The organism is Ensifer sp. Root142 (assembly GCF_001426785.1).
In the GTDB taxonomy this organism is placed as follows: domain Bacteria; phylum Pseudomonadota; class Alphaproteobacteria; order Rhizobiales; family Rhizobiaceae; genus Ensifer; species Ensifer canadensis.
Genome location: NZ_LMFK01000023.1, coordinates 230,687 through 286,325 on the forward strand (window position 1 = coordinate 230,687; position 55,639 = coordinate 286,325).

At 61.2% G+C, this 55,639-nt stretch carries 54 protein-coding genes and 1 pseudogene (1 of these 55 only partly in view); 14 read left to right on the forward strand and 41 right to left on the reverse strand.

Features of this window, described 5'->3' with window-relative positions; translation table 11 throughout:
* The 9 genes from hflX to dusB form a co-directional block, all read right to left on the reverse strand.
* Positions 1–70: the start of a GTPase HflX gene (hflX, locus tag ASD52_RS22140; RefSeq protein ID WP_057205085.1), read on the reverse strand. Its footprint begins 1,256 nt before the window's first position; only the first 70 of its 1,326 coding nucleotides appear in the window; the start codon lies at positions 68–70; the stop codon falls past the left edge of the window.
* A gap of 78 nt (positions 71–148) precedes the next feature.
* A complete protein-coding gene (gene hfq, locus ASD52_RS22145) occupies positions 149–391 on the reverse strand; it encodes an RNA chaperone Hfq (RefSeq protein WP_003535434.1) in 243 nt (80 codons plus the stop codon).
* A gap of 110 nt (positions 392–501) precedes the next feature.
* Positions 502–1,365, reverse strand: coding sequence for a D-amino-acid transaminase (locus tag ASD52_RS22150; RefSeq protein ID WP_025426783.1), 864 nt, complete (start codon positions 1,363–1,365; stop codon positions 502–504).
* A gap of 15 nt (positions 1,366–1,380) precedes the next feature.
* Positions 1,381–2,757 carry a Trk system potassium transporter TrkA gene (trkA, locus tag ASD52_RS22155; protein WP_025426782.1) on the reverse strand — a complete coding sequence of 459 codons (1,377 nt, stop codon included), beginning with the start codon at positions 2,755–2,757 and terminating at the stop codon, positions 1,381–1,383.
* 52 nt (positions 2,758–2,809) lie between these two features.
* Positions 2,810–4,174 carry a two-component system response regulator NtrX gene (ntrX, locus tag ASD52_RS22160; RefSeq protein WP_025426781.1) on the reverse strand — a complete coding sequence of 455 codons (1,365 nt, stop codon included), beginning with the start codon at positions 4,172–4,174 and terminating at the stop codon, positions 2,810–2,812.
* Complete coding sequence (locus ASD52_RS22165; RefSeq protein ID WP_025426780.1) at positions 4,164–6,434, reverse strand: PAS domain-containing sensor histidine kinase; 2,271 nt, start codon at positions 6,432–6,434, stop codon at positions 4,164–4,166. Before ASD52_RS22165 ends, ntrX begins: the two co-directional genes overlap by 11 nt.
* A gap of 212 nt (positions 6,435–6,646) precedes the next feature.
* Positions 6,647–8,101: a nitrogen regulation protein NR(I) gene (gene ntrC, locus ASD52_RS22170; protein ID WP_025426779.1), complete on the reverse strand. Its 1,455-nt coding sequence runs from the start codon at positions 8,099–8,101 to the stop codon at positions 6,647–6,649.
* Positions 8,098–9,252, reverse strand: coding sequence for a nitrogen regulation protein NR(II) (locus ASD52_RS22175; protein ID WP_025426778.1), 1,155 nt, complete (start codon positions 9,250–9,252; stop codon positions 8,098–8,100). Before ASD52_RS22175 ends, ntrC begins: the two co-directional genes overlap by 4 nt.
* Positions 9,249–10,277, reverse strand: a complete 1,029-nt coding sequence (dusB, locus tag ASD52_RS22180; protein WP_025426777.1) for a tRNA dihydrouridine synthase DusB — start codon at positions 10,275–10,277, stop codon at positions 9,249–9,251. The genes ASD52_RS22175 and dusB overlap by 4 nt, the downstream gene beginning before the upstream one ends.
* Positions 10,278–10,426: 149 nt before the next feature.
* Here dusB and ASD52_RS22185 point away from each other — a divergent pair, with 149 nt between their 5' ends.
* Together ASD52_RS22185 and ASD52_RS22190 are read left to right on the forward strand one after the other, a co-directional pair.
* A complete protein-coding gene (locus ASD52_RS22185) occupies positions 10,427–11,650 on the forward strand; it encodes a bifunctional 2-C-methyl-D-erythritol 4-phosphate cytidylyltransferase/2-C-methyl-D-erythritol 2,4-cyclodiphosphate synthase (protein ID WP_107027692.1) in 1,224 nt (407 codons plus the stop codon).
* Entirely contained in the window at positions 11,637–12,134 is a 498-nt protein-coding gene (locus tag ASD52_RS22190) for a CinA family protein (protein WP_025426775.1), read from the forward strand. Before ASD52_RS22185 ends, ASD52_RS22190 begins: the two co-directional genes overlap by 14 nt.
* Here the strand turns inward: ASD52_RS22190 and ASD52_RS22195 are convergent.
* The 14 genes from ASD52_RS22195 to ASD52_RS22260 form a co-directional block, all read right to left on the reverse strand.
* Positions 12,122–12,571: a type II toxin-antitoxin system RatA family toxin gene (locus ASD52_RS22195; protein ID WP_025426774.1), complete on the reverse strand. Its 450-nt coding sequence runs from the start codon at positions 12,569–12,571 to the stop codon at positions 12,122–12,124. The genes ASD52_RS22190 and ASD52_RS22195 overlap by 13 nt on opposite strands.
* 9 nt (positions 12,572–12,580) lie before the next feature.
* Positions 12,581–13,171, reverse strand: a complete 591-nt coding sequence (locus ASD52_RS22200; RefSeq protein WP_025426773.1) for an ATPase AAA — start codon at positions 13,169–13,171, stop codon at positions 12,581–12,583.
* A gap of 316 nt (positions 13,172–13,487) precedes the next feature.
* Entirely contained in the window at positions 13,488–14,459 is a 972-nt protein-coding gene (lipA, locus tag ASD52_RS22205; RefSeq protein ID WP_025426772.1) for a lipoyl synthase, read from the reverse strand.
* Positions 14,460–14,593: 134 nt separating this feature from the next.
* On the reverse strand, positions 14,594–14,845 hold the full coding sequence (locus tag ASD52_RS22210; protein WP_025426771.1) for a GlsB/YeaQ/YmgE family stress response membrane protein: 252 nt from the start codon (positions 14,843–14,845) through the stop codon (positions 14,594–14,596).
* A gap of 78 nt (positions 14,846–14,923) precedes the next feature.
* Positions 14,924–16,369 carry a dihydrolipoyl dehydrogenase gene (gene lpdA / locus ASD52_RS22215; RefSeq protein WP_057214212.1) on the reverse strand — a complete coding sequence of 482 codons (1,446 nt, stop codon included), beginning with the start codon at positions 16,367–16,369 and terminating at the stop codon, positions 14,924–14,926.
* An 18-nt stretch (positions 16,370–16,387) separates the two neighbouring features.
* A complete protein-coding gene (locus ASD52_RS22220; protein ID WP_057214216.1) occupies positions 16,388–16,969 on the reverse strand; it encodes a GNAT family N-acetyltransferase in 582 nt (193 codons plus the stop codon).
* Between the two features lies 1 nt (position 16,970).
* Positions 16,971–17,612: an SGNH/GDSL hydrolase family protein gene (locus ASD52_RS22225; protein WP_025426768.1), complete on the reverse strand. Its 642-nt coding sequence runs from the start codon at positions 17,610–17,612 to the stop codon at positions 16,971–16,973.
* 67 nt (positions 17,613–17,679) lie between these two features.
* The gene (locus tag ASD52_RS22230) at positions 17,680–19,020 is read right to left on the reverse strand and encodes a pyruvate dehydrogenase complex dihydrolipoamide acetyltransferase (protein WP_025426767.1); all 1,341 of its coding nucleotides are present in this window, start codon (positions 19,018–19,020) and stop codon (positions 17,680–17,682) included.
* A gap of 15 nt (positions 19,021–19,035) precedes the next feature.
* Positions 19,036–20,409, reverse strand: a complete 1,374-nt coding sequence (locus ASD52_RS22235) for a pyruvate dehydrogenase complex E1 component subunit beta (protein ID WP_025426766.1) — start codon at positions 20,407–20,409, stop codon at positions 19,036–19,038.
* Between the two features lie 17 nt (positions 20,410–20,426).
* Positions 20,427–21,473 (reverse strand): pyruvate dehydrogenase (acetyl-transferring) E1 component subunit alpha, encoded by a 1,047-nt coding sequence (gene pdhA / locus ASD52_RS22240; protein WP_025426765.1) that lies wholly within the window; start codon positions 21,471–21,473, stop codon positions 20,427–20,429.
* 136 nt (positions 21,474–21,609) lie between these two features.
* Positions 21,610–21,930: a septum formation initiator family protein gene (locus ASD52_RS22245; RefSeq protein WP_025426764.1), complete on the reverse strand. Its 321-nt coding sequence runs from the start codon at positions 21,928–21,930 to the stop codon at positions 21,610–21,612.
* 143 nt (positions 21,931–22,073) lie between these two features.
* Positions 22,074–23,348: a phosphopyruvate hydratase gene (eno, locus tag ASD52_RS22250; RefSeq protein WP_025426763.1), complete on the reverse strand. Its 1,275-nt coding sequence runs from the start codon at positions 23,346–23,348 to the stop codon at positions 22,074–22,076.
* Positions 23,349–23,477: 129 nt separating this feature from the next.
* Positions 23,478–24,320, reverse strand: a complete 843-nt coding sequence (kdsA, locus tag ASD52_RS22255) for a 3-deoxy-8-phosphooctulonate synthase (RefSeq protein WP_025426762.1) — start codon at positions 24,318–24,320, stop codon at positions 23,478–23,480.
* Positions 24,320–25,210: a VOC family protein gene (locus ASD52_RS22260; protein ID WP_025426761.1), complete on the reverse strand. Its 891-nt coding sequence runs from the start codon at positions 25,208–25,210 to the stop codon at positions 24,320–24,322. The genes kdsA and ASD52_RS22260 overlap by 1 nt, the downstream gene beginning before the upstream one ends.
* A 993-nt stretch (positions 25,211–26,203) precedes the next feature.
* On the opposite strand from ASD52_RS22260, the gene ASD52_RS22265 reads away from it, so the two are divergent.
* From ASD52_RS22265 to ASD52_RS22285, 5 genes are all read left to right on the forward strand, one after another.
* Positions 26,204–26,848 (forward strand): lysophospholipid acyltransferase family protein, encoded by a 645-nt coding sequence (locus ASD52_RS22265; RefSeq protein ID WP_025426760.1) that lies wholly within the window; start codon positions 26,204–26,206, stop codon positions 26,846–26,848.
* A complete protein-coding gene (locus ASD52_RS22270) occupies positions 26,845–27,795 on the forward strand; it encodes a phosphatidate cytidylyltransferase (RefSeq protein ID WP_025426759.1) in 951 nt (316 codons plus the stop codon). The genes ASD52_RS22265 and ASD52_RS22270 overlap by 4 nt, the downstream gene beginning before the upstream one ends.
* On the forward strand, positions 27,792–28,178 hold the full coding sequence (locus ASD52_RS22275; RefSeq protein ID WP_057225495.1) for a hypothetical protein: 387 nt from the start codon (positions 27,792–27,794) through the stop codon (positions 28,176–28,178). The genes ASD52_RS22270 and ASD52_RS22275 overlap by 4 nt, the downstream gene beginning before the upstream one ends.
* Before the next feature lie 3 nt (positions 28,179–28,181).
* Complete coding sequence (locus ASD52_RS22280) at positions 28,182–28,835, forward strand: CDP-alcohol phosphatidyltransferase family protein (protein ID WP_025426757.1); 654 nt, start codon at positions 28,182–28,184, stop codon at positions 28,833–28,835.
* Positions 28,836–29,115: 280 nt separating this feature from the next.
* Complete coding sequence (locus ASD52_RS22285) at positions 29,116–30,309, forward strand: DUF418 domain-containing protein (RefSeq protein ID WP_063991860.1); 1,194 nt, start codon at positions 29,116–29,118, stop codon at positions 30,307–30,309.
* A 141-nt stretch (positions 30,310–30,450) separates the two neighbouring features.
* Here the strand turns inward: ASD52_RS22285 and ASD52_RS22290 are convergent, their stop codons facing one another.
* From ASD52_RS22290 to ASD52_RS22310, 5 genes are all read right to left on the reverse strand, one after another.
* On the reverse strand, positions 30,451–32,079 hold the full coding sequence (locus tag ASD52_RS22290) for a CTP synthase (protein WP_025426755.1): 1,629 nt from the start codon (positions 32,077–32,079) through the stop codon (positions 30,451–30,453).
* 149 nt (positions 32,080–32,228) lie between these two features.
* The gene (secG, locus tag ASD52_RS22295; protein ID WP_025426754.1) at positions 32,229–32,699 is read right to left on the reverse strand and encodes a preprotein translocase subunit SecG; all 471 of its coding nucleotides are present in this window, start codon (positions 32,697–32,699) and stop codon (positions 32,229–32,231) included.
* Between the two features lie 134 nt (positions 32,700–32,833).
* Positions 32,834–33,604: a triose-phosphate isomerase gene (gene tpiA / locus ASD52_RS22300; protein WP_025426753.1), complete on the reverse strand. Its 771-nt coding sequence runs from the start codon at positions 33,602–33,604 to the stop codon at positions 32,834–32,836.
* A 225-nt stretch (positions 33,605–33,829) separates the two neighbouring features.
* Complete coding sequence (locus ASD52_RS22305; protein ID WP_025426752.1) at positions 33,830–34,312, reverse strand: GNAT family N-acetyltransferase; 483 nt, start codon at positions 34,310–34,312, stop codon at positions 33,830–33,832.
* Positions 34,313–34,371: 59 nt separating this feature from the next.
* On the reverse strand, positions 34,372–34,863 hold the full coding sequence (locus ASD52_RS22310) for a GNAT family N-acetyltransferase (RefSeq protein WP_057214222.1): 492 nt from the start codon (positions 34,861–34,863) through the stop codon (positions 34,372–34,374).
* Positions 34,864–35,018: 155 nt separating this feature from the next.
* On the opposite strand from ASD52_RS22310, the gene ASD52_RS22315 reads away from it, so the two are divergent.
* The gene (locus tag ASD52_RS22315; protein ID WP_025426750.1) at positions 35,019–35,630 is read left to right on the forward strand and encodes a TetR family transcriptional regulator C-terminal domain-containing protein; all 612 of its coding nucleotides are present in this window, start codon (positions 35,019–35,021) and stop codon (positions 35,628–35,630) included.
* A 271-nt stretch (positions 35,631–35,901) separates the two neighbouring features.
* On the opposite strand, the gene ASD52_RS22320 is transcribed toward ASD52_RS22315, so the two are convergent.
* Positions 35,902–36,282: a hypothetical protein gene (locus ASD52_RS22320; protein ID WP_025426749.1), complete on the reverse strand. Its 381-nt coding sequence runs from the start codon at positions 36,280–36,282 to the stop codon at positions 35,902–35,904.
* A 264-nt stretch (positions 36,283–36,546) separates the two neighbouring features.
* Here ASD52_RS22320 and ASD52_RS22325 point away from each other — a divergent pair, with 264 nt between their 5' ends.
* A complete protein-coding gene (locus ASD52_RS22325) occupies positions 36,547–37,161 on the forward strand; it encodes a cytochrome b (RefSeq protein WP_025426748.1) in 615 nt (204 codons plus the stop codon).
* 3 nt (positions 37,162–37,164) lie between these two features.
* Positions 37,165–37,767 (forward strand): YceI family protein, encoded by a 603-nt coding sequence (locus ASD52_RS22330; RefSeq protein WP_025426747.1) that lies wholly within the window; start codon positions 37,165–37,167, stop codon positions 37,765–37,767.
* Between the two features lie 34 nt (positions 37,768–37,801).
* On the opposite strand, the gene ASD52_RS22335 is transcribed toward ASD52_RS22330, so the two are convergent.
* The 6 genes from ASD52_RS22335 to ASD52_RS22360 form a co-directional block, all read right to left on the reverse strand.
* Positions 37,802–39,262: an aspartate aminotransferase family protein gene (locus ASD52_RS22335; protein ID WP_025426746.1), complete on the reverse strand. Its 1,461-nt coding sequence runs from the start codon at positions 39,260–39,262 to the stop codon at positions 37,802–37,804.
* Between the two features lie 5 nt (positions 39,263–39,267).
* Positions 39,268–40,278, reverse strand: coding sequence for an NAD(P)-dependent oxidoreductase (locus ASD52_RS22340; protein WP_025426745.1), 1,011 nt, complete (start codon positions 40,276–40,278; stop codon positions 39,268–39,270).
* Positions 40,275–40,715 carry a transporter gene (locus ASD52_RS22345; protein ID WP_025426744.1) on the reverse strand — a complete coding sequence of 147 codons (441 nt, stop codon included), beginning with the start codon at positions 40,713–40,715 and terminating at the stop codon, positions 40,275–40,277. Before ASD52_RS22345 ends, ASD52_RS22340 begins: the two co-directional genes overlap by 4 nt.
* Before the next feature lie 93 nt (positions 40,716–40,808).
* Positions 40,809–42,131 (reverse strand): FAD-binding oxidoreductase, encoded by a 1,323-nt coding sequence (locus ASD52_RS22350; protein ID WP_025426743.1) that lies wholly within the window; start codon positions 42,129–42,131, stop codon positions 40,809–40,811.
* Positions 42,128–43,570, reverse strand: coding sequence for a UbiA family prenyltransferase (locus tag ASD52_RS22355; RefSeq protein WP_025426742.1), 1,443 nt, complete (start codon positions 43,568–43,570; stop codon positions 42,128–42,130). Before ASD52_RS22355 ends, ASD52_RS22350 begins: the two co-directional genes overlap by 4 nt.
* A gap of 129 nt (positions 43,571–43,699) precedes the next feature.
* The gene (locus ASD52_RS22360) at positions 43,700–44,632 is read right to left on the reverse strand and encodes a phospholipase (protein WP_051509160.1); all 933 of its coding nucleotides are present in this window, start codon (positions 44,630–44,632) and stop codon (positions 43,700–43,702) included.
* A 210-nt stretch (positions 44,633–44,842) separates the two neighbouring features.
* Between ASD52_RS22360 and parE the strand changes: the two genes are divergently transcribed.
* Positions 44,843–46,906, forward strand: a complete 2,064-nt coding sequence (gene parE / locus ASD52_RS22365; RefSeq protein WP_025426740.1) for a DNA topoisomerase IV subunit B — start codon at positions 44,843–44,845, stop codon at positions 46,904–46,906.
* Between the two features lie 127 nt (positions 46,907–47,033).
* Here the strand turns inward: parE and ASD52_RS22370 are convergent, their stop codons facing one another.
* Positions 47,034–47,516 (reverse strand): GNAT family N-acetyltransferase, encoded by a 483-nt coding sequence (locus tag ASD52_RS22370; protein WP_057214225.1) that lies wholly within the window; start codon positions 47,514–47,516, stop codon positions 47,034–47,036.
* 227 nt (positions 47,517–47,743) lie between these two features.
* On the opposite strand from ASD52_RS22370, the gene ASD52_RS22375 reads away from it, so the two are divergent.
* On the forward strand, positions 47,744–48,160 hold the full coding sequence (locus ASD52_RS22375) for a hypothetical protein (RefSeq protein ID WP_025426738.1): 417 nt from the start codon (positions 47,744–47,746) through the stop codon (positions 48,158–48,160).
* An 86-nt stretch (positions 48,161–48,246) separates the two neighbouring features.
* On the opposite strand, the gene ASD52_RS22380 is transcribed toward ASD52_RS22375, so the two are convergent.
* The gene (locus tag ASD52_RS22380; RefSeq protein ID WP_057205100.1) at positions 48,247–49,386 is read right to left on the reverse strand and encodes a DUF2336 domain-containing protein; all 1,140 of its coding nucleotides are present in this window, start codon (positions 49,384–49,386) and stop codon (positions 48,247–48,249) included.
* A gap of 73 nt (positions 49,387–49,459) precedes the next feature.
* Between ASD52_RS22380 and ASD52_RS22385 the strand changes: the two genes are divergently transcribed.
* Positions 49,460–50,164, forward strand: coding sequence for an aldolase/citrate lyase family protein (locus ASD52_RS22385; RefSeq protein ID WP_025426736.1), 705 nt, complete (start codon positions 49,460–49,462; stop codon positions 50,162–50,164).
* Positions 50,165–50,187: 23 nt separating this feature from the next.
* On the opposite strand, the gene ASD52_RS22390 is transcribed toward ASD52_RS22385, so the two are convergent.
* The gene (locus tag ASD52_RS22390) at positions 50,188–50,790 is read right to left on the reverse strand and encodes a flavin reductase family protein (protein ID WP_025426735.1); all 603 of its coding nucleotides are present in this window, start codon (positions 50,788–50,790) and stop codon (positions 50,188–50,190) included.
* A complete protein-coding gene (locus ASD52_RS22395) occupies positions 50,790–51,374 on the reverse strand; it encodes a nitroreductase (protein WP_025426734.1) in 585 nt (194 codons plus the stop codon). The genes ASD52_RS22390 and ASD52_RS22395 overlap by 1 nt, the downstream gene beginning before the upstream one ends.
* 99 nt (positions 51,375–51,473) lie before the next feature.
* Here ASD52_RS22395 and ASD52_RS22400 point away from each other — a divergent pair, with 99 nt between their 5' ends.
* Complete coding sequence (locus ASD52_RS22400) at positions 51,474–52,478, forward strand: hypothetical protein (RefSeq protein ID WP_057205104.1); 1,005 nt, start codon at positions 51,474–51,476, stop codon at positions 52,476–52,478.
* A 47-nt stretch (positions 52,479–52,525) separates the two neighbouring features.
* Here the strand turns inward: ASD52_RS22400 and ASD52_RS22405 are convergent.
* Both ASD52_RS22405 and thrS read right to left on the reverse strand, forming a co-directional pair.
* A pseudogene (locus ASD52_RS22405) lies at positions 52,526–53,364 on the reverse strand (lysophospholipid acyltransferase family protein).
* A gap of 183 nt (positions 53,365–53,547) precedes the next feature.
* Positions 53,548–55,530 (reverse strand): threonine--tRNA ligase, encoded by a 1,983-nt coding sequence (thrS, locus tag ASD52_RS22410; RefSeq protein WP_025426731.1) that lies wholly within the window; start codon positions 55,528–55,530, stop codon positions 53,548–53,550.
* Positions 55,531–55,639: the final 109 nt, after the last annotated feature.

The following is a 55,639-nucleotide window of genomic DNA, read 5'->3' on the forward strand; positions in this document are numbered from 1 at the left end:
TTGCAGAGAGAGTTTCAGCCGCCTGCCTGCCGGTCTTTTTCAGAACCGGCACGATCACGACCGCGCGCATGTCGTCGCGGAGCGTTTCAAGCTCCGGAATGATCGACGACGACTTTGAATCCCGTTTGGTAATGTGCCTAACGTCCCGTCAGGATGCGGCTTCTTCGTTCTCGAACATCTGCAGCGGCTGGCCCGGCATGATGGTCGAGATCGCGTGCTTGTAGACGAGCTGCGAATGACCATCGCGGCGCAACAACACACAGAAATTGTCAAAAGACGTGACGACGCCCGTCAATTTGACGCCATTGATAAGAAAAATTGTCAGAGAAATCTTCTGTTTGCGGACCGTATTGAGAAAAAGATCCTGCAAGTTCTGAGAACGTTCCGCCATCGCGCCGATTCTTTCTTATTTGCCGACGTCTCGCGCCGGTGCATTTTGTCTATTTTTTCAATCAGAGGCGTCACAAGTACGCTTCCCCCGACACCTCTGTCAGTTTGGTATCAAATCAATGTCTTTTCCGCAACGCCGAAAAAGGCTTCACGAATATTCTGTGCTATGCTTCCCGGATGACCGTTGCCGATCGGTTTGCCGTCGATGGAAACGACCGGAAAACAGATGCTCGTGGCGGCAGTGATGAAGACTTCGCGGGCTGCGAGCATGTCGTCGACGGTGAATGCTCTTTCCTCGATCCTGATGCCAAGAGGTGCTGCGACGTCCATCAGGGTCGTGCGGGTGATGCCTCTCAGGATACCGTGATCGGCCGGGCGCGTGCGCAGCACGCCGTCGCGATCGACGATCCAGACGTTGGTGGCGGCGCCCTCTTTCACCGTACCATCGGGGTCGACGAAGATCGCCTCGTGGGCGCCCTCCTCCTTGGCCCTCTGGCGGGCAAGCACGTTCGGCAACAAGCCGACCGACTTGATGTCGACGCGATCCCAGCGGTTCTCCGGAACCGTGATCGCGGAGATGCCTTCGGCATTTTTCCTGGCGATCACTGCGGCATCGGTGCGTTTCGCCGTCACCACGATGGTCGGCACAGTACCCTTTGCCGGAAACACGTGATCGCGGCGCGCGGTACCACGCGTCACCTGCATGTAGAACAGGCCGTTTCGCACCCGGTTGCGGCGCAGCACCTCGCGGATAACGTGGATCAGCGCGGCTCGGCTCATCGGCCAATCGATGCGAAGTTCGCTTAAGGATCTGCTGAGGCGGTCGAGATGCCGGGTCAGATCGACGATGAAGCCATGACGGATCTCGCAGACTTCGTAGACCCCGTCGGCGAACTGGTAGCCGCGGTCTTCGATGTGGATGGCAGCATCGGCGTGCGGCACGTAGGCGCCGTTGACATAGGCAATTCTCGGCATGGCTTTTGTTTGACCTCAGAAGAACTGGATGCTGACGCGGAAAAGCTGCTCGACATGGCGCACCGAATCGGCAGACGCAAAGAGCACCACGCGGTCCTTGGCCTTGATCTTGGTGTCACCGTGCGGGCGAATGAATGTCTGGTCCCGGTAGAGGGCGCCGATGCGGATGCCGTCGGGCAGATCCAGCTCGCGTAGCGCCTTGCCGACCAGCGGCGACGTCTCCAGCGCTTCTGCTTCGATCACTTCCGCCATCCCCTTCTGGACGGCATAGACCGAGCGGATGCGCCCCTTGCGCACATGCTGGAGAACGCGCGAGATCGTGACCGCACGCGGGTTGATATAGGCATCAACGCCGGCGGTTCCCGCGAAGTCCTGGTAGGACGGCTCGTTGATCAGGACGAGTGTCGATTTGGCACCGAGGCGTTTTGCCATCATGCTGCCGAGGATATTGATCTGGTCGTTGTTGGTCAGCGCCACGACCAGGTCTGCGTCCTGCACGTCGGCCTGCATCAGGATGCGCTGATCCATCGCCGAACCGTTGAGGACGACCGTGTTGCTGAGCTTGTCAGCCATCATCACGGCTCGGTCGCGGTCGCTTTCGATCAGCTTGACGCGGGTTCTCGGCTGGTTTTCCTCGATCGCCTTGGCGACGAAATAGCCGATATTGCCGCCGCCGAGGATGACGATACGACGCGCTTCCTGTTCTTCGTGGCCGAACAGAGACAGTGTCCGGCGCGCATGATCCCGGTCGCAGACAACATAGGCAAGGTCGCCGGTCTGCAATTGATCCGTCGAATGCGGCACGATCAGCTTGCCGTTGCGGAAGATGCCGGTCACGGTTGCCTGCAGATCGGGAAACAGCTCGCTCAGCTGCTGCAGCGGCGTGTCGACGACCGGGCAGTCTTCCATGCACTCGATCGCCACCATGGCAATACGGTCGTCGGCAAAGCGCACAACATCCGTAGCGCCGGGGAACGAAATGCGCCGAAGCACCAATCGCCCGACTTCGACCTCGGGCGAAATGGTCACATCGATCGGGACGTTCTCGCGGGAGAACAGGTTGGCGTATTCCGGCGCCAGATAATTCTGCGCTCTGATACGGGCGACCTTGGTCGGCACGCTGAAGATCGCATGCGCCACTTCGCAGGCGACGATGTTGACTTCGTCGAACAGCGTGACCGCAATCAGCATGTCGGCCTGGTCGGCACCGGCTTTTGCCAGCACATCCGGATGGGCGCCGTGTCCAACATAGCCGCGCACATCGAGGCTTTCGGTAATGTTGGCAATCAACGCCGCCGAGGTGTCGATCACCGAGACGTCATTGTCTTCCTGAGCAAGCCGTTCGGCGATGCCGTAGCCGACCTGCCCCGCACCACAAATGATCACCTTCATGTCGTTGTTTCACCCAGGAACAGGCGGCCACCAGCCGGAAGAAGTTTACCGCTCAAACGCCCAGCGACTTTAGCTTGCGATGAAGCGCCGACCGCTCCATTCCAACGAATTCGGCGGTGCGGGAAATATTGCCGCCGAATCGGTTGATCTGAGCGATCAGATAATCGCGCTCGAACATTTCGCGAGCCTCGCGCAGCGGCAGCGTCATGATGTGCTGGTCGCCCTGCGCGGAGATCTTCGGCAAGGTATCGCCAACCTCGGTCGGCAGCATGTCGGCCGAGATCGGCGTGTCAGGACCGTCGCTGCGGGCAAGGATCATCAGGCGCTCGATATTGTTGCGCAGCTGGCGAATGTTGCCCGGCCAGTCGTGGGCCTGCAGCACGGCAAGCGCATCGTCGCCGATCTTGCGCGGGCGAATGCCCGCCTGCTCGCTGACCTGGCGCATGAACATATCGACGAGAAACGGAATGTCCTCACGGCGCTCGGCCAGCGCCGGCACCCGCACGGGGATGACCGCGAGCCGGTGGAAGAGATCTTCGCGGAAAAGACCTTCGGAGATCATATTTTCGAGGTTGTAGGCTGTCGAGGAGATGATGCGGACATCGACCTTGACGCGCTTGGTGCCGCCGACCCGTTCGAACTGCTGATCGACGAGAACACGCAGGATCTTGTTTTGCGTTTCACGCGGCATTTCGCCGACCTCGTCGAGATAGAGGATGCCGCCATGTGCCTCTTCGAGCGCACCCGTTCTGCGCGGCTGCCCCGGCGTTCCCTCGGTTCCGAAAAGCGCGATCTCCATCCTGTCGGGTGTGATCGCCGCAGCGTTCAACGCCACGAACGGCCCGGTCGAGCGTGTCGACTTGCGGTGGATCATGCGCGCCACCAGCTCCTTGCCGGAGCCGGACGGTCCCTGGATCATGATGCGGCTGTTGGTCGGCGCGACCTTTTCGACGGTCTGCCGGAGTTGCGAAACGGCAACGGAGGTACCGATCAGCTCGACCGGGTCGCCCGACTTCTTCTTCAGCTCCGAGACTTCGCGCTTCAGCTTGGAGTTCTCGAGCGCGCGCTCGGCGATCAGGATCAGACGGTCGGCCTTGAACGGCTTCTCGATGAAATCATAGGCGCCGCGCTTGATGGCGTTGACGGCCGTCTCGATGTTGCCGTGACCCGAGATCATGACAACAGGCAAATCGGGATGGCGTCCCTTGATCTCGTCGAGCAAAGCGAGGCCGTCGAGGCGGCTGCCCTGCATCCAGATATCGAGAAAGACGAGCCGCGGCACGCGGTCGCTGATCGCTGCGAGCGCACTGTCGCTGTCGAAAGCCGTTCGGGTCTCGTGCCCCTCGTCGGACAAGATGCCGGATACGATCTCGCGAATGTCTTCCTCATCGTCCACAACCAGAATGTCAGCGGCCATCGCTCGTACCCTTACCCTTCAAAGTGTCTTCGCCCCCGGCTTCTCCGGCGGGCGGCAGGATCACGCGGATCATTGCTCCGACGCCGCCATCGAAATCGGCCGGTGCGTCGTGCAATTCCAGTTGTCCGCCATGGTCCTCAATGATCTTCTTGACGATGGCGAGGCCAAGGCCCGTGCCCTTCTCGCGCATCGTCATATACGGTTCTAAAATTCTATGCCGGTTCTCGGTCGGCAGGCCTTTGCCATTGTCGATGACATCGACGACAAACCGGCCGCTGGTTCCGTCCCGTTGGCTCCGTACGTGCACTTTCGGCTCGCCACGGACAGCGTCCGTCGGCACCGCTTCGATCGACTCCACGGCATTCTTGACGATATTGCCGAAAGCCTGGCCGAGCATGCGGCCATCGAACATGCCCTCAAGCGGCTCGTTGCCAAAATCGCGAATGAAGCTGATGTGGTTGTTGCCCATTTCGCGCAGGAAGACCGCGTCCTTCAGGATGGCGCGCAGATCCACCTTCTCCTTCGTCGGCTTCGGCATGCGGGCAAAGGCAGAAAACTCGTCGACCATTCGGCCGATATCCTCGACCTGCCTGACAATCGTGTCGGTGCATTGATCGAAGACGACCCTGTCTTCCTGGTCGATCTGCTTGCCGTAGCGACGCTTCAGACGTTCGGCAGAAAGCTGGATCGGCGTCAGCGGGTTCTTGATTTCATGTGCGATGCGGCGCGCGACATCGGCCCAGGCGGTCGAGCGCTGTGCGATTACGAGATCTGTGATGTCGTCGATGGTGATGACGTAGGATTCGTTTGCCTCGCCGCCCTCTTCACGCGTCACCTGGACGTTCAGCGTGCGCTCGGTTCCGCCGCGCATGATGTTGATCTGCTTGCGGAAGTTGTTGCGGTACCGGCTTTCAGCTTCGACCAGCACTTCCTCGATCTCAGGCGCAACCGCGCGCAGATCGGCACCGAGCAGATCCGGCGCTGTCTTTTTCAGAAACTCTTCTGAAGAAGAGTTGGCAATGGTGATCTGCCGATCGCGGCCGACGCCGATGACAGCTGCCGTCACGCCTGAAAGCACGGCCTCGATGAACCGCCGCCGATGATCGACCTCATCCTTGGCCTCCAGAATCTGCTCCTGCTGGGTGCGGATTTCGGAGACCATCTTGTTGAACGTGCGCGAAAGATTGCCGACGTCGCCGTCGACGGCACGCACCGGCACCACGACGTCGAGATTGCCCGAGGCAACGCTGTCGGCGGCGCCGATCAGTTGCCGGATCGGCCGAACGATACGGTCGGCAACCGCGATTGCCGTCCAGATCGCCGCCAGCAGCACGATCAGCGCAAAGCCGATGTAGAGAACGCCGAAGGCGATCTGCGTGAAGGCGCGGCCCGCCTCTAGGGTCTTATATTCGGCGGTGTTTTCTTCCATCAGCCGCAGCGAACGCATCACTTCCGGATCGACGTTACGAACGGTGTAGAGATAGGTGCCGGGAATGTCGTCAAGCGGGATCACCGCCCCCACCAGGTTGGTAATCCCTGGTGGTATCAATGTCGGCTGGCCGGAAACCGAGCTTTTCAGCGCGTCCGGCGGGATGGCCGGCAAGGGCTTCTCCGTCGAGATATTGGCCTGGAGAATGGCGCTACCATCGGCACGGACGAGGAAGGCGCCAAGCATGCCGCGGCCCCTCGCCTGGCGCGTCACCAGCTCGGTAAAGCCGGTTCGGTCGAGGCTGTAGAGTTGCCGATTGCGCTCCAGATCGTTCGCCATCGACACGGTCTGGCCCTGCAGATAGCTGGCATTTTCCAGCACATAGGCTTGGGCGACGCTGATCGACGAGCGAACGATCGCTTGCGTCCGCAGCGAGAACCAGCGGTCAAGGCCGACATCCAGCGTTATGCTGGCGAAGATCGCGACCAGAATGGCAGGCGTGATGGCGACGATCGAAAACAGCGCGACGATGCGCACGTGAAGCCGTGCGGCAGCGCGGCCCTTGCGACGCGCGCGAAGCAATCTGAGGATCTCGCGAACGATGAGGTAGATCAGGCCGATCACGAACAGGCCGTTGATCGCCGCGCAGGCGATGAAGACGTTGCGCTCCAGTCTGATCGGCGTCAGCCCAAGCAAAACGAGCAGCGACAGGGTTGCGCAGACCAGGGCACCGATCGCCAGCATGAGGCCCGGCAGGGCAAAGGACGCGCGGCGGTCCTGCGCCGCGACTCCGTCATCTGTCCCCAGCGGCAAGGCCATTGCGTCCACCATATAAAGACATTCCCCCAACCGACGCCCGTGGGCACCGGCAATTCTCACTCACATTCCGGGTCAAGGTATTGACCGGACCGTCAATCGGGGCTGTTGCGCATGAGCCACAGCTCCAACGGCCAGGCAAAGCAGCGCAACACCGCTCGACTCGGCGGTCATAACACGTTCAAGCAACGTATTGTGGCGAAAATGCAACGGTGGCTGTGACCAAGTCAAGCCGTGCGTGAACTGCGATAGACTGACACGCCGAGTTCGCGGATCTTCTTGCGCAGCGTGTTGCGGTTGAGCCCGAGCAGATCGGCCGCCTTGATCTGGTTTCCGCGCGTCGCCGTCAAAGCCGCAAGAATCAGCGGATACTCCATCTCGGCAAGCACACGCTCGTAAAGACCGCTCGGTGGAAGCGCGTCACCGAAGCCGGCGAAATATTGCCGCATGTTCTCCTCGACCGCCTGCGAGATCGAAAGGGAACCGCTGCGCGCCTGTGTTTTTCCAATCGGACTGTCGGGGATCTCCGAGCGCAACTCGTTTTCGATGATTTCCCGCGTGATGACGTCCTGCGGGTAAAGCGCAGTCAGTCGGCGCACGAGGTTTTCGAGCTCGCGCACGTTGCCCGGCCACGGATGCGCCTTCATCAGTTCGAGCGCTTCCTGATCGAAACGCTTGACGTCCAGACCTTCCTTCTCGGCCTGCTGCACGAAGTGGCGCACAAGATCGGGAATGTCTTCCGCGCGGTCGCGCAGCGGCGGCAGGCGCAGCGGCACCACATTCAACCGATAGTACAGGTCCTCGCGGAAGAGACCTTGGTTGATCGACTGCTTCAGGTCCTTGTTGGTTGCCGCGACGATGCGCACATCGGAGCGGATCGGCGTGCGACCGCCAACCGTCGTGTACTCGCCCTGTTGCAGCACACGCAGCAACCGCGTCTGTGCGTCCATCGGCATGTCACCGATTTCGTCGAGGAACAGCGTGCCGCCTTCGGCCTGCTCGAAACGACCGGTCGAACGCGTCTGGGCGCCGGTGAAGGCGCCCTTTTCGTGACCGAACAATTCCGATTCGATCAGATCGCGCGGGATTGCCGCCATATTGATCGCAACGAAGGGGCCGTTGCGGCGCTTGCCGTAGTCATGCAGTGCGCGTGCCACCAGTTCCTTGCCCGTGCCGGATTCGCCGGTGATCATCAGCGTCAGATCGGTCTGCATCAGGCGGGCGAGAACCCGGTAGATTTCCTGCATCGCTGCCGAGCGACCGACGAGCGGCATGCCATCCTGCGAATCGTCGTCGACCTTGGACGGGCGGCGCTTCGGTTCGGCCAGCGCCCGACCGATGATGCCGATCAGCTCGGTCAGGTCAAAGGGCTTCGGCAGATAATCATAGGCGCCTTTTTCGGAGGCCTTGATCGCCGTCATGAACGTGTTCTGCGCGCTCATGACAAGAACCGGCAGATCGGGACGCGCCTTCTTGATGCGCGGCAGCAGATCGAATGCATTCTCGTCGGGCATGACAACGTCGGTGACGACAAGATCACCATCGCCGGCGGAAATCCAGCGCCAGAGCGTGGCCGCATTCGACGTGATCCGGACATCGTAGCCGGCGCGGCTCAGCGCCTGATTGAGCACGGTGCGAATGGCTGCGTCGTCATCCGCGACGAGGATGGTGGCACCCGTCATGCAATGTTTCCTTTTGTCATAGGCAGTTCGTCTTCGTCCGCCGCCTGCCCCTTGGAGGCCGGCATCAGGACGCGGAAAGTCGTGCGGTTCTGCTGGCTGTCGCATTCGACGATGCCGCCATGGCCGCCGATGATTTTGGCGACGAGCGCCAGTCCGAGGCCCGAACCATTGGTCTTGGTCGTAATGAACGGATCGAACAGATGCGGCAGCAAGTCAGAAGGAACGCCGGGACCATTGTCATGCACGCAGAATTCGAGCGGCAGCGAGATTTTTTCTCGGGTGCCCGCGACCGAAAGCCGGATACCGGGCCTGTAGGCGGTCGTCAGCATGATCTCGCCTTCGTGGCGATCACCGATCGCTTCCGCTGCGTTCTTGACGAGATTGAGAAACACCTGCACGAGCTGGTCGCGGTTGGCAAAGACCGACGGAAGCGATGGATCGTAATTCTCCGTCACCTTGATCCGGCGCGCAAAGCCCGCCTTGGCGATCGCCTTCACATGATCGAGCACCGAGTGAATGTTGAGCGGCACGCGATCGACGGGTCTCTCGTCGGAAAACACTTCCATCCGATCGACCAGCGAGACGATCCGGTCGGTCTCGTCGCAGATCAACCGCGTCAGCGCCCGATCCTCGTCGTTGACGGAAGTCTCAAGCAATTGCGCGGCCCCTCGAATGCCGGAAAGCGGGTTCTTGATCTCGTGCGCCAACATCGAGGCAAGGCCGGTGACCGACCGCGCCGCCGTCCGATGTGTCAGCTGGCGATCGATCTTGTCGGCCATCGACCGCTCCTGGAAGACGACCACGACGGAGCCGGGCTCCGAAATGACTGGCGCCACATAGAGATCAACCAGCTTGTCGGCGCCCAGCCGCGGCGAACTGAGATCGACGCGATACTCGTTGACCGGGGCCCTGCGCTCGCGCACCTGCTCGATCAACGTCAGAAGTGGGCTGCCAAACGGAATGAAGGCGCTGATATCGTGCCGGGCCAGATGATTGGCGCTGGCACCGAAAAAGGACTCCGCTTCCCAGTTGGCGAAGGCGACGAGACCGTTCTCATCGACAAGGATCACCGGATTTTGAATGGCATTCAGCACCGCCATCGACAGCCCGTTGGCAGCAGCCAAGGCTTCCGGATTGGGTTTTTCGGTCATGCGGCGATCCCTTCGCCAGAGAAGGTCGCAAGCGAACTTTGAATTGCATCGGATGCGCGCGCGGCGACTGATCTGGCATCGGTCGATGTCAGGATCGCCCCCTTCTCTGCCCCGGCAAGATCAGGTGCGAAACGGTCGAGATACCAGCCGACATGCTTGCGTGCATGCCTCAGGCCCGTGTCGGCACCGTAAAATTCGAGCATCATCTCATAGTGCTCCACGAAAATGTCGGCGATCTCAGCCTGGTCGGGATGGCTTGACGCGCCAGCGAGAACGCCGACATGCCAAGGACGGCCCTGCGAAGACCGCCCGGCCATGACGGCGTCGGCGCCGGAGCGCCTGAGGATCTCTTCGGCATCCGCCACCGTATCGACGTCGCCATTGGCAACCAGCGGCACGGAAATGACCTCGCGCACGGCGCGGATCGCATCCCAATCGGCCCTGCCGGTGTAGAACTGCATCCGGGTGCGGCCGTGCACGGTAATCGCCTGGACACCGGCCTCCTGCGCCCTTCTTGCAATCAGCGGCGCATTGATCGAGTTTTCGTCCCAGCCAAGCCGCATCTTCAGCGTGACCGGTACATCCACGGCGTTGACCGTTGCCTCGACCAGGGACAGAGCATGGTCAGGATCGCGCATCAGCGCCGAGCCGGAATAGCCACCCGTCACCTTCTTTGCCGGGCAGCCCATGTTGATATCGATGACGTCGGCGCCATTAGCGGCAGCGATTTTTGCCGCCTCGGCCATCCAATGGGCCTCACGTCCGGCAAGCTGAACAATATGCGGCTTGATGCCGGAGTTCTTCAGCCTGGCCCAGGATTCCGACGCGTTGCCGACCAGTTCGCGGCTCGCCACCATTTCCGTCACGACGAACCCTGCGCCGAAGCGCCAGGCAAAGGTGCGGAATGGCAGGTCCGTGACGCCAGACATCGGGGCGAGCGCCACCCGGTTGCGGATTTCGATATTCCCGATCCGAAGCGGTGTTGACAGAGCCGGAGCTGGCAAATGCATATCTTTCAGGCACATGTTGTTCTTGCACTATTTTTAGACATTGTTCTTTGGCTTGCCAAGCGATTTCGATGCGTCGGGCAAATTTCCCTGCTCGGCTGGCAAAGCACGGACCTTCGCGGTACATCACGGCGAAGATTGGCGAAATCCGGGACCACATACAGAAGATGCAGCCTGAAGAACAGCTTTCCTGCGGCGTCGTGATTGTTGCAGCAGGGCGCGGCGAGCGCGCGGGACAGTCGGCCGAAGGGCCGAAGCAGTACCGCACCATCGGCGACAAGCCCGTTATCGCCCATACGCTTGACACTTTCGCGACATGGCCGGGGACCGGCCCGATCGTGGTTGTCATCCACCCCGATGACGAGGATCTGCTGGCAGCGGCACGCAGGCGATCGCTGGCGCGCGAGTTGATCGTGGTCCACGGCGGCGCAACGCGACAGCAATCGGTTCTCGCAGGCCTTGAAGCCGTAGCGGCAACCGGCTCACGCAACGTGATGATTCACGACGCCGTGCGCCCCTTTGCCGACCACGCCCTGCTGTCGCGCTGTGCCGATGCGCTGACAAGGGGAGCGCGTGCCGTGCTGCCGGCGCTTGCCGTTTCCGATACGCTCAAGCGCGCCGATGCCGCCGGCATGGTGACCGAAACCGTTCCGCGCAATCACCTTCATGCGGCACAGACACCGCAGACCTTCGACCTCAAGACCATCCTCGACGCCCACCGAGCCGCAGCGACAAGCGGCCGCACAGATTTCACCGACGACGCGTCAATCGCCGAATGGGCGGGGATCCCTGTTACCCTCGTCGAAGGCACGGTCGACAACGTCAAGCTCACACTGAAAAGGGACATCGCCATGGCCGACGAAAAACTCAAGCGACATCTGATTCCGGACGTTCGCACCGGCAATGGCTATGACGTACACCAGCTGGTCGAAGGTGATGGCGTTACGCTTTGTGGCGTCCTTATTCCGCACACCAAGAAGCTCTCCGGCCATTCCGATGCCGACGTTGCCTTGCACGCGCTCACAGATGCGCTGCTTGCTACCTGCGGTGCCGGTGATATCGGCGATCACTTCCCGCCGTCCGACCCGCAGTGGAAGGGTGCCGCATCGCGCATCTTCCTCGAACATGCGGCAAACATTGTGCGTCAGCGCGGCGGCACGATCACCAATGCCGATATTTCGCTGATTGCCGAGGCCCCGAAAGTCGGGCCGCATCGCCAGGCGATGCGGGAGAACCTTGCCGACATGCTCGGCATCGATCTTGACCGCTGCTCGGTCAAGGCGACGACGAACGAGCGGCTCGGTTTCATCGGCCGCGACGAGGGTATCGCCGCAATCGCGACCGCAACCGTTGTCTACACCGGAGGGGGAGCCCATGATGTGGCCGAATGACATTCAGGCGACGGCCGGCAAAATCATTGCCGATTTCACCGCGCGCGGTCTCAAGGTGGCAACCGCCGAATCCTGCACGGGAGGCCTGATTGCCGGGGCACTGACGGAAATTTCCGGATCATCCGCCGTCGTCGACCGCGGTTTCGTCACCTACTCCAACGACGCCAAGATCCAGATGCTCGGTGTCGATCCGGCAACGCTCGCAGCGCACGGCGCAGTTTCAAGGCAGACCGCCATCGAAATGGCGCGCGGCGCGGTTGCGCGCTCCGAGGCAGACTTTGCCGTTGCCGTGACCGGCATTGCCGGCCCGGGCGGCGGATCGATGGAAAAGCCTGTTGGCCTGGTCCATCTGTCAGCAACCGGCCGCAACGGCGCAGCCCTCCACCGCGAGATGCGCTACGGCGATATCGGCCGCGACGCCGTGCGGTTGGCAACCATCCGAACGGCGCTCGAGATGCTGACCGAGGTCGCTCAGACGGCGTAGATCTTGTCGGCGCGCTTCTCGAAGGCGTCGGAGAACATGCGGAAGGCACGGTCGAACATCGAGCCCATCAAGGCGCCGAGAATGCGGCTCTTGAACTCATAGTCGATGTAGAAATGCACGATCGACTGCCCCTCACCCGCTGGCTCGAAGCGCCAGCGATTGTCGAGATATTTGAACGGACCGTCGATATATTTGACCTCGATCTGGCGCTCGGCCTTGTTGAGCAGCACCTGCGTCGTAAAGGTCTCGCGGATCGCCTTGTAGCCGACGGTCATGTCAGCCAGCAGCAGGATTTTGCCATCCCTTTCCTTGCGTGAGCGCACGGTCAGCGCCTCACAGAGCGGCAGGAATTCCGGATAGTGTTCGACATCAGCGACGAGATCGAACATCTGGTCGGCCGTGTGCTTGACGACATGGTTTGTTTCAAAGTGCGGCATAGAAGGGAGTTAAGCGGGCACGCCGAGAAGATCAAGGAGCCTCTGCATCTGGCGCCGCGATTTCAACTGCAGAACCGGCACATGCGGGCCGTGCTGGGCAAGGCCTGCGACGATACGCGGCGAGAATTTGTCCTCGAAGGTCCAGATGAATTCGAGGAACTGCCAATCGACCTTCTCGATGCAGCCCGGCGCCATTTCCGGGCGGGCGCGGCCGAGATATTTCAGCCAGCGGGTGACGACGCCCCAGACACAGAGAAGCCGCGGCATCCGCACCCAGACCACGATATCGCTTCTCGGCACGCGGACATCGAAGGTCGAAGGATTGGTGCCATCCATGATCCAGCGATCGTCGGCGATCCTCTCGACGATGCGTCGGCGCTGTTCGGCCCGATCGCGTTGGACCCAGCCAGGCAACCACAGAATATCGCGATCAATGGAGATGTAGGTAAGGTCGAAATGCCGAGCCAGCTTCTGCGAAAGCGTCGACTTGCCACCACCGGAGCATCCGACCACGAGGATACGCCTGGCATTGCGGATATGACCGGCAGCAACGGCATCGTCGACGTCGTTCACGTTCCCAGGCGCTACTGGCTGATCCATCGACAAACTCCGCCAAACAATCCCGGTCTAGGGTCGGTTGGAAAATCATCGTTGTCACGATCGAAACCTGACGATCGATCAGATGATCGGCACCCGGCATAGGCTCTTCAAAAGAAAAGCGGCGTCTTGGTTCGACAAATATCGAACCATCAGCATTCCAATCAAGGAAGAGAGAACAGCCGATACGCGATCGGCCAAAAATTCGCAAGTTTCGCGCGCAATCGGGAAATTATGCACATCGCCCGAGATGAGTAACCGTCAAACGAAAACTCCGGCACTGGGGCCGGAGTTCCTGTTGTTTCGAAGTGCCTCGGTTCTACCCGGCAGCAGCCGCCAACTTCTTTTCGCGCGCTGCCCGCAGGCGGGCGAAGTCGTCGCCGGCATGGTGCGACGAGCGGGTCAGCGGGCTCGAGGCGACCATGAGGAAGCCCTTGGTATAGGCGACCGTCTCGTAGGACTTGAATTCCTCCGGGGTGACGAACTTCTCGACCTTGTGGTGCTTGCGGGTCGGCTGCAGGTATTGGCCGATGGTCATGAAATCGACGTCGGCGGTGCGCAGGTCGTCCATCAGCTGCAGCACTTCGTTGCGCTCTTCGCCGAGGCCGACCATGATGCCGGACTTGGTGAACATCGTTGGATCGAGCTCCTTGACGCGCTGAAGCAAGCGGATGGAGTGGAAGTATCGGGCGCCCGGACGGACGGTGAGATAGTTGCCCGGTACGGTTTCCATGTTGTGGTTGAACACATCAGGCTTGGCGGCGACGACGCGCTCCAGTGCGCCAGGCTTCTTCAGGAAGTCGGGCGTCAGGATTTCGATGGTGGTCTGCGGCGAAGCGGCGCGGATCGCCCAGATCACCTTCTCGAAATGTTCGGCGCCACCGTCGGCCAGGTCGTCGCGGTCGACGGAGGTAATGACGACGTGGGAGAGGCCCATCTGCTTGACGGCCTTGGCGACGTTCTCGGGTTCGGCCATGTCGAGCGCATTCGGCTTGCCGGTCGAGACATTGCAGAAAGCGCAGGCGCGGGTACAGATCTCGCCCATGATCATGAAGGTGGCGTGCTTCTTGTCCCAGCACTCGCCGATGTTGGGGCAGCCGGCTTCTTCACAGACCGTGACGAGATTGTGCGAACGCACCAGCTCGCGCGTCTCCTGATAGCCCTTGGAGGTCGGCGCCTTGACGCGGATCCATTCCGGCTTGCGCAGCATTTCGGTATCGGGCTTGTGGGCCTTTTCCGGATGGCGGACGCGTTGCGCCCCTTCAGAGACGGCATCGAATACCGTTACCATACTGTCTTCCTCGTCGCGGCGGCTGCGGCTTGGTGCCGGCAGACCCTTTTTCGATCTATATAGATGGCTCGACGAGAAATGTCAGGCCACCTTTTTCTGGATAGCCCGATCGCTGACGCAGGAAGCGTCGCAGGCTATCGTTTGACAGCGCGGCCGACGGCAATCAGCAGGCAGGCGCCGATAAAGCCGAAGACCAGATAGGCAAGCCAGCCGGAAAAAGCCATGCCGAAGGCTGCCAGAATGATATTCGACACCACCGCGCCGATGATGCCGAGCGCTATGTTCATGAACAGCCCGACATCGCTGTTCATGAACTTCTCCGCAAGCCATCCGGCAAAACCGCCGATGATGATCGCAGCCAGGATGCCGACGCCGTTTACAGCCATGGTGATCTCCGTGCATTGAGGACAAGGTCGCGTCATCAATGCGGGATCGCGCCAAAAGTTCCGGCGACGGCCGGTCCATCAGGCGTTCAGCGCACGCCCATAGGCATCGAGCACGCTTTCCTTCATCGTCTCCGAAATCGTCGGATGCGGGAAGATCGTGTGCATCAGGTCTTCTTCTGTCGTCTCCAGGTTCATCGCGACGACGAAACCCTGGATGAGTTCGGTCACCTCGGCGCCGACCATGTGCGCGCCCAGCAACTCGCCGGTCTTCTTGTCAAAGATGGTCTTGACCATGCCCTGATCTTCGCCAAGGGCAATCGCCTTGCCGTTGGCGACGAAGGGAAAGCGACCGACGCGGATATCGCGGCCCTCGGCCTTTGCCTTGGCTTCGGTGAGACCGACCGAGGCGACCTGCGGGTGGCAATAGGTGCAGCCCGGGATCTTCAGCTTGTCCATCGGGTGGACATTCGGCAAGCCTGCGATCTTCTCCACGCAGATGACGGCCTCGTGCTCGGCCTTGTGGGCGAGCATCGGCGGGCCGGCAACGTCGCCGATCGCGTAGACGCCGGGAACATTGGTCCTGCCGTAGCCATCGATGATGATGCAGCTGCGGTCGGTCTTGATACCAAGCGTTTCGAGACCAAGGTTCTCGATATTGCCCTGAACGCCGACGGCGGAGATCATCCGGTCGGCGGTGATCTTTTCGACCTTGCCGTCCTTCATCTCGACATGGGCGGTGACCGAGTTCGCGCCCTTATCGACCTTCGTCACCTTGGCCTCAAGGTGGATCTTCATGCCCTGCTTTTCGAACTGCTTCTTGGCGATGGCGGAGATCTCGGCGTCTTCGACCGGCATCACGGTCGGCATGACCTCGACCACGGTCACGTCGACACCCATGGTGCGGTAGAACGAAGCGAATTCGATGCCGATCGCGCCCGAGCCCATGACAAGCAGCGACTTCGGCATTTCCTCCGGCTTCATCGCCTCGAAATAGGTCCAGACCAGCTTACCATCGGGCTCGATGCCCGGCAGGGCCCGCGGGCGGGCGCCGGTGGCGATGATGATGTGCTTGGCAGTATAGGTGCCCTCGCCCTTGGTGTTCTTCGGCAGCGGCGCCTGCGGCTGAACGATCGCCTTCGTCGTCTTGCCGACGACGATCTCGCCGGGCTTGGTCAGCTTGGCCTCGCCCCAGATGACGTCAACCTTGTTCTTCTTCATGAGGAAGCCGACGCCGCCGTTCATGCGCTCGGCAATGCCGCGCGAGCGGGCAACGATCGCCTTCAGATCGGGCGTCACCGCACCTTCGATCTTGATGCCGTAGCTGCCCGGATGCTGGGCATAGTGCAGCACTTCGGCCGAGCGAAGCAGCGCCTTGGTCGGAATGCAGCCCCAGTTGGAGCAGATGCCAGCCAAATGCTCGCGCTCGACGACCGCAGTCTTGAGGCCCAACTGCGCCGCACGAATAGCGGCGATATAGCCTCCCGGACCCGAACCGATGACGATGACGTCGTAATTCTCAGCCATGTGTTTCCTGCCTTTGTCTCAAGCGACCTTGCGGGTGAAGAGCACCCAGTCGTGTTTTCTGCTACCTTCGAAGAGCGGCACGGCCTCGGTCCGAGCCGCCTCCTCGAAGCCGTTTGCCCTGTAGAGTGTCTGCGCCCTGTCATTGTGGCTTTCGGTGATCAGGCTCACCGGCGCCGAGCCGGCGCGTGCAATTTCATGTGCAAGCAGTCTGCGTCCGATGCCGCGGCCGCGCCGATGGCGGTAAACGCCGAGGCTATCGATGAACCAGTGGCCGACCACAGGCCGCTGCAGCGCCAGCAGGGGTTCGAGCACAGCATGCTTCGCTTCGATTTCCGCCACCGAAGCGTCGATACCGTAGCCGATCGATACCCCCGCGATTTCATCATCGAGGTCGGCAACGACCGCATCCCGCCAGTTTCCAGGGCCGACATCCTCGCGCAGCTTGTTGCGCCCGCGCTCGAAAGCCGTATCGGTCGCCCCGCCAAGAACCGCGCCAGACCAGAGCCAGGCGGCAAAGCCTTGCGAGGCGATGTCGACGAGAACGGCGAGTTCTGCCGCCTCGTTTCGTTCCGCCGGTCTGATGGTGACGTCGTCCGTCATCTCAGACACCGAGCATCATCCGGACGACCGGCTCGAGGCCCCGGCCGATCGCGTGGGTGTTTTCAGCGTCCAGATGCACGCCATCGAGCGGCGTTGTCCTTGCAACCGATCCCGCATCGAAGAACCCGCAATCGAGTTCGTCTGCAAGGTCGCGGTAGAGCGGCGCCAGCATCGCCGACTGCTCGATGCCGTCGGCGAACATCGCCGCGAACGCACTGTTTGCCGTCTCGCAAAGCTGCGGCGGCGAAACGATCAGGATTTCGGGGCCTTCCGCCGTTTCGACCGGCCAATCGTGACGACGCACGAGATTGACCAGGCGCTCGATACCCTTGACCGCGCCGAAAGCCGTGCCGTGAATGATCGGCTTCATATCGTTGGAGCCGAGCAGAATGACCATCAGATCGAGCGGCGCATGACTGTGAAGGACGGTAGGCAGCATCCGCGCGCCGTTGCGGTCGCAATCGGCGAGGTGATCGTCATAGGCGGTCGTGCGTCCATTCAACCCTTCGGCAACAACATGAACGTCCGGCCCGAGCGCCTTCTGCAACACGTTCGGCCAACGGTCTGCGAGTGCATGACGGCCCGGGCCGGACGCGTCATAGCCCCATGTCAGACTGTCACCGTAGCAGAGAAGTGTTTTCATCGTCCGGGCCCGCCTTCGGCGTTGCGATCAAGGAACGGACCGGCCCGAGGGCCGGTCCTTGTCCACATCAGACCAGCATGCCCATCGGGTTTTCGATGTAGCGCTTGAAGGCTCCGAGCAGTTCGGCGCCGAGCGCGCCATCGACGCAACGATGGTCGGTCGAAAGCGTGACCGTCATCACAGTGGCGATGACCATCTGCTTGTTCTTGACGACGACGCGTTCCTCGCCCGCACCGACCGCAAGGATCGTGGCGTGCGGCGGGTTGACGACGGCGGCGAAGTCCTTGACGCCCATCATGCCCATGTTGGAGACCGCCGTCGTGCCGCCCTGATATTCCTCGGGCTTCAGCTTGCGGTCCTTGGCGCGCTTGCCGAGGTCCTTCATCTCGTTGGAGATGGCAGACAGGCTCTTCAGCTCCGCCTGGCGAACGATCGGCGTGATCAGGCCGCCCGGGATGGACACGGCGACGCCGACGTCGGCATGCTTGTGCTTGACCATGTTGCTGTCGGTCCAGGACACGTTGGCATCCGGAACGTCACGCAGAGCCAGCGCCAGCGCCTTGATCACCATGTCGTTGACCGAGAGCTTGTAGACCGGCTTGCCGTCCTTTTCCGGAGCGGCAGCATTGAGCTGGGCCCTGAGCGCCAGAAGCGTATCCAGTTCGCAATCGAGCGAGACGTAGAAGTGCGGGATCGTCTGCTTGGATTCGACGAGCCGCTTGGCGATCGTCTTGCGCATGCCGTCATGTGGCACGAGCTCGTAGGAGCCGGGCTCGAACAGTTTGAGTACGGCGTCTTCCGACATGCCCTTGGCAAGCGGCGCGGCAGCGGGAGCTGCAGCACCTGCTGCTGGTGCAGCGGCCGGCTTCGCGCCGCCACCGGCAACAGCAGTCTCGACGTCCTTCTTGATCACGCGGCCATGCGGGCCGGAGCCGGCGATCGCCGAGAGATCGATGCCGGCATCCTTGGCAAGACGACGCGCTAGCGGCGACGAGAACACGCGACTGCCGGATTCCGTCTTGGCCGCCTGCGGCGCTGCCGCCACCGGCTGAGTTGCAGCGGGCGCCGGAGCGCTGGCCGCTGCCGGCGCGGGCGCTTCCTTCGTTTCGGCCGCGACCGGTGCCGCTGCACCGTTGCCGCCCTTGGCGGCCGCGGCGACATCTTCGCCGTCGGCTGCAAGGACCGCAATCAGCGCATTGACCTTGACGCCTTCGGTGCCGGCGGGAACGACGATCTTGGCAACGGTGCCTTCATCGACGGCCTCGACTTCCATCGTCGCCTTGTCCGTCTCGATCTCGGCGATCACGTCGCCGGACTTGACCTTATCGCCTTCCTTGACCAGCCACTTGGCCAGATTGCCTTCTTCCATCGTCGGAGAGAGGGCAGGCATTGTGATGTTGATAGGCATCGAAGGGCCCTCCCCTTATTTGTAGCAAACGGCTTTCACCGCATCGACGACCTCTGCGACGTTCGGAAGCGCGAGCTTCTCGAGGTTCGCGGCGTAAGGCATCGGCACATCCTTGCCGGCGATCGTCAGGATCGGGGCATCGAGATAGTCGAAGGCCTGCTGCATGACGCGGGTCGCAATCTCGGTACCGACGGAAGACTGCGGATAGCCTTCTTCGACTGTCACCAGACGACCGGTCTTCCTGACGGATTCGATCACCGTCGGCAGATCCATCGGACGGATGGTGCGAAGGTCGATCAGCTCGACGTCGATGCCCTGCGCTTCCAGTTCGGCGACCGCCTTGATCGCATAGGTCATGCCGATACCGAAGGAAACGATGGTTGCGTCCTTGCCGACCTTGTGGATACGGGCCTTGCCGATCGGCAGCACGAAATCGTCGAGCTTCGGCACTTCGAAGGACTGACCGTAGAGGATTTCGTTTTCGAGGAAGATGACCGGGTTCGGATCGCGGATGGCCGCCTTCAGCAGGCCCTTCGCATCAGCTGCCGTATAGGGCATGACAACCTTGAGACCTGGAATGTGGCTGTACCAGGCGGCATAGCACTGCGAGTGCTGCGCCGCTACGCGGGCCGCAGCACCGCTCGGGCCACGGAACACGATCGGCGCGCCCATCTGGCCGCCGGACATGTAGAGCGTCTTGGCGGCGGAGTTGATGATCTGGTCAATCGCCTGCATGGCGAAGTTGAAGGTCATGAACTCGACGATCGGGCGCAGGCCGGTCATGGCAGCGCCAACGCCGACGCCGGCAAAGCCGTGTTCGGTGATCGGCGTGTCGATGACACGACGGGCGCCGAATTCCTGAAGCAGGCCTTGCGTGATCTTGTAGGCGCCCTGGTATTCGGCGACTTCTTCGCCCATGACGAAGACGTCGTCGCTGGCGCGCATTTCCTCGGCCATGGCGTCGCGCAGAGCTTCACGCACGGTCATCGTCACCATTTCGGTGCCGGCCGGGATTGCCGGATCGGCGGCAACTTCGACCTTCGGCTGGGCCGCAACCGGTGCCGGCGCCGAAGCTGCGGGTGCTTCGCTGGCGGTGGCAGCCTTGGGCGCATCCACCTTCGGTGCGGCGATATCGCCAGCGCCTTCGCCATCCTGCAGCAGGACTGCGATCGGCGTATTGACCTTGACGCCTTCGGTGCCGGCGGCGATCAGCAGCTTGCCGATCGTGCCTTCATCGACGGCTTCCACTTCCATGGTGGCCTTGTCAGTCTCGATCTCGGCGATGACGTCGCCGGAGGAGACCTTGTCGCCTTCGTTCTTCAGCCATTTCGAGAGCGTGCCTTCCTCCATCGTCGGGGAAAGGGCGGGCATGAGAATTTCTACTGGCATATTTGAGCCTCCCCGGATCAAAGCAGGATATCGGTGTAGAGCTCGGATACATCCGGCTCCGGATCAGCCTGGGCAAAATCGGCGCTGTCGGCGACGATGTCGCGGACGTCCTTGTCGATCTGCTTCAGCTCGTCCTCGCTCGCCCATCCCTTTTCGGTCAGACGTGCCTTCACCTGTTCGATCGGATCGTGTTCCGACCGCATCTTCTGCACTTCATCCTTCGAGCGGTACTTCGCCGGGTCGGACATGGAGTGGCCGCGGTAGCGATAGGTCTGCATTTCGAGAATGATCGGGCCCTTGCCCGAACGGCAATACTCGACAGCCTCGTCGCCCGCCGCCTTGACCGCACGAACATCCATGGCATCGACCTGGAAGCCCGGGATGCCGAAGGAGACACCGCGCTTCGAAAAATCGGTCTGCGCCGATGCGCGGGTGACCGACGTGCCCATGGCGTAGCGGTTGTTCTCGATCACGTAGATCACCGGAAGCTTCCACAGCTGCGCCATGTTGAAGCTTTCATAGACCTGGCCCTGGTTGGCCGCGCCATCCCCAAAATAGGCGACGCTGACATTGTCGTTGCCGCGATAGCGGTTGGCAAAGGCAAGGCCGGTGCCGAGCGACACCTGGGCACCGACGATGCCGTGACCGCCGTAAAAATGCTTTTCCTTGGAGAACATGTGCATCGAGCCGCCCTTCCCCTTGGAAAGACCGCTGCGACGACCCGTGAGTTCGGCCATGACGCCGCGGGCGCTCATGCCGCAGGCCAGCATGTGGCCGTGGTCACGGTAGGCGGTGATGACCTGGTCACCGTCTTTCAGCGCCATCTGCATGCCGACGACGACAGCTTCCTGGCCGATGTAGAGATGACAGAAGCCGCCGATGAAACCCATGCCATAGAGCTGGCCGGCCTTTTCCTCGAAACGCCGGATCAGCAGCATTTCGCGGTAGGCTTTCAGTTCGTCTTCTTTGGTGAATTCGGCGATATTACCGCCGCTCAGGTCCTTCTTGGCCGGCTTTGCTGCGGTCTTACGGCTGGAGACGGACGCGTTTTTTCGCGGAGCCATTCATTCCTCCCAATGGTTAGCCTTTGAGGGTTACCATAGGGAAAGAAAAGCGCCACAGCAATGCCATATTTGCATGGCTCGCATTCCGCGCAAGTTATTGAATTTAAATATGAAATGCCAATTAACCGAATTTCGGTTAATTCGTCATGCGGTGGAAAATAACAATTTCATCGCTGCGCGACATATTGAGCGCGAGGCGAGCCTTCTCATCCAGCATGTCACGCTCCAGCGAACCGTCGCTCATCAGCTGAACCTCCTTTTCGAGGGTCGTTCGCCGCTTTGTGAGCTCGTCCAGCCGTGCCTGCCGCTCAACGATCTGGCGATCGAATTGCTCCGTCGCCTTCAAGCCGTAGCCGCCGTGAATGGAATGATAGCCGAAATAAGACAGAAAGGCGACCGCGATCAGCGGCAGCACCAGTCGGCCCAGTTTCCGTTTCTTATGATGCCTTGTCCACATCCCGTTCACACCCTGATACGCAATACAGGGTGAGACTAACCGGCATTGATTAACCGACCGTTGACCATGAATGGCCGGATAAAGCAAAACCCGCCCACGGCAACCGTGAGCGGGTCAATTTTTTCAGCGATCGATCGAGGCTATCAGCCACGCAGGATCGAGCGGCCGGCGTAGTTGGCCTGCAGGCCGAGCTGCTCTTCGATGCGGATCAGCTGGTTGTACTTTGCGAGCCGGTCGGACCGGGCCAGCGAGCCGGTCTTGATCTGGCCGCAGTTGGTGGCAACGGCGAGGTCGGCGATCGTCGCGTCCTCGGTCTCGCCCGAACGGTGGGACATGACGGCGGTGTAGCGTGCCTTGTGTGCCGTTTCGACAGCGTCAAGTGTTTCCGACAGCGAGCCGATCTGGTTGACCTTAACGAGGATCGAGTTGGCAACACCCATCTTGATGCCATCGCGCAGGCGGGCGGAGTTGGTGACGAACAGGTCGTCGCCGACGAGCTGGCACTTGTTGCCGATGAGGTCAGTCACAGCCTTCCAGCCGTCCCAATCGTCTTCCGCCATACCATCTTCGATCGAGAAGATCGGGTACTTGGCAGCAAGTTCCGCCAGGTATTCGGCCATTGCACCCGGCTCAAGCGTGCGGCCTTCGCCTTCGAGGACGTACTTGCCGTCCTTGAAGAATTCGGTCGCGGCGCAATCGAGTGCGATGAACATGTCTTCGCCCGGCTTGTAGCCAGCCTTCTCGATCGACTTCATGATGAAGTCGAGTGCTGCCGGAGCGGACGCCAGACCCGGCGCGAAGCCGCCTTCGTCGCCGACATTGGTGTTGTGGCCGTCGGCGGAAAGCTGCTTCTTCAGCGTGTGGAACACTTCCGAACCCATGCGGACCGCGTCACGCATCGTATCGGCACCGACCGGAACGATCATGAACTCCTGGAAGTCGATCGGGTTGTCGGCATGAGCACCACCGTTGATGATGTTCATCATCGGAACCGGAAGCACGTGGGCGTTCGGGCCGCCGACGTAACGGTAGAGCGGCAGGCCGGAAGCTTCGGCGGCAGCCTTGGCGACGGCCAGCGACACGCCGAGGATGGCATTGGCACCGAGGCGCGACTTGTTGGCCGTGCCGTCAAGCTCGATCATCGTCTTGTCGATCTGGATTTGGTTTTCCGCATCGAGGCCACCGATCGCCTCGAAGATCTCGCCGTTGACGGCGTCGACGGCGCGCTCGACGCCCTTGCCGAGGTAACGCGTTCCACCATCGCGCAGTTCGACCGCTTCATGCGCACCGGTCGAGGCACCCGACGGCACGGCCGCGCGGCCGAAGCTTCCGTCTTCCAGATAGACGTCGACCTCGACGGTCGGGTTGCCGCGGCTGTCCAGAATTTCTCGGCCGATGATGTCGATGATTGCTGTCATGATCTCTTCCCTGCTTGAGGACGGTGGTGGGTCGGGCCTGTCATAAGCGAAGGCCCGGGATTTTCAATGGCGCGCAAGATGTAAAAACAACCGCGCCACCGGGGTTCATGAAAATTTCACGAGCCTGTCTCAGCCCTTTGCGACGGCGTCGAAGGCCAGCAGCTTTTCGAGCAGCCGCGGCATGTCCTTCAGATGCACCATGTTGGGGCCATCGGAAGGAGCGTTGTCCGGTTCCTCGTGGGTTTCGACGAACAGGCCGGCGATGCCGACAGCGACGGCTGCACGCGACAGCGTTTCAACGAACTCGCGTTGACCGCCGGTCGAACCGCCCTGCCCGCCCGGCTGCTGCACCGAGTGGGTGGCGTCAAAGACGACGGGCGCGCCGAGCGAGGCCATGATCGGCAGCGAGCGCATATCGGAAACCAGCGTGTTGTAGCCGAAGGACGCGCCACGCTCGCACAGAAGAATGTTGGGATTGCCGCTTTCGGTGAATTTGGCGAGCACGTTCTTCATGTCCCAAGGCGCCAGGAACTGGCCCTTCTTGACGTTGATGGTGCGGCCAGTCTTGGCAGCTGCCACCAGAAGGTCGGTCTGGCGCGACAGGAAGGCCGGGATCTGCAGGATGTCGACGGTCTCGGCGACGACGGCGCACTGCTCCTCGGTGTGCACATCGGTCAGGACCGGGAAACCGAACTCCTTCTTGAGATCGGCAAAGATTTCCATCGCCGTGTCGAGGCCGATGCCGCGCTTGCCAGAAAGCGATGTACGGTTGGCCTTGTCGAAGGACGATTTGTAGACCAGGCCGATATCCAGCGACTTGCATAGTTCGGCAAGCTTTCCCGCCATCATGAAGGCGTGCTCGCGGCTTTCCATCTGGCAGGGGCCGGCGATCAGCGACAGGCGCTCCCTCTGCGAGAAGGCGACCTGCTTGGCACCTTCACCGACGACTACTCTGGCATTCGTTTCCATCATCAAGCTCCAAACGCGAAGATCACCCCTTGCCCCGGCATTTCGGGGACAATGAGGCGTCCGCCCATTTCTGAAAATTCGATATCGTTGCGCGCGAAGAGCGCACGCGTCACTTCGAGGTCCGCGACGCGGAAGATCACGGCCCGGCCGCGCAAGCCGCGCTCGGCGCTGCGGACCGAACGGCCGAAGAAAGCCTCCATGCCGGCGGCGCTCAGCACAGAGATCTTGGCGTTCGTCGTCTCGATATCCATGCCGAAGGAGTGAGCCGCGACTTCGCGCTCATCGACCGCCTCTTGCAGCAGGTACTGGAAATCGGTCGGGTTCGTCTCCGAAAGCACGACCTCGGAAATGCCGAGCACGCTGTTGTCGTGCCGCTCGAGCGCGCCACGATCGATTGGAAGCGCGCGCACCCGCTGACAGCTGAACAGGAAGAAATCCGGCGAGCGCAGGTCGGCGGCAAAGGCCAGCCGGAAGGAGCCAAGCCCTTCCCGGCCATCCGGCAGCCGCATGGGCCGCGAGAACTCCAACATCTCGCCGCCCGAGATGCCACGGGCGCGAAACCGCATATGATCCGTCGCAGCGTCTTCAGTGCCGAGCACGATCGCTGACAGACCTTCCGGCCCCTGACGGAATCGGAAAGCCTGGTCGCGGGCGACGAAGGCGTTGCCGTCCAGGGCTGCCATTTCGCATTCTTCGCGCGAAGCGACGGCAAGCGGCTCAAGATAAGTGTTGTCGGAGAAGAAGACGCAGGCGTTTTCGGTGCCGAAGGGATGGCGAGCATCCTCGGCCACCGTGAAACCGAGATCATTGAGGCGACGCCGTGCCTGTTCAAGTGCGTCCACCGGTAGCACGAGATGATCGAGCGGGCGGGTGGTGCGCTTGGAGAGGCTCATGGCGGTTTCCCTGATGGTTTGCCGCTGTTTGCAACTTTTGTCCGGCGATTGCAAGCCGACTGGCGGCCATGGCACCGATTGCCCGTCTGGACCCAAACATCTGCAGAGAACAGAATCCATCCGCGCCGGGCACCGCCCGCCGCAGATTTATGGTTGCCACCAGGTGCCGAACTGCCCGAGCGTCAATAGTATCCCGGCGCCGCGGTGGCGTTGCCCGTATTCGAAGCCCCGAGACCGGGGGCGAATGTTTGCGGCTGCGCGTAGGTCGTATTGCTCGAGGACGTCGTGGCACAGCCCGAAAGCCCTAGCAGGGCGATCGTCAAAGGCACGAACAACAAAGTTATGAAGCGCATAGGTACTGACCCTTTCTTTAGCTGAAGAACAGAAAAGGCTGAAACCGGTGTTTTGGGGAGTACGTAACAGTAACACGACGTAACACGGCGACACGAGGGACTGGGAACCGCAGCGTCGCGTCGGCCGCTGCGGTTGTTCTCGTTACACCTGCGTTCAGCGCCCGAACAACGAGGTCGGGCCATTCGCGTCAAACACTAAGATCGCGTTTGATGGCGCAGGTCGCGATAAAGGTCGGCACAAACCTGTCGATCAGGAAACTGGCGCATTGAACGACGCTCCTCTTACAACACTCGAAAATTGGCGGCTGCGCTGCAAGCGGTCAACGTTCAGTAGAAGCCGCCTTTCGGTAAAAGACTGCGGTGTGACGTCGCATCGTTTTCAGCGTGTCAGCTAAAAACGTGCAGAGATCGAAGAATTTGCGGCGCCCACACGTCATCATCCCAGGAGCGACTTCGGCCGCTTGTGAAGCGGACGCAATCGCGTAAAGTCGGCCGATGCAGCCTGAGGTTACGATGGGCCTGCGCGTTTTTAGGGGCAACATTTGATCATTTCATTGCACGGCGGGGGACACATCCGGATACGCGGAGCAAGGCAACCTTCGATACCTGGATGCCTTCAACATGGAGTTGAGGCGGCATGATTCGCGATTTGATTGCCAAGCTCGCTTCGGTCGCCATCATGATGTTTGCCCGCGCACTGACAGCTGCCCGGGCACTCTGGCACGAAACCGGCCTGCCGCCGAGACAGAGCATCTATTTCGCCAACCACTCCAGCCATGGCGATTTCATCCTGATCTGGGCCGTGCTGCCGCCTTGGCTGCGCGACCGCGCCCGCCCGGTTGCCAGCGCCGAATACTGGCTGAAGTCGAAGCTGACATCGTTCATCGGCCGCGACGTCTTCAATGCGGTGCTGATCGAACGCGACCCCGCCGCGCGCACAAGCGACCCGGTCGAACAGATGGCGACGGCTCTGGACGAAGGTGCCTCGCTGATCGTGTTTCCCGAAGGCACGCGCAACCAGACCGAGGCCAAGCTGCTGCCATTCAAGAGCGGGCTCTATCACCTCGCACGCAAGCGGCCGGACGTGGCGCTTGTCCCTGTCTGGATCAACAATCTCAACCGCGTGATGCCGAAGGGCGAGTTCGTTCCGATCCCGCTGATCTGCACGATCAACTTCGGCGAGCCGTTGAAGGTTGGACCAGACGAGAGCAAGGAAGACTTCATCGCCAGGGCGCAAGCAGCACTGCTTTCCCTCGCCCCGGCACAGACGGATAACGACGCATGAGTACCACGACTTCCGATATGGTCACCCTGCTGCTCGGCGTCGGCGGCATCCTGCTGTTCGCCTCTTCGGTCGGTTACGTACTGCAGCGCAGGCTTTCGCCCGACGGCTCCAATGGAGCGATCGAGAACCTCAACGCCCGCATCAAGGCCTGGTGGGCAATGGTGTTCCTCATTGCCATCGCCTTCATCGCCGGACGTGTCGGGGTGCTGCTGCTTTTCGCCTTCTGCTCATTTGCGGCGCTACGTGAATTCATCACGCTGATCAATACGCGCCGCGCCGACCATTGGGCGATCGCTGCTGCCTTTTTCCTGGCCTTACCGATCAACTATTATCTGCTCTGGGCCGAAGAATACGGCATCTACGCGATCTTCATTCCTGTCTATGCCTTCCTGCTGATGCCGATCATTGCGGTCCTGCGGGGCGATACGCAAAACTTCCTGCTGCGGATTTCCGAAGTCCAATGGGCGTTGATGATCTGCGTGTTTTGCGCCTCGCACGTACCGGCCTTGCTGACGCTGCAGATACCCGGCTACGGGGGGCGCAACGTGTTGTTGATCGCCTTCCTGGTGATCGTCGTGCAATCGAGCGATGTGCTGCAATATGTCTGGGGCAAGCTCTTCGGGCGCACCAAGATCGCGCCGAAGCTCTCGCCGTCGAAGACAGTGGAGGGGTTCGTCGGCGGCGTTGCCAGCGCGACGCTGCTCGGCGCCTCGCTCTGGTGGATCACGCCGTTTACCCCGATCCAGGCCGGGGTGATGTCGTTCATCATCACGATGATGGGCTTCTTCGGCGGGCTGGTGATGTCGGCGATCAAGCGGGATCGCGGCGTCAAGGACTGGGGCCACCTGATCGAAGGCCATGGCGGCTTGATCGACCGGCTGGATTCGGTCGTATTCTCGGCACCGATCTTCTTTCATCTGACGCGATACTGGTGGTCGTTGACATGAGCGGCCACCTGCGCGCTTTTGCCCGCAGCAGCATCGTCCACGTGCTTTTTGCTTTCATAGCAATGGGCGGATGGGCGCTGTTTGCCAACAGGCACCACCCAATGCCGCGACCACTCGTAGCCGGCCTGGTGCAGGGCGCCTTTTCAGCCGCGCTGACACTGTGCCTGAAATCGGCCATCGACGCGCTGTCTCTTCGTTTCCGCGGCACTTCGCAGCTTTGGATGCCGCCGCTCCTCGCCTGCCTTGCTTCGACAAGCATCCTCGTCGCCGTGCACGCGGCAACCGGAACACCGGAAATTCTCAAAACCATTGCCGTGCCGCTGCTGGTATCGGGCAGTTATGCAGTGCTCTACAACTATTCGATCAGCCGCGGGGGAGCTTGACCAATGACAGAAACCGGCGACCGCAGGCCGTTGGCCAGCCGAAACACCCGCTGGGCGCAGGCAATCGCCCGACGCCTCGCCGCGATGTCGATCACGCCCAACCAGATATCGCAGGCAAGCATGGCGGCCGCGGCTCTGGCAGGCGTTGCTTTCTGGCTGACCAGCGAGACCCAGGACGGACTTCGCGCCCTGCTTTTCATCGCGGCGGCCCTGTTCTGCCAGATGCGTCTGCTCTGCAATCTATTTGACGGTATGGTTGCCGTCGAGGGCGGCAAGGGTGAACCGGACGGTCCGTTCTGGAATGAATTTCCCGATCGGGTCGCCGACCTCTTCATTTTCGCCGGCGCCGGCTATGGCGTCGGCCTGCCTGCGCTCGGCTTTGCCGCAGGCGCCTTCGCCGTGCTCACCGCCTATGTCCGCGAACTCGGCCGTGCCAATGGCGCACCGAGCGACTTTTCCGGCCCGTTGGCAAAACAGCACCGCATGGCGGTGATCACGTTGGCGGCCGTCGTTTCGGCTTTTGAAGGGTTGTGGCTCGGCGATGGCGAAGTACTGCTCGTCGCCCTTGTTGTCGTCTCGGTCGGGGCAGCCGTTACGGCATTGCGCCGCGCGCGACGCCAGACCGCCTGGCTGAAGGCCAAAGCCGCAGCAAACTAGCCTCCGCGGACCGCACCCCCCAACCTCAATCCGTTGAACGCCGTCGCCTGCATCGGCTCGGCGAACCCCTTGACGTCCTCGAAACTTATTATTAGATAGATTACTCTATTTATTATAACGCCACTGAGCCGCCCTTGAACGTTTTGCGCCACCCACTGCCGACCCCCCGGTTGGCGGAGCTACGTCGACCGTTCGCCCAACCATGCCCGTTCGGCGATAGGCGTTTTGAATCAGATGGATCCGGCCGGCCGCCACATCGCCTGCCGTTACGGAGATGACCATGACCACCCAAGACCGCATAGACGGGGTCGATGCGCTGCGCGGCTTCGCGCTGCTCGGCATTCTGCTCGTCAACATCATGGCCTTCGCTTCGGCATTTTACGGCCTCGAATTGCCTGACCCATCGTTCGATACCGGCCTAGACCGCGCGGTGCACTTCGCTGTCGCACTGTTCTTCGAAATGAAGTTCTACCTGCTCTTTTCCTTTCTCTTCGGCTACAGCTTCACCTTGCAGATGCGCTCCGCCGAAAAGGCAGGCGACGCCTTCGTGCCGCGACTCTTGCGGCGGCAGGCGGGGCTCTGGCTGATTGGCCTGACGCATGCGGTGCTTTTGTTTCATGGCGACATCCTGACGACCTACGCCGTCCTTGGCATCGCCCTGATGATGTTGCGCACGCGAAGCGATGCCAGCCTCTGGCGTCTCGCTCGCCTGCTGGTGATCAGTACGGCGCTTGCCTGGTTCGCCCTTGGCGTCGCCGCCGTCCTGGAGCCTCCAGTCCTTGAGCGGTACGCCATCATCGCCGCGGCTGCAGCGACGGAAGCGGCCTTTCGGGGCGATTGGCAATCCATCATCGGCCAGCACCTGACGGAACTGTCATCGGTCTGGGTCATCCTCGGCCTGTTGCAGGCGCCATCGGCGCTGGCCATGTTTCTTGTCGGCCTGATTGCCGGACGTCGGCAGATCCTGTCTCGGCCGCAGGAGAACCGCGCCCTGTTCCGTTGGCTTGTTCGCCTCGGCCTTTTCGTCGGCCTGCCTGGCGCCGTCATCTATGCCTATACCATCGTCCAAATGGCCGATTCGCCTCAGGCGATCACCGGACTTGCCGTCGGGCTGTTGACCGCGCCGTTTCTGACGGGAGCCTATGTCGGCGCGATGATGCTGTTCCTCGATAGTGCCGCTGGACGGTGGCTGCGCAACCTGTTGGCGCCGGCCGGCCGGACCGCGCTTTCCAACTACCTGCTACAGTCGCTCATCTGCGCGCTTATCTTTCATGGCTACGGTTTCGGCTTGATCGGCCATATCTCGCCGCTCGAAACCGTATCGATGGCCCTTGTCGTCTACGCCGCCCAGCTTGTTCTTAGCCGCTGGTGGCTGCAACGCTTCGCCTATGGACCGCTGGAATGGCTGCTGCGCCTCATCACCATTTGGCGCGTGCCGCAATGGCGCAACCTTGCAAGCGCCGATCGGCGGTAGACCATTCTTTTCGGCGAGATCGAGATCGCACCCGGCGACCCTGCTCGCCGGGCGCTTCGGTGTCGATGCGGCATATGAAGCCAAAACGAAAACGGCCGGTCACGTAGGACCGGCCGCAATTTTCAGAACCGTGCTGACGGATCAAACGAAGCGCGACTGTTCCAGCGCCGCTTCGACGAAGCTCGCAAACAGCGGGTGCGGATCAAGGGGGCGCGATTTCAGCTCCGGGTGATACTGCACGCCGATGAACCACGGATGGTCAGGGTACTCGACGGTCTCAGGCAGAATGCCATCAGGCGACATGCCCGAGAAGACCAGGCCGCAGGATTCAAGCTGCGGCTTGTAATCGACGTTGACCTCGTAGCGGTGGCGATGACGCTCCGAAATATCGGCCGTGCCGTAGATGTCGGCAATCTTCGTGCCGGTCTTCAGCGACGCACGATAGGCGCCAAGGCGCATGGTTCCGCCGAGATCGCCGGAAGCCGAGCGCTTCTGAAGTTCGTTGCCCTTAACCCATTCGGTCATGAGGCCGACGACCGGCTCCTTGGTCGGGCCGAACTCGGTCGAGGATGCCTTGTCGATGCCGGCAAGGTTGCGCGCCGCTTCGACGACTGCCATCTGCATGCCGAAGCAGATGCCGAAATACGGCACCTTGCGTTCGCGGGCGAAACGCGCCGCGTTGATCTTGCCCTCGGAGCCACGCTCGCCGAAGCCGCCGGGAACCAGGATGCCGTGTACCTTTTCGAGATACGGCGCCGGATCTTCCTTTTCGAAGACCTCCGACTCGATCCACTCGAGCTTGACCTTGACCCGGTTGGCGATGCCGCCGTGATAGAGCGCTTCGGTCAGCGACTTGTAGGCGTCCTTGAGGCCGGTGTACTTGCCGACGATCGCAATGGTGACTTCGCCTTCCGGCGTACGGATGCGATCGGCAACTTCTTCCCACGCTTCCATGCGCGGCTTCGGTGCCGGCTCGATGCCGAAGGCGGCAAGCACTTCGTTGTCGAGGCCTTCCTTGTGGTAGGCGATCGGCACGTCGTAGATCGAAGCGACATCGAGCGCCTGGATAACCGCCGACTGGCGGACGTTGCAGAACAGCGAAAGCTTGCGACGTTCGGCCTCGGGAATTTCGCGATCGGCACGGACGAGCAGGATGTCGGGATGAATGCCGAGCGCCTGCAGTTCCTTGACCGAATGCTGGGTCGGCTTGGTCTTCAGTTCACCAGCCGCCGGAATGTAGGGCATCAGCGTCAGGTGGACATAAACGGCGGTGCCGCGCGGCAGATCGTTGCCGAGCTGGCGGATCGCCTCCATGAACGGCATCGCTTCGATGTCGCCGACGGTGCCGCCGATCTCGCACAGCACGAAATCATAGTCATCGTTGCCTTCGGTAACGAAGTTCTTGATCTCGTTAGTAACGTGCGGGATCACCTGAACGGTTGCGCCGAGATAGTCGCCGCGACGTTCCTTGTCGATGATGTTCTTGTAGATCCGGCCGGTGGTGATGTTGTCGGTCTTCGTCGCCGAACGCCCCGTGAAGCGTTCATAGTGGCCGAGATCCAGATCGGTCTCGGCGCCGTCGTCGGTGACGAACACCTCGCCGTGCTGGGTCGGGCTCATGGTGCCCGGATCAACGTTGAGGTAGGGGTCGAGCTTGCGCAGTCTCACCCGGTAGCCACGCGCCTGCAGCAACGCTCCAAGAGCAGCCGCAGCTATGCCTTTTCCGAGGGAGGAAACCACGCCGCCAGTGATGAATACATATCGCGCCATGGGAGTCACCGGTTACCTTTTAACAAACGATTCCGCCACCGAAAAATTCGCCTATCCGAATTTTTCCGTCTTCGAAGGGAATCAGATTTCACACAAAATAAAACCGGCGGATGGTGCCATCCGCCGGTGGGTTCATTTAAATTGCGACCTTATTGGCCGCTGGGAACTTGCGATCCCGTGTTGCCGTTGGCGCCGCCTGCAGGCGTTTGCGTTGTCGTGGCACCGCTAGCCGGAGCCTCGCCTGTGGTCGCCGGAGCCGGTGCTGTTGCACCGTTGCCGGTCGCAGGCTGCTGGGTCGCGCCGCCGGCCGGAGCCTGAGTGTTGCCACCGCCAAGCGAATCGAGGACGCCGCCGCCCGAGCTGGTGCCCGGAATACGGTCGAGGATGTCGGTCGCCTGCGGCTGGTAACGGGCGAGGATACCCATCGCCAGGGCCAGAACGAAGAACAGTGCCGCGAGGATCGCCGTCGTGCGGGTCAGCGCATTGGCAGTGCCGCGTGCGGACATGAAGCCCGAGCCACCGCCGATGCCGAGGCCACCACCTTCGGAGCGCTGAATGAGAACGACGCCGATCAGGGCAACGACGACCATGAGATAGATGACGAGTAGTACGGTCTGCATCAGCTTCCAGTCCTGCCCTTTGGGCAAACGAATCAAATCTTGCGCGGACTCGGGGCTTCCCGGGCGCAATTTTCGCGCTTCTTTATACCAAGCCGTCCGCTATTCCAACCCCCTGCCCGGCCTGTGCCGGACAATCAGGCCGTCAAATCTTCATAAGCCCGGTAGATGGCGAGGAAGTCTTCGGCTTTCAAGCTCGCACCACCGATCAGCGCGCCATCGACGTTGGCAACGCCCATCAATTCGCGGGCATTGGACGGCTTGACCGAACCGCCGTAGAGAATGCGCATCTTGCCGCCGGCACCACCGAACCGCGACACCAGTTCCTGGCGCATGAAGGCATGCGCCTCTTCGACGTCGGCAGTCGTCGGCGTCAGACCCGTACCGATCGCCCAGACCGGCTCATAGGCAATGACAGTGTTTTCCGCCGTGGCGCTGTCGGGCAGGCTTTCGGCAAGCTGACGCTTGAGCACGTCGAGCGTCTTGCCCACCTGTCGCTCGTCACCGGTTTCGCCAATGCAGACGATGGCGACCAGTTCGGCGGCGTGGGCGGCGTCCGTCTTGGCGCGCACCAACCCGTCATGCTCGGCATGGTCGGTGCGTCGCTCGGAATGGCCGACGATCACATGGGTGCCGAAGCAATCGGCGATCATTTCGGCAGAAACTTCGCCGGTATGTGCGCCGGACTGCTTCTGATGGCAATCCTGGGCGCCGATCATCAGCGGGCTATCGTCGCAAAGCGCGGTCGCAACATAGAGTAACGTCGCGGGCGGGCAGATCAGCGTCTCGACCTTGCTCGACAGATCGCCCTTGACCCCTTCGGCCATCGCCTTGATCTGATCGAACGATGCGCGCGTTCCGTTCATCTTCCAGTTTCCGGCGACGAGCGGGCGGATGTCAGGCGTCATGAAATTTCCTCCGGGTCAGGTCATTTTCTCGGCAAGCGGCCTAGCAAATGCAGCCGGCAAAGGAAAGCATCCGTCGCTGAATATTCCGGAAGGACCAAAACGATCGGCCCGGCCGGTGGTCTCTCGCATTGCAGCGCCGCGCGTTAAGTATGACGCGCAAAGGATGCTGTAACGCTTTCAACCTGCTGAATAATATCGTCCTTGGATCGATTCCGAATTAAGGATCTATATGCGGGCGACGGTGCGAGCCATGTGGATCACCGCAAAAGGCAATCCTTCATCATCCCTCTCCTGTCGGCCCGTGACGACAAAGCCGCGACGGTGATAGAATTCGACCGCGCTCGCGTTGTCGGCGTAGACGCTGACGTCGAGATGACCGAGCCGCGTCGCGGCGTGTTCGATCAGTCCGCGGCCGATGCCGGCGCCATGGACTTCGGGATCGACGAACAACCCGCCGACAAAATTGTCGATCAGCCCGATGAAGCCCGCCGGATGCCCACCGACCTCTGCGACCCAATTGTCGGCCATCGGCAGGTACGTGTCGCGGACGATCTGCAGCTGGGTGACCAGCCGCTCTTCGCCGAGAAAGGGATGCCCGATGCGCGAGGCGGACAGCCAGATGGCCACCAGCCGGTCACGATCTTCCGCGCGGTAAGGCCGGATCACCGTTTCTGAGAGCCGATTGGCCTCGTGTTGGTCGTTTTGCATGTCTCTCTCATAAGATATTCTGAGCGGCAACCCGCCGAGCGCCGCCAGTGATGCCTCTTTCAGGCCGCAAACTTGAGCACGGCCTCCGGCTCTTCGCCGTAGCTATCGCCTGTCAGAACAAAGCCCAACCCCTTGTAGAAACCTTCTGGGCTCGCCTCACCCAGTCCGCAGCTGGTGTAGAGCTCGCGGATGCCACGCGCCTTGAGGTCGCGCACGACGAGTTCGATCGCCTTCTTGCCGATGCCCTTGCCCTGAAATGGACGGGCTATCATGAAGCGCCAGAGGTAGACGCCCGGGCAATCGATGCCGTCGTCCCAATCCGATCCCTGGTGCAGCATGATGAAACCGACGAGCGTCTCCTCGGCGTAGATCGCGCGGAACCAGGCATTCTCGGAGAAATGCGCTTCCGCAATCGAGGTGCCGTTGTCGGCGACCATATTGCGCTGTCCTTCGCTCAGCGTTTCGCTGAGCTCGCAGACCTCGCAAACGGTAAGCGCGGAGATACGGCGGAAGGTAATTTCTGCATCAGACGGCAATGCATGTTCGCTCATAAGCGACTCCTGAAAATCAAATGGATGAAAACGAGGACCAAGCCAAAAAGGCCGGCCGCGGTTTTAGATCGTCCGCCAACGATTTGAGCCAACGCTCAAATTGGACATATGATCAAATCTGCGCTATGTCAATCGCATACAACCGGAGACTGAATATGGTGTACATGACCCGCCTCGCCCGGCGCGAGGCGATCATTGCGGCGGCCATCGCCGTCATGCTGAAGGACGGCTTCGACGGGATGACGACACGTCGGGTTGCAGCCGAAATGGGAGCGGCCAACGGCATCATCCACCATCACTTCAAAACGGCAAGCGACCTCAAGTGTGCGGCCTTCCTGCATTACGAGGCTGCGGCCCGTGCCGAGTTCGTGGAGATGCGCCCTGCACTCAGTGCGACGGCAGCGCTCAAGCTCTTCGTCAGTGACCACACGGACGATACACGGGAAAGCGGTATGCGGTTCTGGGCGGAGGCATGGCGGGCAGCCCAGGCCGACCCAGAATTGGCCGGCGCTTACGCCCGGGCCGTTTCCGGCTGGCATCGTCTGCTTTGCGGCATCATTGCGGACGGTGTCGCGGCGGATGAATTCCGTGCAGGCGTGCTCGCAGAAACGATCTCCTGGCGGATCCTCGGTCTCGGAATTGGCCTTTCCAGCATGGCAGTGCTGCCTATGCCGCTGCTATCGCCGACAACCGTGCGCCGCCTGATGATGCAGGCCGTCGCGGACGATCTCGGCATCTCGTTTCAGGAGATAACCGGGGCATCCTGACCTATACCAAACCTGCGCTGATATTGACCTATTGCGTGGGACCGTGTGCGGTCATCCGGCGAGGAGCGGACCTGAGAGCGATGCCTTGGCATCGGTCGAGGATTGCGACGCTGCCAGTGGGCGACAGACGGCCCGCCCGAAGGGCCGGGCACTTTTGCCCCTTGATGGCGTTGACAATCCTCACCGGACCACGCGGTCCGGCTGCGGTTATCTCCTTGCCGGAAACCAAAATCGCTCCGGCGCAATCGGTCAATATCAGCGCAGGTTGGTATTACGCCTTTGCCGCAAGTGCCTTGCGGATATCAGCCACGTGCTGTCGGTCGAACAGGTCGAACACCTCGTCCCCCGTCAGCCGTTGGACGTCCTGGATATGGGGATAGGCATGCTCAGCCTCACCGAGCGCCAGATAGGAGCGGGCGATGGTCATCGACCCGAGCGGCTGGCGCAGTGAAAGCGTCCATTCGCGAACGAGTTTCGAAACAGCGATGCTCTCGCGGTGAAGCCTGACATCGTGGAGCGCGGCACCGTAACCGCCTTTGACCCAATAATAGAGGTCTTCCCCCTCGAAGTTCGCGTCCGCCAGTTGCGCCGCATTGCTCGAGCGATTCTGCGAACCGATGCTCCGCCCCCAGCGCGATGCCGGCGTTGGCATGTTTCAACACCACGTTTTCAAGTGGGATCATCTCGGTCGTCGCGCTATTCTGCGTCATGTCTCATGTTCCGCAATACGTTGGATCTGCAACCATCAGACCAGCCCGTCGACTGCCCTGCGCGGAGCAGATGAGATATCTTTCGACTGTATCAACAGGATCGGCCTGCGAATTTACGGTATCGTCGGAGAATAAAAGATGGGGCCAACGGGTCTTATCCGGGTGACGAAGGCGAATATTTCGTCCGAATGCCGCAGGAGCGTGCCATGCTGCAAAACAGCAAGTCTACATTCGGCTGGGTGACGATCATCCTCCATTGGCTGATCGCCATGTCGATCCTTGGCCTACTGGCACTCGGCTTTGTCATGCGCAGGCTATCCCTGGATCCAGCCCTGCAGTTCTCGCTCTACCAATGGCACAAATCCTTCGGCTTCACCGTGCTTGCCCTCGCCGCGCTACGCGCCGTCTGGCATGTGCTCGATAGGCAACCACAGGCGCCTTCAGGCCTTTCCGTGCTCGAACGACGCGCGGCCCGGACCACGCATGCAATCCTGATCGGCCTGACCATAGCCGTGCCCCTTGCCGGTTGGGCGGTTGCGTCGACCTCGACGCTGAACATTCCAAGCTTCTATTTCGACTGGTTCGTCATCTCGCATCTGCCGATGGCGAAATCGGAAGCAGCCGAGAGCTTCTGGACGTCGACCCACGCAATCCTCGCCTACGCGACGCTGGCTCTTGTCGCGCTCCACGCGATGGCCGCGCTCTACCATCACATGGTGCGCCGCGACGAAGTTCTGGTTCGCATGCTGCCGACGCGACTGCTGCGGCGCGGCGAGGTCGAAAAGACCAAGGGCAGTCAGGTCATTGCCAAGAGGAAGTGAACCATGATCAAGCAGCAATCGAAGGCAACGCCAACAGCATTGGCACTTGGCGTCGTGCTTGCCACGACGTTCGGACCAAGCGCCACAAGTGCCAGTGCGCCGCAACTCTCGGACGCTGCCGGCAGCTACGGCATCACCGGTGCGTCACGTGTGCATTTCTCCGTTGCGCAAGTCGGTGGCGGCGGCATCATCGGCGACTTCGGCAAGTTCTCCGGCAATTTCCGTATCGATGGCAATAACATCGCCCGTTCGTCGGTCGAGTTCACCCTCTACCCGGAAAGTGTCGAGACGGGAGAAAGCCGCGTCGAAGATTTCCTGAAGTCGAGTGCGGTCTTCGACAGCGCGACCTATCGCACCGTCACCTTCCGCTCGACCAGCGTCAAGCAGACCGGCCCGGACACGGCCGCCGTCGAAGGCACGTTGACGGCGCGCGGCAAAGCGCGGAAGGAACGGTTCTCCGTCAAGCTGATGGACTGGAACAGCCGGTCGATCTCCTTCATAATCCGCGGCAGCATCTTTCGCTCACCCTACGGCATGGACGTCGGCACGCCGATCTATTCCAATGTCGTCGAATTCGACATGAACATAAAAGGGCAGAAGCACTAAGCTCCTGCCCTTCGAGGTATTTTTGGGTTTCCGCTCAGCCGCCGATCTGGCTACCGAGGAAATCCTTGACGATATGCACGATGCCGCGGCCAAGAAGCTCATCCAGTGCCGCGATGAACTGGTCGACGTGCGCGCGCTCGCAGATCAGCGGCGGCTCGAGCCGGATGACATTGCGATTGTATTCGGTAAAGGCAACCAGCACGTCGTAGTCGCGCAGAAGCAACGCACCGATGAAGCCAGAGAGCGAGCCCTTCAGCTTGTCATCCAACACGGAAACGACCGGACGCAGAACCATCGGCAACGTCTGGCTGAAATCCTGGAACTCCAGGCCAACCATCAGTCCCTTGCCGCGTACGTCCTTGATGATCTTCGGATATTTTTCCTTCAGCGCCTGCAGGCGTTCAAGCAGATAGTCGCCGCTGTCAGCGGCGCGATCGATCAGATGATCGTCGTAGAGCACATTGATGCCCTCGATCGCGGTGACGCAGGCTTCGCCCATGCCACCGAAGGTCGCCATGGCGTGGATCATCGCCGTCTTCGATGTGCCATAAGCCTTCATGTAGACGTCGCGGCGGGCGATCATTGCGCCAACCGCCGCCTTGCCGGCACCGAGCGACTTGGCGAGCGCGGTGACGTCAGGAATGACGCCATAATGCTCGAAAGCATAGAAGCGACCCGAACGGCCATAACCGCACTGCACTTCATCAGCGACCCACAGGACGCCATAGCGATCGCAGAGCGCACGCAGCTGCTGCCAGTACTCGGCCGGCGCCTGGATGATGCCACCGCCGCCCTGGATCGTCTCGAGCACGATCACGCCGATTTCGGGATCGGACTTGAAGGCGTTCTCGACGGCTTGGATATCGGCGAAGGGAACGCGGACCGTGTTGTCGGCAACCCTAAACTCGGCGCGGTAAAGCTGGCCGTCGGTAATGGCAAGCACGCCCTTGGTTTTCCCATGGAAGGAATTTTCCGCGTAGACGACCTTCGGACGCTTCGGGCCGGCGGCGCGCTCGGCGAGCTTGACGGCTGCCTCCATCGCCTCGGAACCGGAGGAACCGAGGAAGACCATGTCGAGATCAGCAGGCGAGCAGGCGGCAATGTTCTTGGCGAGCGCCGATGCATATTGCGACATGAAGGCGATCGCAATTTCGTGGCGCTTCTCGTCCTGGAACTTCTGGCGTGCTTCGAGAATACGCGGATGGTTGTGGCCGAAGGCCAGCGAACCGAAGCCGCCGAAGAAGTCGAGAATCTTCCGACCGTTCTGATCGGTGTAGTACATGCCCTCGGCGCTTTCGATCTTCACCTTGTGAAAGCCGAGCAGCTTCATGAAGTGAAGCTGACCAGGGTTGAGATGGTCCTTGAAGGCGGTCGTGATGTCCCCGATCGACATGGCTTTCGCCTGCTCGACCGTGATCAGATTTGGCCTTGCGACCCCGCCTTCGATCGACGGCGCCGAGACGCCTGTGCGGTTCGGTCTATCCAGCATTGTCATTCCCCTCACTCGGCCGGTACGGCTGCGGCGTTTTGCATGGCAGCGCCGGATTTCTTGGCCCGATACTCGTCATAGGCGGCAATCAGCATGTCGCCATCGTTGAACTCCGGCCGCCAGCCGAGCTGATGCTTCAGCTTGCCCGTTTCACGGACGCAAAGTTCGTCGGCAATCAGGTACTGCTCCGGATCCATGATCGGCTTGTTGATCAGATCGAACAGCGCCAGTGTCTGCTTCACTGCGAAGCCAGGCGTCGGCAGCAGGAAGGACTTTGAATCGGCGTGCTTGATCAGGTTGCCGAGAAGCTCACGCACCGAAGGAGGACTATCCGAGCCGAGGTTGTAGGCCTCGTTGGGCACGCCACCCTTCCAGGCGAGCCGCGCCGCTTCGGCGCAGTCGAACACCGAGATGAACTGGTACGGTACCCTGCCCGAACCGATCATCGGCACCGGCAGGTTCATGTCGATCAGCTTGAACAGTTTTTCGAGGATACCGAGGCGGCCGGGTCCGATGATCAGGCGTGGGCGGAAGATCGAGATGTTCATGCCCTGCTTGCGCCATTGAGCGGCAAGTTGCTCCGTTGCCCACTTCGATTTTCCGTATTCGCCGAGCGGCTTTGCCGGATGGTCCTCGGTCTGCGGCGACTGCACCGTGTGGCCGTAGATCATGTCCGTGGTGAACTGAACGAGACGCGACGCATTGGCTGCGCCCATGGCCTTCATGATGTTCTCGGCACCGTAGTAGTTGACCGGCCAGAAGAAATCCCAGCGCTTCGAACGGATCTGCAACGGTGACAGCATCTTGGCCGCCATGTTGTAGACCATGTCGTCAGGGCCGATACCGACCTTCAGCACATCGCTCATCTGCGTCACATCGCAATGGACGAAGCGGGCACGGTTGTAGTGCGGCAGATCGGACTTGACGATATCGGCGACCACGACCTCCTCGCCATCCTGAACGAGGCGCTGCGCCAGATGCCGGCCGACGAAACCGTCGCCACCAAAGATAATATGCTTCATGACTTGCTCCCGAAATCTGCTGTTCTTGCACCAGCCGTATCGATCGACTTTTCGTCGCCATGGGATGACATGCCCGACTGGGCGATCAGAACCGTTCCAACGCAGATGAGCGCGATGCCGGCGATGCGCCAGGCATTGAGGTCCTCGCGGAAGACGAAGTAGGCGAAGATCGCAACCGCCACATAGGCCAGGCTCAGGAACGGATAGGCGAAGGAAAGCTCTACCTTCGACAGCACATAGAGATGCGATGCCATCGAGATGACAAAGGTCGCGAGACCCGCGAAGACCCATGGATTGAAAACGATCTGGAACAGGCGAACAATCGCCGTCTCTGCCGTCATCGAGATCGGCCCGAGTGACATCATGCCCTGTTTCAGCATCAACTGTGCCGCCGCATTGGTCAGCACAGTGAAGAGAATGAATGGAATATATTTCATAGTTTTACCCCCAGTCCCGGGGAAGTACCTACACGCGAGAGACGCATATTCAGTGAAGTTCGCGTGTTTAATTTAATAAAATTGTCGGCATTCTCACTTTGGCAAAGCCAGCGCCGTGCGGCGCCAGAAGTTCGACGTCAGCGCTGGATCGCGCAAAGCCTCAAGCTCCCTCCAGGAAGTGAAAGATTTTTCAAAGACTTGCGGGCTCATACGCGCATCCTTGTAAGGATTGATCGCGCCCCCGGCTTCGACAACGATTGCATCCAGCCTGTCCAGCAGCTTAACCGTCCGTTCACCTTGATTGGCGAAGTCGAGCGTCAAAGTAAAACCAGGCCGCGGAAACGATAGGAGCCCGCGGGAGGCGACGTCCCCGAAGCGCTTCAAGACGGTCAGGAACGATGCGTGTCCGGCACGGCGCGCGGTCTCCATCAGCGTCGCGGTGATCTCCCGCGCATTCTCGGCGGGATAGACGCTCTGGTGCTGATACAGACCTTTGGGGCCGTACAGCCTGTTCCACGCGCCGATGGCGTCGAGCGGATAGAAATAGGAAGTCCACGGCACCGTCGACACGGCCTCGCCCGGTTTCTGCTTGCGGAAATAGTATTCGTTGAAGGCCTTGAGCGTCGCTGAATTGAGCAGGTTGAACGGTGGCGAAAACGGCACCGAGAGCTTCATGCCTTTCGGCATATCGGGAAGCTCGCAAGAGCCATCGGCATGGTCGCCGGCCAGCAGAACCCCACGGCCCATACGCCGTCCCGTTGCAAGCTGGTCGATCCAGGCGACTGAGTATTCGTGTTCTTCGTCGACGCGATCGACGAGACCAAAGTATTCGTCGAGATTATCGAAGCGGATCGCGTGCTGCTGCACATGCGGCGACGGCACCTTGGTGAGGCGAAGACTGACGGTCAGGATCAAGCCGGTGAGCCCCATTCCGCCGATCGTGGCGGAAAACAGCTCCTGGTTCTCCGCCGGAGTGCAGGCCAGGTGCTCGCCATTGGAACGCAGGAGCGTAAAGCCAGTCACATGATTGCCGAAGGTACCGCGGGCATGGTGGTTCTTGCCGTGGACATCGTTGGCAAGCGCGCCGCCAACGGTGACAAAAGCCGTACCTGGTGTCACGGGAAGAAAGAAGCGGTGCGGAATGGCGCGGGCCAAAACGTCGCCAAGGGTAACGCCGGCTTCGCAGGTCATCATCCCTGTGCCCGGATCGAAGGCGATTATGCGCGCGTGTCGACGGTTGTCGATCAGCATGCCGCGATCGTTATGGCAGCTGTCGCCGTAGCTGCGGCCGTTGCCGAACGGCAGGAAGGCATCGGGCTCGATATTGCCGATGCGATCTTCGTAGTCGTCGGGTGAAATGCCCTGTCGTGGCCGACGGTCGAGCCGGCCCCAACTTTCGTAGTCTTGTGTGTTCATTGCGGCCCGACGGCTCCGAAAAGAATAAGTAACGCCCCGATCAGCATGGTCAGCTGGCTGCGCCAATCGCGCATGATGAAGACCACCGGATCCTCGTGCAGCATGCCACGGCGCGCCAGCATCCAGATCCGAAGGAGCATATAAAGCACCAGCGGGCAAAGCGGCCACAATGCCCACGGCGTCGTGTACATTTCCTGCAGTTCCTTGCTGTGCACGTAAAGCGCAAGCACCAGAGCGGAAGTGAAGGCTGAGGCCACGCCTGCCTGCCCGACCATCTCGAAATCGACCGCGAGATAGCCGCGCCCGGGAACGGCACCGCCGTCCTTGTTGTCGAATTCATGCAGTTCGACGTAGCGCTTCACCAGAGCCAGGCTGAGGAAAAAGAAGATCGCGAACGACACCAGCCAGAAGGAAAGTTCCGTTCCGGTCGCCGCCGCACCGGCAACGATACGGGTCGTGTAGAGGCCGGCAAGCGTGAACACGTCGACGAGAAGCTTGCGCTTGAGCACAAAGGTGTAGGCCGTCGTAGCACAGGCATAAAACGCCAGCACGCCAGCAAACTTCCACGGAAGGAGAAAGGTCAGCGAAACCGAGGCCAGGGTCAGGCAGACGACCAGCACCAATGCCGTCGGCACCGACATCTGGCCGCTGGCAAGCGGCCGGTTGCGCTTCTTCGCGTGGCGCCGGTCGTTCGCCAGATCGGAGAGGTCGTTGATGACGTAGACGGCGGAGGCCAGGAAGCTGAACGCAAAGAATGCGATGGCAACACTCACCAGCGCATCCAGATGCAGCACCTCATGATTGAGGATCATCGGCACGCCGATCAGCACGTTCTTCGCCCACTGATGGACGCGGATCGACTTCAGCGGCGCAAGCATGCTCACTTTGCCGGTGTCGAGTTTCTCGGCATCGTGACTACGACGCCATTTCTCAGCCGCCGCATCGGGTGCCACGACGATTGCCCGGCGCGACGCCTCGAAGACCGCGATGTCGTCGCGGCTGTTGCCCATATAGTCGAAGCCACCTTCGCCGAACCGTTCCACCAACGCATCACGCTTTCGGCTGCTGGTCAGATTGAGTGCCTCCGACGAATGCATGATCGAAGAAAAGAGCCCGATATGCGCTTCGACCTCTCGCGCGACGGAAGGTGCAGCACCGGTAACCAGCACGATGTCGCGTCCTTGGGCCTTTTCGGCGGCCAATCGAGCAAGGACGGCCTGGCGATACGGCCAGTCCGCCGCCATTCGTCCGGAGCGCAAGGCAACCTCATGTTTCAGACGCGCCTTGCCCTGCGATAGCCACATGAGCATCGGGAAGAGCATCAGCGGATTGCGCAAAACGATGATCGCAGCACCTTCCCACAGTGTGTCGGCAGCCAGTAAGGTGCCATCCAAGTCGACACACAACGGAATTTGCCGTGTTTCGATATGCGCATTCATGAAATCTACCCCAGCAATATCTGCCGGGGATAATCGCGCCGATCACTTTCAAAGGTGGAAATAAGCAGCGCGCCTACACCCGGAAATTGCCGTTCTGGTTAACAAATGCCGAGCCGCGAGCGATGTCCGTCAGCGGCTGCCGATCCAGTTCAAGGCGTCGCGCCAATCGGTCATACGGACCGGCGTTCCATGCGATCCGGTCTCAAAGAGCACGAAGCGGGCCGGATAGCCCTGCCCTTTCAACGCGCTGTACAGCGCCTTCTGGCTCGCTGCCGGATAGACACTATCTCGGCTGCCATGGCTGAAGAACATCGGCAATTTCGCCTTGTAGGCGGCGCTCTTGGTAAAATCAGGATCGGCAGCGCCGCCCATGATCATCATGCCGCCAAGCGCTGCCACAGCGCCCGCGTCACGAGACACACCCCAGCAAATGAAACTGCCCATGGAGGCACAGGCCAGCACGACAGGTCTCCCGCCGGAGCGCTCGGCGGCAAGTTTGACCAGGCCTGCAACGTCCGCGGCCCCGGCCGCATCGAAGGACCGCACGCTCGGCGCGTAATAAACGCCCCCATTGGCGACAGCGAGGTTCTTCAGGCGATTGAAGTTGCCGCCGAAGGAGAAATCATTGGCGCCGAGGCGCCGGTCTCCCCCGCGTCCATGGATGAAAATCACGGTGAATGCTGCGCCGCGCTCCCGACCGACGCGCGTCACGTCGAGCGAGCGCCCGCCAACATCGAGCGTCTCGTTGACCTGCTCGCCTTTGACACCCAACGAGACGAAGGCGCGTTTGACGCGCCGCTCCGGAATTTCGTCGCGTTCATTGATATCGCGCAGTTCCTGATAGTCGACGACGCGGTAGTCACCGCCCTCGCTCTCCTCCAGCACCTTGCCGTATGAAAACAGATCGTCCTTGTAGGGCTTAAGCACCTGCGCCTCGGCGCAAACGATCGAGCTTGCAAAAAGGCCGACGGACAGAAAAATGGCGGCAAGCCGGCGAAAGCAAAAATCAGCTGTGGACACGGACAACGAAGGGCTCCCTGGTTCGCGGCAAAGCCTTGCCATCGGCCCGACAGCAAAGCAACAGTTGGTAACAAACGCCGACGCAGAGGCTTTATTTTGCAGGCATCCGGCGCGGCCATTCTCCTTTTGTTCGCACAATCGGCAAGAGTCTGGCAGAATTCGGGTGATTCGAATGACTGGGGATGGCGACAAGACCGAGGTCTTGCTATGGCCTTCAGCACCTCCGCACGACAGGAATGATCTAGACGCCCCATGGACGACAACAGCGACCTCTTCTCCGCAATACCCGAACAACCGAAGCCCGTCGTGGCAGACGCCGCGCCTGTTGCGCGAACGGCGCCGGCTCCGCGTGAAGAACCGCGCCCTGCTCCCAAAGGCAGCGACAGCGGCGACTATGATGCTTCGGCGATCGAGGTGCTGGAGGGGCTGGAGCCTGTCCGTCGGCGTCCGGGCATGTATATCGGCGGCACCGATGAAAAGGCGTTGCACCATCTCTTCGCCGAAGTCATCGACAACTCGATGGACGAAGCGGTGGCGGGGCACGCCAACTTCATCGAAGTCCATCTCGACGCCGACGGCTATCTGTCGGTAACCGACAACGGCCGCGGCATTCCGGTCGAAAACCATCCCAAATTCCCGGGCAAATCGACGCTCGAAGTCGTCATGACGGTTCTGCATGCCGGCGGCAAGTTCGACGGCAAGGCCTATGAAACTTCCGGCGGTCTGCACGGCGTCGGCGTCTCCGTCGTCAACGCGCTGTCGGACGATCTCGAAGTCGAGGTTGCCAGAAATCGCAAGCTCTATCGCCAGCGCTTTTCGCGCGGCGTGCCGCAGGGTGGCCTGGAGGAGCTAGGTGACGTCCACAACCGACGCGGAACGCGGGTTCGGTTTCATCCCGATCCGCAGATTTTCGGACCGCATGCCCGCTTCGAGCCGGCGCGCCTGTTCCGCATGGCACGCTCGAAGGCCTATCTCTTCGGCGGCGTCGAAATCCGCTGGTCGTGTGATCCGTCGCTGCTGCCGGAAGGCTCCGAGATACCGGACCGGGCGGTGTTCCACTTCCCCGGCGGCCTGAAGGACTATCTTGCCGCAACGCTCGGAAAGGAGTTCACGGTTACCCGCGAGATCTTTGCCGGCAAGTCCGAGAAGTCGAACGGCCACGGATCGCTCGAATGGGCCGTCACCTGGTATGGTGGCGACCAGCAAGTCCATTCCTATTGCAACACCATTCCGACGCCTGAAGGCGGGACGCACGAGGCAGGTTTCCGCATCGCGCTCACAAAGGGTCTGAAGAATTACGCCGAGCTGACGCAGAACAAGCGCGCCGCCATTATCACCACCGATGACGTGATGATTTCAGCCGCTGGCATGCTCTCGGTCTTCATTCGCGAGCCGGAATTCGTCGGCCAGACGAAGGACAAGCTGGCAACCGTCGAAGCACAGCGCATCGTCGAAAACGCCCTGCGCGATCCTTTCGATCATTATCTTGCCGACAACCCGGCCGAGGCGGCAAAACTGCTTGAATGGGTGATCGAGCGCGCCGACGAGCGCGTCCGCCGCCGCAAGGAAAAGGAAGTCAACCGCAAGACCGCGGTGCGCAAGCTGCGCCTGCCCGGCAAGCTTGCCGACTGCTCGCAGAACACAGCCGAAGGTGCGGAACTTTTCATCGTCGAAGGGGATTCGGCTGGCGGCTCGGCCAAGCAGGCGCGTAACCGCGCGAACCAGGCCATCCTGCCGCTTCGCGGCAAGATCCTCAACGTCGCCAGCGCCGGTCGGGAAAAGCAGGGCGCCAACCAGCAGATCGGCGACCTGATCCAGGCGCTCGGCTGCGGTACTCGCAGCAAATACCGGGAAGAGGACCTGCGCTACGAACGCATCGTCGTCATGACCGACGCCGACGTCGACGGCGCGCACATCGCCTCGCTGCTGATCACCTTCTTCTACCAGGAGATGCCGGAGCTCATCCGCGGCGGCCACCTCTATCTCGCCGTACCCCCGCTCTACCGCCTGAGCCAGGGCTCGAAGACGCTCTATGCCCGCGACGACGCCCATCGCGAAGAGCTGATGCGCACCGAATTCAACGGCCGCGGCAAGGTCGAAGTCGGCCGGTTCAAAGGTCTCGGCGAGATGCTGCCGGCGCAGCTCAAGGAAACGACAATGGATCCGAAGTTCCGCACGCTGCTCAAGGTCCAAATCGACGACGTCGATTTCGAAGGCACGCGCGAAGCCGTCGACAGCCTGATGGGCACCAAGGCCGACGCACGCTTCCGGTTCATCCAGGAACGCGCCGTGTTCGCGGATAATCTCGATATCTGATCGACCGAGACGTCGCGGTGCCTATGTGTTTACAAGCAGATAGGCACCGTGGGTGAAGCCGATAATGGCACGCCCGAAACGACGGGCGTTGCCCATTTGCGAGGCGCCTTCAAAGACGCCGCTCCGACTATCGATCGAGATCTGCAGGTGTGCGCAGCGCCTTCTCCATGAACAGGCTCAGCGGATCCGGCTGGTAGTTGCCGAAAGGCGGGCGCTCGACATATCCGGCGCTCCTGTAGAGCCCGATTGCTTCCGGCTGGTGAATACCGGTTTCAAGCCGGATGATATCAAGACCGCAGTTCTCGCCGTGCCGCTCGACTGTCTGCAACAAACGCTTTCCGACCTTCAGTCCCCGCGCCTGCGGGTCGACGAACATGCGGTTGATCTCCGCCGAACCATCGCCGGCTTCGACCAGCGCGCAGCAACCGACGACAATTCCATCAAAACGCGCGACGAAGAAGGATACGCTTGGCTTCTCCAGCGTCGGCACATCGACAAGGTGGTTGCTTTCCGCAGGATAGAGCAATGCGGCATAGGCGTCCGACATTTCCAGAAGGCGCAGGATTTCCGGCTGGCGTGGTAACTCTTCGGCGATCGTGACGTCAGGCAATTTTTATCCTCGGCAATGGCTTGGTTCGTTTGCGGTTCTGAAGCGAAACTAACGGCCTGTAGGTCGGCACCCAATACGTCAAATTGCGCAAGGACCAGACCTGCCCATCAATCCGAATGACGCGGCGAAACAAATTGTTTCTGCGCGTTCAGGCCATTGCCCTAATTCCGGAAGAATCACACAGGCAGAAGTCGTGCAACCGGCGCCCAGATGGATACAGCCAGACCATGAAAGCCACCCTGATCGTTATGACCATCCTTGGCTGTGACCACGACGTCAGCCAGTGCCAATATATCTCGACGGTCGACGGGACATGGCCCTCGATCGCCCAATGCGATACGGATTCGCAGAAACAGTTGCCGCGCTTTTCCAATGCCAACTATCCCGTGGTCGTCGCCGTCTGCGAGAGTTCCGGCCCCGGCTTCGCCACCAATGATCCGCAGCCGGAGGTCGTCGCTCCGCTTCCGCAGCCCGAGACGCCGGCGCCGCAGGCAGCAGAGGTGCAACCGACCCTGCCAAAGCGCGCCCTTGCGTTTCTCTCCGGCGCCGTTCCCGACCGTGAGAAGCTGAAGACCCTGGTCAGCAAGCCGGTTCACTACATCGAGGACGGTTATTCCTGGGTGGCGCGGCGGTTCACCGACTGACGCAATCAGGCGGGGTCATTCATCAGGCTTTCGGCGCTCGTGGTTTGGCGGCCAGCACGGCTGGCTGACCTTTCGGCGAATTGACGTCAGGCGGCCTGGCGCGCGGCCAATTGGGCATAGTCGCGGGCAGACTGCCGTTGCTCGGCAAAGGCCAGACGCTCGAGAATTTCCGCCATTGCATTGCAGGCCGGCGAAGGCGCCCTTTGACCGTGCAAGCTTGCGAGCAGCGCGGCACAGACCGAGGCGCGACAATCGTCCGTGCCGGTCGTGCCGTCCTTGCGCCAGAGCAGGACCGCCTCAGCGAACGCTTCGCTGACGTCACGCCCAAGGCCGGCGCTCTCGAACAGGGCGCGAATGGAATGGATGCGGCCGCTCGAGAGGATCGAGCGAACGCGCTTTTCCGTGACGCCAGAGAGATCGACGATGGCTGCCGAGAAAAACTCCGCCCGACCGGTGACAAGTGCATGCAACAGGAACGCCGGCGTCAGGCGACCGGTCCCGCGCAGATGAGCGACGAGGTCAGGCAATTCATCCACAGCCAAAGCGCCGGCCATGCCGACCGCTGCGACGTCGCAGGCCTCGCGCGTGATCCGCTCTACCCGCGTCTTTCCGATCGCCATCTGAACCAGACCGAAGGCGGCGAGAGCTGCCCCCACCTCTTCGACGAGCGCGTGCCGGGCATCGCTTGGCAAGTCGGCGCGGTCCAGCAGCAGATCGCGGATGGCAGCGGAATAGCCGAGACGCTCAGCGATCCGCTTCAACGACCGGCGCGGCAGCTGGGCACCGCCATTTTCAAGCAGGATCAGCATTTCTTCTTCGCCGCCGATTTCAGCGATAGCGGCTGAGACGGAACGTGACACGAATGCGCGGGCCGCAATCAGCGCCCGTGTCTCGACCGAGCCCCGGGCTGCAAGATCGACAAGGTCCTCGTCGGTCAGAACAGGCGAGCGGGAAATGACGATGTAGGCGATTTCCGGCTGGTCTTCGGCAAGCCCGAGAATGATGGCACGAGGAATATCGGAGGATGGCGCGAGCACTTCGGCCAGAGCCGAACGTACCTTCGGAGAGGGATCGTCGAGCAGAAAGGTCATTGCCATTTCGGCAGCCTGACGATCAATACCGTTCATCTGCGCGTCGACATAGGCGCGACCGAGGGCCCGGGCAGCGCGGGCACGATCGCCCGTTCTCGCCGTCTCCACCCAGCGAAGAAATGCTTGTATGATCACCGACGCCCCACTAGACACCCAAAGCCACCTGATGTTGGAAGCCTAGCCGGCAAAGGTTTAAGATTGGTTCACCATGTCCGTTAACCGCTTCAAAACCATGAAACCACTGCTGTTTCAGAGCGCCGGCGCGCCGCTACCGACGTCCGTCGATCTCAACGCTTTCGATGGCATTATTGTCGATCTCGGTTTTGGTGACGATGCACTAGCTCAGCTGGTGGCAGTCGCGCGCGGTGCCTGCCGTGTCTTCGCACGGATCGCTCCAATCAACCGCCTGGCAGCGGAGGACATGGCCTCGCTTCTTCGCAACGACATTAGCGGCGTCCTGCTTTCCGGATGCCGGAGCCGCGCAGATGTGCAGAGGCTCGATGTCATGCTGCGCGTCGCGGAGGCGAACGTAGGCAATCGCCTGCAGCAGGTCGCTATCCTTGCCGAATATGGCTCGGTCCCCGAAAGCGTACTTTCGCCCTACTCCCTTGGCGAAAGCTCGCCGCGTCTCGAAGGAATTATTTTCGATGCCTCTGCGCTGGCGGCGGCTATCGGCTGCAGACCATCGAAGGAGCCGCAGGATGAGGTTCTGGTCGCACCAATCGCCGCCGGGCGCGCCGCTGCTGCTCTTCGCGCCCATGAAGCGGGTCTTGGCTGTTACGAAATGCTGCCGCAAACGGCAGTGACTGAAAAGGCCGTCCGGCGCGCCTTCGCTGCCAGCCGCGCCAATGGCTTTTCTTCCGTGGTCTGCCGCTCGCCGGAGCAAGCGGCATGGCTGGATACAGGCGGCTGACGCTTCCTCCGACTACCCACGCCTCAGCGCGTGGGACGCACCATCTGGAAGACGTCGCCGCCGTCGCAGTAATCCATGTAGCCGAGGCGGGCGAGCGGGCGGACCGTCGCCATGTCGAAACGACCGTCGCGGATCGCCTCGTCGCGAATGTGGATGCCGACCACCTGGCCGATGACGACGTAATTGTCCGAGGGCTCGCCATCGAGCCCCTTTGGCTGGAACATCTCGGTCATCCGGCACTCCAGCGCCGCATAGGCCTCGCCCACGAACGGCGCCTTGACCAACGTCCCGTCAACCGGCGTCAACCCGGCTATCGTAAACTCGCTCTCGCCATGGGGAGCTGCAATCGAGGTCTTGTTGACCGCCTCGCTCAGATTCCGGCTGGCGAAGCTGGCGGTGAATTCGCCGGTGGCCTCGATGTTGCGCACCGAATCCTTGTAGCCGCTCGACGAAAACATCACGAGTTTCGGCCGGTCGCTGATCGCATTGAAAAAGGAATAGGGCGCGATATTCAGCGAGCCGTCCGTGGCGCGCGTGCCGATCCAGCCGATCGGCCGCGGCGAGACGATGGCCTTGAACGGATCATGCGGCAGGCCATGCCTGTTTGCGGCCGTGTCGTAGAACATCAGGCGTCTTCTCCGACCCAGGTGACGATCTCGGCCAGTTCCGGGCGTGGACGCTCCGTTGGCGGGACCGTAGCGGTGCCGATGTGGATAAAGCCGGCGATCTTCTCGCCCGGCTCAACGCCGAGCAACGGATAGGCAGCTTCGTCGAAGGCGTACCATTCGGTCAGCCAATTGGAGGCATAGCCGAGCGCATTGGCCGCCATAAGCAGGTTGAGGCAAACGGCACCGGCCGACATCTGCTGCTCCCATTCCGGGATCTTGAAATGCGGGGCTGCCTTGCTGACGACCGCAACGACGACCGGAGCCCGCGTCATCCGCGTCTCCTCGACCTTGATCATCTCGTCAGACAGATCGGGCTTCTTGGCGAGTGCCATTGTCTTCAGTTCGGCGCTGATGCGCGCCCGCTCTTCGCCGCGGTAAACGATGAACCGCCACGGAGCGAGCTTGCCGTGATCCGGCACACGCGAGGCGAGCTTCAGCATTTCCTCGACTTCAGCTCTACCGGGTCCTGGTTCACCCATCTGAAAAGCGGGAATGGACCGGCGGGACGCGAGATAGTCAACGAGCTTTATTTCGGTTTTCATATTGGGTGAATTCCACTATTTTGCCGCCGACCGGCAGCCACGAAAATGCCATACCGGCGTCTCAAGTGGAGTCACCCAGTCAGGAAGTCAACTGCTCTCATGCGCACCTGCCCTCGTATTTTCATCAGAACCGGTTTGGCGGTCGCACTCGCAAGCATCACCGCCGGCAGCGTCCTGGCGCAGGACGCCACGGAGGCCTTCGAGAGCTTTCCCTCCATTTCCACCACCGGCAAGACGCAGAAGCTGACCGGCTTCAGTCCGCTGACCAGCGACCCGACACAGGGCGGCACACTGAAGGACGTGAAACTCGAGGCGCTTCTGACCGGCAAGGGTCAGCCCGTCGAGGCCGGCCTGACCTGGCGCGTGTTCAGCCCGATCCCCGGAAGCGACGGCAAGCTGCCGCTGCTGGCGACGTCCGAAGGCGGATCGACGGCCTTCAGCCTGGTGCCGGGCGAGTATTTCGTCAACGTCGCATTTGGCCGTGCGGCCGCGACGCGCAAGATCCGCATCCCGGAAGACGGCGTGCTCGACAAGCAGGTACTGGTCCTTGATGCTGGCGGCATGACGTTGAATGCGGTCTCAGGCAGCGATGTGCGCATCCCGCCGGGCGAACTCAGCTTCTCCATCTATTCGTCCGAAACGCAGAGCGATGGCGAACGGGCCTTGATTGCCGCCGACGTGAAGCCCAGCACCGTCCTTCGCCTCGGCGCCGGCACCTATCATGTCAGCTCCAACTACGGCACGACAAATGCGGTGATCACGGCCGACATCCAGGTGGAAGCCGGCAAGCTGACCGAAGCGACGATCCAGCACAAGGCTGCGAAGCTGACGCTGAAGCTGGTCTCCGAGCCGGGCGGCGAAGCCATCGCCGACACCGGCTGGTCGATCCTGACTTCGGCGGGCGACATCGTCGACCAGGAGGAAGGGGCGTTCCCGACGCTGGTTCTTCTCGAGGGCAACTATACGGCTGTCGCAAGAAACAAGAACAAGATCTACCAGCGCGATTTCACGGTGAAGGCCGGCGTCAACACCGATATCGAAGTGCTGCTGACCAATGGCGGCGCGGCCGCAAGCCCGGAAGCAGCCGCGGAAGCACAGGATTGATCTGACGCCGCCAGGCTGACCGTGCGGCAGGCACGCCTGACGCTACGTCAGCCGGCACGCTTGAGGAAACGGCGACGCGGCGGTGCCATCGAAAAGACCGCCTCGTAGATGCGACCGAGCAGATCCTTGCGGTCAGCATGCAAGCAAAGCTCTTCCCAGGTGAGGATATGCCCGATGCGGGCCGCGATCGTCGTGCCCGACAGCCTTCGGAATTCGCGGATCAGGAGAGAGATCCTGAGCGTCAGCGAGACCTTGCTGGCGAGATGGAAGATGCGGCCGTTCTGCCCCTCGAAATAGATCGGTATGACGTTCGCGCGCGCGGCCTGTATCAACTTGGCCGGAAAGATCTTCCACGGCAGATCCTCGGCCCTGCCCCAGCCCGAGCGCGCCGTTGCTACGCCGCCGGCCGGGAAGATCACGATCGTCACGCCGTCCTTCAGCAATCGCACCGCTTCGTGGCGCGTCGCCATGTTCAGCGCCAAGGCCTCCTTCGTCTCCTCGAAGGACACCGGCAGCGAATAGGGCGCCATCTCCGGCACCTTCAACAGCTCGTTGTTGATCAGCACCCGAAACGGCCTGCCGAGTTGCTCGGCAAGCGCCAGAACGGCAATGCCATCGCCGATGCCGAAGGGATGATTGGCAACGATAACCAGGGGGTGTCCGGCAGGTGCCGAGGCGGCCATTCGCCCTGAAGCCGCAGGCGGACATCGATCAGCTTCAGCATCTCGCCGAAGATCCGGTCGCTCTTGCCGACGACGTCGGATTGCCAACGCGCGTAAAGCTTGACGTATCGGTTGCGACCCGCCAGGCCCTCCATGGAGCGGATGAACCAGCGCTTCAGGCGCCGGTCATTTTCATTTGCGTAAGACAGCTCTTTGAACTGCACGGAAGTCTCCGATGGATGGCCTCCTGCATGCTTCCTTAAATCGTACCCGGTTTAAGGATAGGAACATGCAGCAACTCGAAGTACGACGGCGACCTTTGCGCGTCTGATAAGACGCGCGGCGCTGTAGCATCCGGATATTCCGCTAATATGACAGTTTGCTGACAGAGCGAAGGTCCCGGGGTGTTAACCCCGGGCTTTCTTTTCAGCCTTGCGCTTGAGATCAGGCGCCGTGGCCTCAGCCGAGAGCGAAGCGATCGCCTCGTCGAGCGACATCGCCGTCTGGGCCTGCGAGCCGAGACGCCGGATGTTGACCGAACGCTCTTCCGCCTCGCGCTTGCCGCAAACGACGATGACCGGAACCTTGGTCACCGAATGCTCACGGACCTTGTAGTTGATCTTCTCGTTGCGGAAGTCGGTCTCGACCGTAAGTCCGGCATCACGCAGAAGCTCCGCGACCTCGCGACCATAGTCGTCTGCCTCGGAAGTAATTGTCGCGACGACGACCTGCAGCGGCGAGATCCACAGCGGCATGTGGCCGGCGAAGTTTTCGATCAGAATACCGAGGAAGCGTTCCATCGAACCGCAGATCGCCCGGTGGATCATCACCGGCTGACGCTTCTCGGAATCCTTGTCGATATAGAAGGCGCCAAAGCGCTCCGGCAGGTTGAAGTCGACCTGTGTCGTGCCGCACTGCCATTCGCGGCCGATCGCGTCCTTCAGTGTATATTCGAACTTCGGACCGTAGAAGGCGCCCTCGCCCGGCAGGATGCCGGTCCTGATGCGGCCTTCGGACTGCGCCTCGATCGTCTTCAGCACGTCGGTCATGACGCTTTCGGCGCGATCCCAGAGCTCGTCGGAACCGACGCGCTTATCCGGACGGGTCGACAGCTTGACGACGACTTCCTTGAAGCCGAAGTCCTCGTAGACCGAAAGGATCAGATCGTTGATGCGCAGGCACTCGGCCGCCATCTGCTCGTCGGTGCAGAAGACGTGGGCATCATCCTGGGTGAACCCGCGCACGCGCATCAGCCCGTGCAGCGCACCGGATGGCTCGTAACGATGGACGTTGCCGAATTCGGCCAACCGCACCGGCAGTTCGCGGTATGACTTCAGGCCATGCTTGAAGATCTGGATATGACCCGGGCAGTTCATCGGCTTCAGCGCGAAGACCCGCTCGTCATCGGTGTCGTCGCCGGCGACCGTCACCTTGAACATGTTGTCGCGGTACCAACCCCAGTGACCGGACGTTTCCCACAGCGACTTGTCGAGCACCTGCGGCGCGTTGACTTCCTGATAGGTGTTGGCGAGCCGGCGGCGCATATAGGCCGTCAGCGTCTGGAACAGACGCCAACCCTTGCCGTGCCAGAAGACGACGCCCGGACCCTCTTCCTGGAAATGGAAGAGATCCATCTCGCGTCCGAGGCGGCGATGGTCGCGCTTTTCCGCTTCGGCCAGGATATGCAGGTACTGGTCAAGCTCTTCCTGGGTATGCCAGGCCGTGCCGTAGATGCGGGTCAGCATCGGGTTGTTGCTGTCGCCGCGCCAATAGGCTCCGGCAACCTTCATCAGCTTGAATGCCGTACCGATCTGGCCGGTCGAGGCCATGTGCGGGCCGCGGCAAAGGTCGAACCAGTCGCCCTGATAGTAGATCTTGAGATCCTGGCCCTCCGGGATCGCATCGACCAGCTCTACCTTGTAGGCCTCGCCCTTGTCGGCGAAGACCTGGCGTGCCTTTTCGCGCGGCCAGACTTCCCTGGTGAACGGCTTGTTGCGAGCGATGATCTCCTTCATGCGCTTCTCGATGACCGGCAGGTCGTCGGGCGTGAAGGGCTCGTTCTTGGCAAAGTCGTAGTAGAAGCCGTTGTCGATCACCGGTCCGATGGTCACCTGCGTGCCCGGCCACAGCTCCTGCACGGCTTCCGCCATCACGTGCGCCGCATCGTGGCGGATCAGCTCAAGCGAACGCTTGTCGTCGCGGGTGACGATTTCGATGCGGCCATCGGCGATGGTATCGGACAAGTCGCGCAGCTCGCCATCGAGCGCGATGGCGACGGCCTTCTTGGCCAGCGACTTCGAAATCGACTCGGCGACATCGCGCCCGGTCGTGCCCGGGGCGTATTCGCGGACGGAGCCATCAGGAAATGTAAGGGAAACGGGATTCGACATCATGATCTCCTATCCAGTCCCGCCAACGAATGCGGGTGGTATGGTGTGGTATGACTGACCGGCTTCCGCCGGCTATTTGACGCAGGCCTGATAGAGGTTTTTCGAAACG

Excerpts from the sequence above, each read along its gene's own strand:
- parE (WP_025426740.1), top strand. The coding sequence starts at position 44,843 with ATGGACGACAACAGCGACCTCTTCTCCGCAATACCCGAACAACCGAAG.
- ASD52_RS22175 (WP_025426778.1), bottom strand. The coding sequence starts at position 9,252 with ATGACCGAAAAACCCAATCCGGAAGCCTTGGCTGCTGCCAACGGGCTG.
- ASD52_RS22350 (WP_025426743.1), bottom strand. The coding sequence starts at position 42,131 with ATGAACACACAAGACTACGAAAGTTGGGGCCGGCTCGACCGTCGGCCA.
- ASD52_RS22200 (WP_025426773.1), bottom strand. The coding sequence starts at position 13,171 with ATGGATCAGCCAGTAGCGCCTGGGAACGTGAACGACGTCGACGATGCC.
- ASD52_RS22385 (WP_025426736.1), top strand. The coding sequence starts at position 49,460 with ATGTCCGTTAACCGCTTCAAAACCATGAAACCACTGCTGTTTCAGAGC.
- lpdA (WP_057214212.1), bottom strand. The coding sequence starts at position 16,369 with ATGGCTGAGAATTACGACGTCATCGTCATCGGTTCGGGTCCGGGAGGC.
- ASD52_RS22225 (WP_025426768.1), bottom strand. The coding sequence starts at position 17,612 with ATGAAAACACTTCTCTGCTACGGTGACAGTCTGACATGGGGCTATGAC.
- dusB (WP_025426777.1), bottom strand. The coding sequence starts at position 10,277 with ATGTGCCTGAAAGATATGCATTTGCCAGCTCCGGCTCTGTCAACACCG.
- ASD52_RS22210 (WP_025426771.1), bottom strand. The coding sequence starts at position 14,845 with ATGGCTGTAAACGGCGTCGGCATCCTGGCTGCGATCATCATCGGCGGT.
- pdhA (WP_025426765.1), bottom strand. The coding sequence starts at position 21,473 with ATGGCTCCGCGAAAAAACGCGTCCGTCTCCAGCCGTAAGACCGCAGCA.
- ntrX (WP_025426781.1), bottom strand. The coding sequence starts at position 4,174 with ATGGCCGCTGACATTCTGGTTGTGGACGATGAGGAAGACATTCGCGAG.
- secG (WP_025426754.1), bottom strand. The coding sequence starts at position 32,699 with ATGCAGACCGTACTACTCGTCATCTATCTCATGGTCGTCGTTGCCCTG.
- ASD52_RS22335 (WP_025426746.1), bottom strand. The coding sequence starts at position 39,262 with ATGACAATGCTGGATAGACCGAACCGCACAGGCGTCTCGGCGCCGTCG.
- ASD52_RS22310 (WP_057214222.1), bottom strand. The coding sequence starts at position 34,863 with ATGAGCGAACATGCATTGCCGTCTGATGCAGAAATTACCTTCCGCCGT.
- eno (WP_025426763.1), bottom strand. The coding sequence starts at position 23,348 with ATGACAGCAATCATCGACATCATCGGCCGAGAAATTCTGGACAGCCGC.
- ASD52_RS22355 (WP_025426742.1), bottom strand. The coding sequence starts at position 43,570 with ATGAATGCGCATATCGAAACACGGCAAATTCCGTTGTGTGTCGACTTG.
- ASD52_RS22340 (WP_025426745.1), bottom strand. The coding sequence starts at position 40,278 with ATGAAGCATATTATCTTTGGTGGCGACGGTTTCGTCGGCCGGCATCTG.
- ASD52_RS22220 (WP_057214216.1), bottom strand. The coding sequence starts at position 16,969 with ATGACGGACGACGTCACCATCAGACCGGCGGAACGAAACGAGGCGGCA.
- ASD52_RS22195 (WP_025426774.1), bottom strand. The coding sequence starts at position 12,571 with ATGCCGCACTTTGAAACAAACCATGTCGTCAAGCACACGGCCGACCAG.
- ASD52_RS22275 (WP_057225495.1), top strand. The coding sequence starts at position 27,792 with ATGAGCGGCCACCTGCGCGCTTTTGCCCGCAGCAGCATCGTCCACGTG.
- ASD52_RS22185 (WP_107027692.1), top strand. The coding sequence starts at position 10,427 with ATGCAGCCTGAAGAACAGCTTTCCTGCGGCGTCGTGATTGTTGCAGCA.
- ASD52_RS22305 (WP_025426752.1), bottom strand. The coding sequence starts at position 34,312 with ATGCAAAACGACCAACACGAGGCCAATCGGCTCTCAGAAACGGTGATC.
- ASD52_RS22235 (WP_025426766.1), bottom strand. The coding sequence starts at position 20,409 with ATGCCAGTAGAAATTCTCATGCCCGCCCTTTCCCCGACGATGGAGGAA.
- ASD52_RS22320 (WP_025426749.1), bottom strand. The coding sequence starts at position 36,282 with ATGCCAACGCCGGCATCGCGCTGGGGGCGGAGCATCGGTTCGCAGAAT.
- kdsA (WP_025426762.1), bottom strand. The coding sequence starts at position 24,320 with ATGATGGAAACGAATGCCAGAGTAGTCGTCGGTGAAGGTGCCAAGCAG.
- ASD52_RS22165 (WP_025426780.1), bottom strand. The coding sequence starts at position 6,434 with ATGGTGGACGCAATGGCCTTGCCGCTGGGGACAGATGACGGAGTCGCG.
- ASD52_RS22190 (WP_025426775.1), top strand. The coding sequence starts at position 11,637 with ATGTGGCCGAATGACATTCAGGCGACGGCCGGCAAAATCATTGCCGAT.
- ASD52_RS22230 (WP_025426767.1), bottom strand. The coding sequence starts at position 19,020 with ATGCCTATCAACATCACAATGCCTGCCCTCTCTCCGACGATGGAAGAA.
- hfq (WP_003535434.1), bottom strand. The coding sequence starts at position 391 with ATGGCGGAACGTTCTCAGAACTTGCAGGATCTTTTTCTCAATACGGTC.
- ntrC (WP_025426779.1), bottom strand. The coding sequence starts at position 8,101 with ATGACGGGTGCCACCATCCTCGTCGCGGATGACGACGCAGCCATTCGC.
- ASD52_RS22325 (WP_025426748.1), top strand. The coding sequence starts at position 36,547 with ATGCTGCAAAACAGCAAGTCTACATTCGGCTGGGTGACGATCATCCTC.
- ASD52_RS22290 (WP_025426755.1), bottom strand. The coding sequence starts at position 32,079 with ATGGCGCGATATGTATTCATCACTGGCGGCGTGGTTTCCTCCCTCGGA.
- tpiA (WP_025426753.1), bottom strand. The coding sequence starts at position 33,604 with ATGACGCCTGACATCCGCCCGCTCGTCGCCGGAAACTGGAAGATGAAC.
- ASD52_RS22360 (WP_051509160.1), bottom strand. The coding sequence starts at position 44,632 with ATGGCAAGGCTTTGCCGCGAACCAGGGAGCCCTTCGTTGTCCGTGTCC.
- ASD52_RS22285 (WP_063991860.1), top strand. The coding sequence starts at position 29,116 with ATGACCACCCAAGACCGCATAGACGGGGTCGATGCGCTGCGCGGCTTC.
- ASD52_RS22400 (WP_057205104.1), top strand. The coding sequence starts at position 51,474 with ATGCGCACCTGCCCTCGTATTTTCATCAGAACCGGTTTGGCGGTCGCA.
- ASD52_RS22270 (WP_025426759.1), top strand. The coding sequence starts at position 26,845 with ATGAGTACCACGACTTCCGATATGGTCACCCTGCTGCTCGGCGTCGGC.
- ASD52_RS22395 (WP_025426734.1), bottom strand. The coding sequence starts at position 51,374 with ATGAAAACCGAAATAAAGCTCGTTGACTATCTCGCGTCCCGCCGGTCC.
- ASD52_RS22330 (WP_025426747.1), top strand. The coding sequence starts at position 37,165 with ATGATCAAGCAGCAATCGAAGGCAACGCCAACAGCATTGGCACTTGGC.
- trkA (WP_025426782.1), bottom strand. The coding sequence starts at position 2,757 with ATGAAGGTGATCATTTGTGGTGCGGGGCAGGTCGGCTACGGCATCGCC.
- ASD52_RS22345 (WP_025426744.1), bottom strand. The coding sequence starts at position 40,715 with ATGAAATATATTCCATTCATTCTCTTCACTGTGCTGACCAATGCGGCG.
- ASD52_RS22280 (WP_025426757.1), top strand. The coding sequence starts at position 28,182 with ATGACAGAAACCGGCGACCGCAGGCCGTTGGCCAGCCGAAACACCCGC.
- ASD52_RS22390 (WP_025426735.1), bottom strand. The coding sequence starts at position 50,790 with ATGTTCTACGACACGGCCGCAAACAGGCATGGCCTGCCGCATGATCCG.
- thrS (WP_025426731.1), bottom strand. The coding sequence starts at position 55,530 with ATGTCGAATCCCGTTTCCCTTACATTTCCTGATGGCTCCGTCCGCGAA.
- ASD52_RS22150 (WP_025426783.1), bottom strand. The coding sequence starts at position 1,365 with ATGCCGAGAATTGCCTATGTCAACGGCGCCTACGTGCCGCACGCCGAT.
- ASD52_RS22260 (WP_025426761.1), bottom strand. The coding sequence starts at position 25,210 with ATGAGCCTCTCCAAGCGCACCACCCGCCCGCTCGATCATCTCGTGCTA.
- lipA (WP_025426772.1), bottom strand. The coding sequence starts at position 14,459 with ATGGTAACGGTATTCGATGCCGTCTCTGAAGGGGCGCAACGCGTCCGC.
- ASD52_RS22315 (WP_025426750.1), top strand. The coding sequence starts at position 35,019 with ATGGTGTACATGACCCGCCTCGCCCGGCGCGAGGCGATCATTGCGGCG.
- ASD52_RS22375 (WP_025426738.1), top strand. The coding sequence starts at position 47,744 with ATGAAAGCCACCCTGATCGTTATGACCATCCTTGGCTGTGACCACGAC.
- ASD52_RS22245 (WP_025426764.1), bottom strand. The coding sequence starts at position 21,930 with ATGTGGACAAGGCATCATAAGAAACGGAAACTGGGCCGACTGGTGCTG.